This window comes from Pseudacidovorax sp. (assembly GCF_017991995.1).
In the GTDB taxonomy this organism is placed as follows: Bacteria; Pseudomonadota; Gammaproteobacteria; order Burkholderiales; family Burkholderiaceae_C; genus Xenophilus.
Genome location: NZ_JAGOPN010000017.1, coordinates 1 through 54694, shown reverse-complemented (window position 1 = coordinate 54694; position 54694 = coordinate 1). Strand labels below are relative to the sequence as shown.

The 54694-nt window shown below is 70.9% G+C and carries 57 protein-coding genes and 1 riboswitch (1 of these 58 cut by a window edge); of the genes, 13 read left to right on the top strand and 44 right to left on the bottom strand.

The features are described from left to right. From KBC94_RS21150 to KBC94_RS21095, 12 genes are all read right to left on the bottom strand, one after another. Window positions 1-866, bottom strand: partial view of a branched-chain amino acid ABC transporter ATP-binding protein/permease gene (locus KBC94_RS21150; RefSeq protein ID WP_294374732.1) — the 5' portion only. It extends 997 nt beyond the left edge of the window; only the first 866 of its 1863 coding nucleotides appear in the window; the start codon lies at window positions 864-866; the stop codon falls past the left edge of the window. Further along, window positions 863-1891 carry a branched-chain amino acid ABC transporter permease gene (locus tag KBC94_RS21145; protein ID WP_294374729.1) on the bottom strand — a complete coding sequence of 343 codons (1029 nt, stop codon included), beginning with the start codon at window positions 1889-1891 and terminating at the stop codon, window positions 863-865. Before KBC94_RS21145 ends, KBC94_RS21150 begins: the two co-directional genes overlap by 4 nt. Window positions 1892-1896: 5 nt before the next feature. Continuing rightward, window positions 1897-3045, bottom strand: a complete 1149-nt coding sequence (locus tag KBC94_RS21140) for an ABC transporter substrate-binding protein (protein WP_294374727.1) — start codon at window positions 3043-3045, stop codon at window positions 1897-1899. 82 nt (window positions 3046-3127) lie between these two features. Then, on the bottom strand, window positions 3128-3799 hold the full coding sequence (locus KBC94_RS21135; RefSeq protein WP_294374725.1) for a TetR/AcrR family transcriptional regulator: 672 nt from the start codon (window positions 3797-3799) through the stop codon (window positions 3128-3130). Between the two features lie 13 nt (window positions 3800-3812). Then, window positions 3813-4904 (bottom strand): 1,2-phenylacetyl-CoA epoxidase subunit PaaE, encoded by a 1092-nt coding sequence (paaE, locus tag KBC94_RS21130; protein ID WP_294374722.1) that lies wholly within the window; start codon window positions 4902-4904, stop codon window positions 3813-3815. Then, window positions 4901-5443, bottom strand: coding sequence for a 1,2-phenylacetyl-CoA epoxidase subunit PaaD (gene paaD, locus KBC94_RS21125; RefSeq protein ID WP_294374941.1), 543 nt, complete (start codon window positions 5441-5443; stop codon window positions 4901-4903). The genes paaE and paaD overlap by 4 nt, the downstream gene beginning before the upstream one ends. A 5-nt stretch (window positions 5444-5448) precedes the next feature. Further along, entirely contained in the window at window positions 5449-6237 is a 789-nt protein-coding gene (gene paaC, locus KBC94_RS21120) for a 1,2-phenylacetyl-CoA epoxidase subunit PaaC (protein ID WP_294374720.1), read from the bottom strand. A gap of 20 nt (window positions 6238-6257) precedes the next feature. Beyond that, window positions 6258-6569, bottom strand: coding sequence for a 1,2-phenylacetyl-CoA epoxidase subunit PaaB (gene paaB, locus KBC94_RS21115; protein WP_114804145.1), 312 nt, complete (start codon window positions 6567-6569; stop codon window positions 6258-6260). Window positions 6570-6628: 59 nt separating this feature from the next. Beyond that, window positions 6629-7639 (bottom strand): 1,2-phenylacetyl-CoA epoxidase subunit PaaA, encoded by a 1011-nt coding sequence (paaA, locus tag KBC94_RS21110; RefSeq protein ID WP_294374717.1) that lies wholly within the window; start codon window positions 7637-7639, stop codon window positions 6629-6631. Between the two features lie 45 nt (window positions 7640-7684). Further along, entirely contained in the window at window positions 7685-9001 is a 1317-nt protein-coding gene (paaK, locus tag KBC94_RS21105) for a phenylacetate--CoA ligase PaaK (protein WP_294374714.1), read from the bottom strand. Window positions 9002-9027: 26 nt separating this feature from the next. Beyond that, entirely contained in the window at window positions 9028-9474 is a 447-nt protein-coding gene (gene paaI, locus KBC94_RS21100) for a hydroxyphenylacetyl-CoA thioesterase PaaI (protein ID WP_294374711.1), read from the bottom strand. 7 nt (window positions 9475-9481) lie between these two features. Then, window positions 9482-10279, bottom strand: coding sequence for an enoyl-CoA hydratase-related protein (locus KBC94_RS21095; RefSeq protein ID WP_294374708.1), 798 nt, complete (start codon window positions 10277-10279; stop codon window positions 9482-9484). 166 nt (window positions 10280-10445) lie between these two features. On the opposite strand from KBC94_RS21095, the gene paaY reads away from it, so the two are divergent. The 3 genes from paaY (at window position 10446) to KBC94_RS21080 (ending at window position 12084) form a co-directional block, all read left to right on the top strand. Further along, entirely contained in the window at window positions 10446-11048 is a 603-nt protein-coding gene (gene paaY / locus KBC94_RS21090) for a phenylacetic acid degradation protein PaaY (protein WP_294374705.1), read from the top strand. Window positions 11049-11095: 47 nt separating this feature from the next. Next, complete coding sequence (locus KBC94_RS21085) at window positions 11096-11404, top strand: EthD family reductase (protein WP_017757887.1); 309 nt, start codon at window positions 11096-11098, stop codon at window positions 11402-11404. 77 nt (window positions 11405-11481) lie between these two features. Next, on the top strand, window positions 11482-12084 hold the full coding sequence (locus KBC94_RS21080; RefSeq protein ID WP_017757888.1) for a GbsR/MarR family transcriptional regulator: 603 nt from the start codon (window positions 11482-11484) through the stop codon (window positions 12082-12084). 105 nt (window positions 12085-12189) lie between these two features. On the opposite strand, the gene KBC94_RS21075 is transcribed toward KBC94_RS21080, so the two are convergent. From KBC94_RS21075 to KBC94_RS21030, 10 genes are all read right to left on the bottom strand, one after another. Beyond that, window positions 12190-12450, bottom strand: coding sequence for a hypothetical protein (locus KBC94_RS21075; protein WP_043112290.1), 261 nt, complete (start codon window positions 12448-12450; stop codon window positions 12190-12192). Window positions 12451-12592: 142 nt separating this feature from the next. Next, window positions 12593-13615, bottom strand: a complete 1023-nt coding sequence (locus tag KBC94_RS21070) for an aminotransferase class I/II-fold pyridoxal phosphate-dependent enzyme (protein WP_294374690.1) — start codon at window positions 13613-13615, stop codon at window positions 12593-12595. Then, window positions 13612-14559: an adenosylcobinamide-phosphate synthase CbiB gene (cbiB, locus tag KBC94_RS21065; RefSeq protein WP_294374688.1), complete on the bottom strand. Its 948-nt coding sequence runs from the start codon at window positions 14557-14559 to the stop codon at window positions 13612-13614. Before cbiB ends, KBC94_RS21070 begins: the two co-directional genes overlap by 4 nt. Window positions 14560-14565: 6 nt before the next feature. Continuing rightward, a complete protein-coding gene (gene cobO / locus KBC94_RS21060) occupies window positions 14566-15135 on the bottom strand; it encodes a cob(I)yrinic acid a,c-diamide adenosyltransferase (protein WP_294374684.1) in 570 nt (189 codons plus the stop codon). 20 nt (window positions 15136-15155) lie between these two features. After that, on the bottom strand, window positions 15156-16013 hold the full coding sequence (locus KBC94_RS21055) for an ABC transporter ATP-binding protein (RefSeq protein WP_294374683.1): 858 nt from the start codon (window positions 16011-16013) through the stop codon (window positions 15156-15158). 8 nt (window positions 16014-16021) lie between these two features. Further along, window positions 16022-17035 carry an iron ABC transporter permease gene (locus KBC94_RS21050; protein WP_294374680.1) on the bottom strand — a complete coding sequence of 338 codons (1014 nt, stop codon included), beginning with the start codon at window positions 17033-17035 and terminating at the stop codon, window positions 16022-16024. Then, window positions 17035-17937, bottom strand: coding sequence for an ABC transporter substrate-binding protein (locus tag KBC94_RS21045; RefSeq protein ID WP_294374677.1), 903 nt, complete (start codon window positions 17935-17937; stop codon window positions 17035-17037). The genes KBC94_RS21050 and KBC94_RS21045 overlap by 1 nt, the downstream gene beginning before the upstream one ends. Further along, on the bottom strand, window positions 17934-18509 hold the full coding sequence (locus KBC94_RS21040; protein WP_294374674.1) for a bifunctional adenosylcobinamide kinase/adenosylcobinamide-phosphate guanylyltransferase: 576 nt from the start codon (window positions 18507-18509) through the stop codon (window positions 17934-17936). The genes KBC94_RS21045 and KBC94_RS21040 overlap by 4 nt, the downstream gene beginning before the upstream one ends. Further along, window positions 18506-19879 (bottom strand): cobyrinate a,c-diamide synthase, encoded by a 1374-nt coding sequence (locus tag KBC94_RS21035; RefSeq protein WP_294374673.1) that lies wholly within the window; start codon window positions 19877-19879, stop codon window positions 18506-18508. The genes KBC94_RS21040 and KBC94_RS21035 overlap by 4 nt, the downstream gene beginning before the upstream one ends. After that, window positions 19864-21720, bottom strand: coding sequence for a TonB-dependent receptor (locus KBC94_RS21030; RefSeq protein WP_294374671.1), 1857 nt, complete (start codon window positions 21718-21720; stop codon window positions 19864-19866). Before KBC94_RS21030 ends, KBC94_RS21035 begins: the two co-directional genes overlap by 16 nt. Before the next feature lie 188 nt (window positions 21721-21908). After that, window positions 21909-22079: riboswitch (cobalamin riboswitch) on the bottom strand. Between the two features lie 165 nt (window positions 22080-22244). Between KBC94_RS21030 and KBC94_RS21025 the strand changes: the two genes are divergently transcribed. The 3 genes from KBC94_RS21025 to KBC94_RS21015 all read left to right on the top strand — a co-directional run bounded on the left by KBC94_RS21025 (window position 22245) and on the right by KBC94_RS21015 (window position 24007). Next, the gene (locus KBC94_RS21025; protein WP_017758338.1) at window positions 22245-22490 is read left to right on the top strand and encodes a hypothetical protein; all 246 of its coding nucleotides are present in this window, start codon (window positions 22245-22247) and stop codon (window positions 22488-22490) included. Then, window positions 22487-22804, top strand: coding sequence for a cell division protein ZapA (locus KBC94_RS21020; RefSeq protein WP_294374660.1), 318 nt, complete (start codon window positions 22487-22489; stop codon window positions 22802-22804). Before KBC94_RS21025 ends, KBC94_RS21020 begins: the two co-directional genes overlap by 4 nt. Before the next feature lie 387 nt (window positions 22805-23191). After that, window positions 23192-24007, top strand: a complete 816-nt coding sequence (locus KBC94_RS21015) for a sulfite exporter TauE/SafE family protein (RefSeq protein ID WP_294374657.1) — start codon at window positions 23192-23194, stop codon at window positions 24005-24007. Between the two features lie 9 nt (window positions 24008-24016). Here the strand turns inward: KBC94_RS21015 and KBC94_RS21010 are convergent, their stop codons facing one another. From KBC94_RS21010 to hemN, 9 genes are all read right to left on the bottom strand, one after another. Then, entirely contained in the window at window positions 24017-24616 is a 600-nt protein-coding gene (locus KBC94_RS21010; protein ID WP_294374655.1) for a hypothetical protein, read from the bottom strand. A 26-nt stretch (window positions 24617-24642) separates the two neighbouring features. Further along, window positions 24643-25512: a hypothetical protein gene (locus tag KBC94_RS21005; protein ID WP_294374652.1), complete on the bottom strand. Its 870-nt coding sequence runs from the start codon at window positions 25510-25512 to the stop codon at window positions 24643-24645. Further along, entirely contained in the window at window positions 25509-26006 is a 498-nt protein-coding gene (locus KBC94_RS21000) for a hypothetical protein (protein ID WP_294374650.1), read from the bottom strand. Before KBC94_RS21000 ends, KBC94_RS21005 begins: the two co-directional genes overlap by 4 nt. A 2-nt stretch (window positions 26007-26008) precedes the next feature. Next, window positions 26009-26614 (bottom strand): hypothetical protein, encoded by a 606-nt coding sequence (locus KBC94_RS20995; protein WP_294374647.1) that lies wholly within the window; start codon window positions 26612-26614, stop codon window positions 26009-26011. A 46-nt stretch (window positions 26615-26660) separates the two neighbouring features. Then, window positions 26661-27362: a hypothetical protein gene (locus tag KBC94_RS20990; RefSeq protein WP_294374645.1), complete on the bottom strand. Its 702-nt coding sequence runs from the start codon at window positions 27360-27362 to the stop codon at window positions 26661-26663. A gap of 5 nt (window positions 27363-27367) precedes the next feature. Next, complete coding sequence (locus tag KBC94_RS20985; protein ID WP_294374643.1) at window positions 27368-27985, bottom strand: hypothetical protein; 618 nt, start codon at window positions 27983-27985, stop codon at window positions 27368-27370. 43 nt (window positions 27986-28028) lie between these two features. Continuing rightward, complete coding sequence (locus KBC94_RS20980; RefSeq protein ID WP_294374641.1) at window positions 28029-30140, bottom strand: hypothetical protein; 2112 nt, start codon at window positions 30138-30140, stop codon at window positions 28029-28031. A 487-nt stretch (window positions 30141-30627) separates the two neighbouring features. After that, a complete protein-coding gene (locus tag KBC94_RS20975; RefSeq protein WP_294374639.1) occupies window positions 30628-31335 on the bottom strand; it encodes a sulfite exporter TauE/SafE family protein in 708 nt (235 codons plus the stop codon). A gap of 44 nt (window positions 31336-31379) precedes the next feature. Continuing rightward, entirely contained in the window at window positions 31380-32801 is a 1422-nt protein-coding gene (hemN, locus tag KBC94_RS20970; protein WP_294374636.1) for an oxygen-independent coproporphyrinogen III oxidase, read from the bottom strand. A 192-nt stretch (window positions 32802-32993) separates the two neighbouring features. Between hemN and fnr the strand changes: the two genes are divergently transcribed. Beyond that, a complete protein-coding gene (fnr, locus tag KBC94_RS20965) occupies window positions 32994-33713 on the top strand; it encodes a fumarate/nitrate reduction transcriptional regulator Fnr (protein ID WP_234193990.1) in 720 nt (239 codons plus the stop codon). A gap of 90 nt (window positions 33714-33803) precedes the next feature. On the opposite strand, the gene KBC94_RS20960 is transcribed toward fnr, so the two are convergent. The 9 genes from KBC94_RS20960 to KBC94_RS20920 form a co-directional block, all read right to left on the bottom strand. After that, entirely contained in the window at window positions 33804-34070 is a 267-nt protein-coding gene (locus KBC94_RS20960) for a hypothetical protein (RefSeq protein ID WP_234193989.1), read from the bottom strand. Between the two features lie 100 nt (window positions 34071-34170). Then, window positions 34171-34467, bottom strand: coding sequence for a FixH family protein (locus KBC94_RS20955; protein WP_294374632.1), 297 nt, complete (start codon window positions 34465-34467; stop codon window positions 34171-34173). Window positions 34468-34510: 43 nt separating this feature from the next. Then, window positions 34511-35959, bottom strand: a complete 1449-nt coding sequence (gene ccoG / locus KBC94_RS20950) for a cytochrome c oxidase accessory protein CcoG (protein WP_294374630.1) — start codon at window positions 35957-35959, stop codon at window positions 34511-34513. Window positions 35960-36023: 64 nt separating this feature from the next. Then, window positions 36024-36947 carry a cytochrome-c oxidase, cbb3-type subunit III gene (gene ccoP / locus KBC94_RS20945; RefSeq protein ID WP_294374627.1) on the bottom strand — a complete coding sequence of 308 codons (924 nt, stop codon included), beginning with the start codon at window positions 36945-36947 and terminating at the stop codon, window positions 36024-36026. Window positions 36948-36984: 37 nt separating this feature from the next. Next, window positions 36985-37122 carry a CcoQ/FixQ family Cbb3-type cytochrome c oxidase assembly chaperone gene (locus KBC94_RS20940; RefSeq protein WP_017761489.1) on the bottom strand — a complete coding sequence of 46 codons (138 nt, stop codon included), beginning with the start codon at window positions 37120-37122 and terminating at the stop codon, window positions 36985-36987. A 22-nt stretch (window positions 37123-37144) separates the two neighbouring features. Continuing rightward, window positions 37145-37777, bottom strand: coding sequence for a cytochrome-c oxidase, cbb3-type subunit II (ccoO, locus tag KBC94_RS20935; protein ID WP_294374934.1), 633 nt, complete (start codon window positions 37775-37777; stop codon window positions 37145-37147). Window positions 37778-37796: 19 nt separating this feature from the next. Further along, complete coding sequence (gene ccoN, locus KBC94_RS20930; protein ID WP_294374623.1) at window positions 37797-39239, bottom strand: cytochrome-c oxidase, cbb3-type subunit I; 1443 nt, start codon at window positions 39237-39239, stop codon at window positions 37797-37799. 68 nt (window positions 39240-39307) lie between these two features. Continuing rightward, complete coding sequence (ccoS, locus tag KBC94_RS20925; RefSeq protein ID WP_017761492.1) at window positions 39308-39445, bottom strand: cbb3-type cytochrome oxidase assembly protein CcoS; 138 nt, start codon at window positions 39443-39445, stop codon at window positions 39308-39310. 12 nt (window positions 39446-39457) lie between these two features. Then, complete coding sequence (locus tag KBC94_RS20920; RefSeq protein WP_294374612.1) at window positions 39458-41821, bottom strand: cation-translocating P-type ATPase; 2364 nt, start codon at window positions 41819-41821, stop codon at window positions 39458-39460. A gap of 105 nt (window positions 41822-41926) precedes the next feature. On the opposite strand from KBC94_RS20920, the gene KBC94_RS20915 reads away from it, so the two are divergent. Next, window positions 41927-42370 carry a universal stress protein gene (locus tag KBC94_RS20915; RefSeq protein ID WP_017760202.1) on the top strand — a complete coding sequence of 148 codons (444 nt, stop codon included), beginning with the start codon at window positions 41927-41929 and terminating at the stop codon, window positions 42368-42370. Window positions 42371-42444: 74 nt separating this feature from the next. After that, entirely contained in the window at window positions 42445-42870 is a 426-nt protein-coding gene (locus KBC94_RS20910) for a universal stress protein (RefSeq protein WP_294374606.1), read from the top strand. A gap of 180 nt (window positions 42871-43050) precedes the next feature. On the opposite strand, the gene KBC94_RS20905 is transcribed toward KBC94_RS20910, so the two are convergent. The 4 genes from KBC94_RS20905 to KBC94_RS20890 all read right to left on the bottom strand — a co-directional run bounded on the left by KBC94_RS20905 (window position 43051) and on the right by KBC94_RS20890 (window position 47995). Then, a complete protein-coding gene (locus KBC94_RS20905) occupies window positions 43051-44598 on the bottom strand; it encodes a malonyl-CoA synthase (RefSeq protein WP_294374604.1) in 1548 nt (515 codons plus the stop codon). Between the two features lie 69 nt (window positions 44599-44667). Further along, on the bottom strand, window positions 44668-45444 hold the full coding sequence (locus KBC94_RS20900) for an enoyl-CoA hydratase-related protein (protein ID WP_294374602.1): 777 nt from the start codon (window positions 45442-45444) through the stop codon (window positions 44668-44670). A gap of 11 nt (window positions 45445-45455) precedes the next feature. Then, complete coding sequence (locus tag KBC94_RS20895; RefSeq protein WP_294374601.1) at window positions 45456-46445, bottom strand: tripartite tricarboxylate transporter substrate binding protein; 990 nt, start codon at window positions 46443-46445, stop codon at window positions 45456-45458. A gap of 83 nt (window positions 46446-46528) precedes the next feature. Beyond that, window positions 46529-47995, bottom strand: coding sequence for a malonyl-CoA decarboxylase (locus KBC94_RS20890; protein WP_294374598.1), 1467 nt, complete (start codon window positions 47993-47995; stop codon window positions 46529-46531). Window positions 47996-48096: 101 nt separating this feature from the next. On the opposite strand from KBC94_RS20890, the gene mprF reads away from it, so the two are divergent. From mprF to KBC94_RS20870, 4 genes are all read left to right on the top strand, one after another. After that, complete coding sequence (gene mprF, locus KBC94_RS20885; RefSeq protein ID WP_294374596.1) at window positions 48097-50712, top strand: bifunctional lysylphosphatidylglycerol flippase/synthetase MprF; 2616 nt, start codon at window positions 48097-48099, stop codon at window positions 50710-50712. A 31-nt stretch (window positions 50713-50743) separates the two neighbouring features. Continuing rightward, window positions 50744-52240, top strand: a complete 1497-nt coding sequence (locus tag KBC94_RS20880) for an AcvB/VirJ family lysyl-phosphatidylglycerol hydrolase (protein ID WP_294374593.1) — start codon at window positions 50744-50746, stop codon at window positions 52238-52240. A gap of 127 nt (window positions 52241-52367) precedes the next feature. Next, window positions 52368-53315, top strand: coding sequence for a pseudouridine synthase (locus tag KBC94_RS20875; protein WP_294374591.1), 948 nt, complete (start codon window positions 52368-52370; stop codon window positions 53313-53315). 87 nt (window positions 53316-53402) lie between these two features. Then, window positions 53403-54440 carry a GlxA family transcriptional regulator gene (locus KBC94_RS20870; protein WP_294374590.1) on the top strand — a complete coding sequence of 346 codons (1038 nt, stop codon included), beginning with the start codon at window positions 53403-53405 and terminating at the stop codon, window positions 54438-54440. Window positions 54441-54694: the final 254 nt, after the last annotated feature.

Genomic DNA, 54694 nt, shown 5'->3' with positions numbered 1-54694 from the left:
CCGAGCAGACGGGGCAGCCAGTCCTGCAACTGCTCCTTGAGCAGCGTGATGAGCATGGCGCCCAGCACAGCGCCCCACAGATGACCCGCGCCGCCGACCACGGCCATGAACAGGTATTCGATGCCCACGTTCAGGCCGAAAGGCGTCGCATTGACGAAGCGCTGCATGTGCGCATAGAGCCAGCCCGAGAGCGCCGCGAGCAGCGCTGCCAGGACGAAGACGCGGGCACGCTGCCGCGCCGTGTCCACGCCCATCGATTCCGCCATCAGCCGGCCCGACTTGAGCGCACGGATGGCCCGCCCCTCCCGCGAATCCAGCAGGTTGTGCAGCGCCCACAGGGCCAGCAGCAGCACCAGCCAGATCACCGGCCCCAGCACACGCGGCGAAGCCAGCGAGATACCGAAGACACTGAGCGCCGGCAGACCGGTGATGCCCGTCTGCCCGCCCAGCGCCTGCAGGTTGCCGAACAGGTAGTACAGCCCCAGCCCCCAGGCGATGGTGCACAGCGGCAGGTAATGGCCCGAGAGCTTGACGGTGATGCCGCCCAGCGCCCAGGCCAGCACGAAGGTGAGCGCCAGCCCGAGCGCCAGCCCCACCCAGGGCCACAGCGGCGGCGGCAGCGCCGAGAGCGCCGCGGCGGCCGTGGGCGATGTGCAGACCCAGGCCGTGGCATAGGCGCCGATGGCCACGAAGGCCGCCTGCCCGAAGGAGGTCATGCCGCCCACGCCGGTGAGCATGACCAGCCCGGCCGCCACCAGGGCGTACAGCCCGATGTAGCTGAACACCGTGGCGGTGAACTCGGGCAGCAGCGGCCAGGCCGCGGCCAGCGCCGCCACGAACAGCAGCGTAAGGTGCCGGCGGGTCATTCCTCGTCCTCCACATGGCGGCTGCGCAGCGAACGCCACCACAGCACCGGAATGATCAGCGTGAACACCAGCACCTCCTTGAAGGCGCTGGCCCAGAAGGAGGAGAAGGCCTCCAGCTGGCCCACGATGAGCGCGCCCGCCAGCGCCACCGGATAACTCGCGAGCCCGCCCACGATGGCGGCCACGAAGCCCTTGAGGCCGATCAGGAAGCCGGTGTCGTAGTAGACGGTCGTCAGCGGTGCCACCAGCAGGCCGCCCACGGCGCCGATCAGCGCCGCCAGCGCAAAGCTCAGGTCGCCCGACAGATCCGCCGGAATGCCCATGAGCCGCGCGCCCACGCGGTTCATGGCCACGGCGCGCAGCGCCTTGCCCACGATGGAGCGTTCGAAGAACACGAACATCAGCACCACCAGCAGCACCGCCACCCCCACCACCACGAGCGACTGCCCGGCCACCGTCACGCCGCCCCAGTCGAAGCGGGTCTCCGAGAAGGCCGGCGTGCGCGAGCCCTCGGCGCCGAAGAACAGCAGGCCGAGGCCCACCAGCACGCCATGCAACGCCACGGACACGATCAGCAGGATCAGCACGCTCGCCCGCGCCAGCGGACGGTAGGCGAGTCGGTAGAGCAGCGGGCCGAGCGGCGCGACGACCAGCAGCGTCGCCAGCGACTGGCCCCACAGCGAGGCCGGTCGCCACAGCAGCACCACGGCGCAGGCCAGCAGCGGCAGCACCACCGTCCAGGCCAGCGTCGCCCGCCATTCCACGACCGCGCCGCACCGGGCACGCCAGAGCTCCAGCAGCAGCACCGCCACGGCCAGCACCAGCAGCAGCCACAGGGTGCCCGGCACCTTGCCGGTGCCGAGCGCCGCCATCGACAGCGCGCCGAAGGCCACCAGTTCGCCCTGCGGAATGAAGATGACGCGCGTGACCGAGAACACCAGCACCAGCGCGAGCGCCATCAGCGCGTAGATGGCGCCGTTGACGATGCCGTCCTGGCCCAGCAGCAGGGCGATCTGGAGGTCCATGCCGTTCAGGGCAGGTACTTCCAGGTGCCGTTCTGGATGGTCACCATCACCCGGGCGCGGTTGTCGAGGCCGAGGTGGTCGGTGGGTGTCATGCTGAAGACGCCATGGGCGCCCTGCACTTCCTTGATCTGCTCCAGCGCGTCGCGCAGCGCGGCACGGAACTCGGGGGTTCCCGGCTGCGCCTTCTTGAGCGCCTCGGGCACGGCGGCCTGCAGCATCAGGCCGGCATCCCACGCATGGCCGCCGAAGGCCGCGGTACTGCCCTTGCCGTGGGCCGCCTCGTAGGCGGACACATAGGCCATGGCCGACTTCTTGACCGGGTTGCTGTCGGGCAGTTGCTCGGCCACCAGCATGGGCCCCGCGGGAAGGATGGTGCCTTCCACGTCCTTGCCGCCCACGCGCAGGAAGTCGGCATTCGCCACGCCATGCGTCTGGTAGACCTTGCCCTTGTAGCCGCGCTCGGCCAGCGTCTTCTGCGGCAGCGCAGCCGGCGTGCCCGAGCCGGCGATCAGCACGGCCTCCGGATTGGCGGACATGAGCTTGAGCGCCTGGCCCGTCACCGAGGTGTCGGTGCGCGCATAGCGCTCGTTGGCCGCCAGCTTGATGCCCTTGGCCGCGGCGGCCTTGGAGAAGACCTCGTACCAGCCCTCGCCATAGGCGTCGGAGAAGCCGATGAAGCCGACCGACTTCACGCCCCGGGCCGCCATGTGGTCGACGATGGCCTGCGCCATCATGTCGTCGTTCTGCGGGGTCTTGAAGACCCACTTCTTCTTGTCGTCCATGGGCGAGATGATCCGGGCCGATGCCGCCAGGCTGATCATCGGCACGCGCGCCTCGGCGGCCACGTCGATCATGGCCAGCGAGTTGGGCGTGACGCTGGAGCCGACGATCACGTCGGCCTTGTTGTCGGCGATCAGCTTGCGGGTGTTGTTGACCGCGGTGGTGGTGTCGCTGGCATCGTCGAGCACCACGTAGTTGACCTTCTGCCCGCCGATGGTCTTGGGCATGAGGGCGATGGTGTTCTTCTGCGGAATGCCCAACGAGGCCGCGGGGCCCGTGGTCGACAGCGTGACGCCCACCGTCAGGTCGGCCCACGACAGGCTGGCCGCGCAGGCCAGCGCGGCGGCGGCGAGCGCCTGGATCTTGAACTTCATGGCTTGTCTCCTTCTGTACTTTCTCGGTCTGGCAGAAAACGCCGGGGCGCGTCGCCCCGCGGCGTGCGAAAGGTGCCGCCGGTCAGCCGGTCGGCGCCGGATCGGTGTCGGAATCGGAAGCGGCAATGGGAACGTCCACCGGCCGACGCGCAGCGTCGGGCAGGCGCACCGCCGGCAGCCCGCCCAGGAACAGGTCGGCCACCACGGGCGCCATGTCCTCGTAGTCCAGCGGCCCATCGGGCTTCATCCAGGTGAACATCCAGTTGATCATTCCGAACAGCAGCATGGTCAGCGGCATGCCCATCAGCGTGTCCTGCAGGTCGGGCCGCAGGGCCGCCACGGCCCGCGCGAAACCGCGCACCACGGCGCGCTCCTTGTCGAGCACGCGCTGGCGGTCTTCGGGCTCCAGGAAGCGCACGTCCTCGGTGAGCACGCGGTGGGCGCTCTGCGCGGTGGCGTACTCGCGCACCAGCCGCAGGATCAGCTCGCGCATGCGGGCCTCGGGCGGCATCTCGCCGGCCCACACCTCCGAGACGATGGCATCGAGCCGGCTCACATGGGCCTCGGCGATGCTCACGAGCAGCGTGTACTTGTCCTTGTAGTAGTGGTAGAGCGTGGGCTTGGACAGGCCGCAGGCCTCGGCCACCTGGTTCATCGAGGTGGCGGGATAGCCCCGCCGCGCGAACAGCAGCCCGGCCTGCGCCAGGATGGTCTCGCGTTGTTCGTCGTAGCCTGCTGCGCGTCCTCGTGCCATCCCTGCGTTCCCGTCAACGTTCGTCGAACGAGAGTACCACCCGGTCCGTGGTGGGATGGGCCTGGCAGGTGAGCACGAAGCCGGCCTGCACCTCCGCCTTGTCGAGGGCGAAATTGCGCCCCATGCGCACCGCGCCTTCGAGCACCTTGGCGCGGCAGGTGCCGCACACGCCCGAGGTGCACGAATACGGCACCTCCACACCGGCCGCCGCCGCGCAGTCGAGGATGCTGGGCTGGTCACGGCGGAACTCGATCTCGCGCGAGAGCCCATCGCGCACGATGACCACCCTTGCCTGCTCGGCATCGCCCGGCAGTGCCTCGTGCATCACGGCGCCGACGGCTCCGGGGGCGGTGGCCGGCTGGGCGATGCCGAAGCGCTCCACATGGATCGCCGACCCCGGCACGCCGGCCGCGCGCAATGCCGCCTCGGCCTCGTCGTTCATCTGGTAGGGCCCGCAGATGTAGGCATGGTCGATGGACCAGGCCGGCACCAGCGTGCGCAGGAAGTCGCCCACCTTCTCGCGGTCGAGCACGCCGCTGTTGATGGGCGCGTCGGTGTGCTCGTTCGAGAACACATGGTGCAGGACCAGCCGGCTCAGGTAGCGGTTCTTGAGGTCCTCCAGCTCCTCCTTGAACATGGTGGAACGCAACTGCCGGTTGCCGTAGATCAGCGTGAAGCGGCTGCCGGGCTCGCGCGCCAGCACGGTCTTCATGATCGACAGGATGGGCGTGATGCCGCTGCCGCCAGCGACGCCCAGGTGGTGCCGGCGCTCCTCGGGCGCCAGCGGAACGAAGAAGCGGCCCTGCGGCGCCATGACGGCAATCTCGTCGCCGGGCCGCAGCTGGGCGTTGATCCAGTTGGAGAACACGCCGCCGCGCACCTTGCGCACGCCCACGCGGAGCACGCCATCGTCCACGCCGGCACAGATCGAGTACGAACGCCGCAGGTCCTGCCCGTCGATCTGCTTGCGCAGGGTGAGGTACTGGCCCTGGGTGAAGCCGAAGGTCTGGCGCAGCTCGGGCGGCACATCGAAGCTGACGATCACCGCCTCGGCGGTATCGGGCTCCACGGTCCGCACGCGCAGGGAATGGAACAGGGGCGTCATAGCGGCTTGAAATGCTCGAAGGGTTCGCGACAGGCGATGCAGCGGTAGAGCGCCTTGCAGGCGGTGGCACCGAAGGCGGACAGCCGCTCGGTCTCGATGCTGCCGCAGCGCGGACAGGCGACCATGGGCGTGGCGCCACGGCGTCCCACCAGCCGCACCGGCACGCCCTGCCCCGCCGCCACCGGGCCGGGGGGCGCGATGCCGTACTCGCGCAGCTTGCGGCGGCCGTCCTCGCTGATCCAGTCGGTGGTCCAGGCCGGCGCGCGGCGCAACACGGTCTGCACCGGCCCCAGGCCGTCGGCCTCGATCGCATCGCGCACGCTCTGCGCGATCACCTCGGTGGCAGGACAGCCGGAATAGGTCGGCGTCAGCACCACGGTCAGGCCGTCGGCGTCGAGGCGAATTTCGCGCACCAGGCCCAGGTCGCACACCGACAGCGCCGGTACCTCCGGGTCGGGAACGTCGGCCAGCACAGCCCAGGCACGCGCCATGCGCGCGGACTGTTGCGGCACCGAAGCCGGCGTGGGCACGGCCGCCATCGCGCTCACCACACGCCTCCGGGATAGGCCCGCTGCAGTTGCTGCATCTCGGCCAGGATGTAGCCCATGTGCTCGCTGTGCACGCCGCGCTTGCCGGTGCTGACAAAGGCCGTGTGCGCGGGCACCGGCAACGAGGCCTCGGCCAGCACCTCGGCCATCGCGGCCTCCCAGTCGGGGCGCAGCGCGCTCCAGCGCGGGCCCAGGCCGCTGGCGGCGGCGGCCTCGTCCACCGCGTCGTCGGCGAAAAGTTCGGCGGCATAGGGCCACAGCCGCTCCAGCGCGGCCACCATGCGCCGGCGCGACTCCGCCGTGCCGTCGCCCAGGCGCACCACCCAGTCGGCGGCATGCTGCTGGTGGTAGCGCGCCTCCTTCACGGCCTTGCCGGCGATGGCCGCCAGCTCGGCGTCGGTGGAGTCCTGCAGCCGCGTCCACAGCAGGTGGAAGAAGGTCGCGGCCATGGTGTTGCGCAATACGGCGAGCGCGAAGTCGCCGGGCCGGCCCGGGCCATTGGGCAGCTCCACCAGCGTCACGTTGCGGTAGTCGCGCTCCTCGCGCAGGAAGGCGAGCTGGTCCTCGTCATGGCCGCGGCCCTCGACGGCGCCGGCATGGCTCAGCACCGCGCGGGCCTGGCCGATCAGGTCCAGCGCCATGTTGGCCAGCGCGATGTCCTCTTCCAGCACCGGCGCGTGACCGGTCCATTCGCCCAGCCGCTGGCCGAGGATGAGGGCGGTGTCGCCGATGCGCAGCAGGTACTGCAGCGGCGCGTCCTGGGCGATCTCGATGGAGGCTTGCATGTGGTGTCTCCCGTCGGTGCTCACATGTGGTCCACCGCGCCGGGCAGCGTGTAGAAGGTGGGATGGCGGTAGACCTTGTCCTCCATCGGGTCGAAGTACATGTCCTTGTCGCCGGGATCGCTGGCGACGATCTGGTCGGCCCGCACCACCCACACGCTGGTGCCCTCCTGCCGGCGCGTGTACACGTCGCGCGCCAGCTGGATGGCCATGCGCGCGTCGGCAGCATGCAGGCTGCCGCAGTGCTTGTGGTCCAGGCCGGCCTTGGTGCGCACGAAGACCTCCCACAGCGGCCACTCGGCGCGGGGCGGTTGCGCCCGGCTTGCGTTGCCCACGGGTCTGGCTTCGGCCTCGCCTGCGATGCGGTCGCCCTTCGCGTCGGGGGTGTGCTCGCTCATGCGGCCTCCTTGAATTGCTCTTCCTGCTTGCGGGCATGGGCCAGGGCGGCTTCGCGCACCCAGGCGCCCTCCTCCCAGGCCTTCACGCGGGCGGCCAGGCGCTCGCGGTTGCAGGGGCCGTCGCCGGCGATGACGCGCCAGAACTCGGCCCAGTCGATGGCACCGAAGTCGTGGTGCTGCCGCTCCTCGTTCCACTTCAGCGCGGGGTCGGGCAGGGTCACGCCCAGCACGCGGGCCTGCTCGACGGCGGCGTCGACGAACTTCTGCCGCAGCTCGTCGTTGGACACGCGCTTGATGCCCCAGCGCATGGACTGCGCCGTGTTGGGGCTCTGGTCGTCGGGCGGGCCGAACATCATCACCGAGGGCCACCACCAGCGATCGACGGCGTCCTGCACCATGGCCTTCTGCGCCTCGGTGCCCTGCTGCATCATGGTCAGCAGGCTTTCGAAGCCCTGGCGCTGATGGAAGCTCTCCTCCCGGCAGATGCGCACCATGGCGCGGGCATAGGGCGCATAGGAGCAGCGGCAGATGGGCACCTGGTTCATGATGGCCGCGCCGTCCACCAGCCAGCCGATGGCGCCCACGTCGGCCCAGGTGAGCGTGGGGTAGTTGAAGATCGAGCTGTACTTGGCCTTGCCGCTGTGCAGGGCCTCCAGCATCTGGTCGCGCGAGGTGCCCAGCGTCTCGGCCGCGGCATACAGGTACAGGCCGTGGCCGCCCTCGTCCTGCACCTTGGCCAGCAGGATGGCCTTGCGCTTGAGCGTCGGTGCGCGGGTGATCCAGTTGCCCTCGGGCAGCATGCCGACGATCTCGGAATGCGCATGCTGGCTGATCTGGCGCACCAGCGTCCGGCGGTAGTGCTCCGGCATCCAGTCCTTCGCCTCGATGAAGGCGCCGTCGTCGATGCGCGCATCGAAGCGGGCCTCCAACAGGGCCTCCTGGGCGGAGCGCACGGGCTTGCGGGCGTCGGCGTCCTTGCCGGCGGTGTCCATGGCCTGGGTGTACATGGGGCGGTCCTTCCTGTGGTTTGCGTGGGGGCGGACGAAGGCCGGTCAGCGGGCCTTGGCGCGTTCGTCGAAGACCCGGCGTGCCTTGCCGGTGAGCGTGCGCTCGATGCCATCGGGCGGCAGCACGTTGACGGTGGTGCTGATGCCGATCAGCGTCTTGATACGGTGCTGCACCCAGCCGGCCACCTCCGCCGCACTCGCGGCGGCCGCGGCCTCGGGCTGCAGCTCGCAGCGCACCTCCACCGTGTCCAGGTGGCCATCCCGGCGCACCACCAGCTGGTACTGGCCGGAGAGCTGCGGGTGCTGCAGCACGATCTCCTCCACCTGCGTGGGAAAGACATTGACGCCACGGATGATCAGCATGTCGTCGCTGCGGCCGACGATCTTGCCCATGCGCCGGAAGGCGCGGGCGGTGGGCGGCAGCAGCCGCGTGAGGTCGCGCGTGCGGTAGCGCACGATGGGCAGGGCCTCCTTGGTGAGCGTGGTGAAGACCAGCTCGCCCTCCTCGCCGTCGGGCAGCACCGCGCCGGTCTCGGGGTCGATGATCTCGGGATAGAAGTGGTCTTCCCAGATCACCGGGCCGTCCTTCGACTCGATGCATTCGCTGGCCACGCCCGGGCCCATGACCTCGGACAGGCCATAGATGTCCACCGCATCGATGCCGGCACGGCCCTCGATCTCGCGGCGCATGGCCTCGGTCCAGGGCTCGGCGCCGAAGATGCCGACCCTGAGCGAGCAGTCGCGCGCGTCCAGGCCCTGGCGCGCGAACTCCTCGACGATCACCTGCATGTAGCTGGGCGTGACCATGATGATCGACGGCTTCAGGTCGCGGATCATCTGCACCTGCTTCTCGGTCTGTCCGCCCGACATGGGAATGGCGGTGCAGCCCAGCCGCTCCACCCCGTAGTGCGCCCCCAGGCCGCCGGTGAACAGGCCGTAGCCGTAGGCCACGTGGATCAGGTCGCCGGCCCGGCCGCCCGCGGCGCGGATGGAGCGGGCCACCAGGTCGGCCCAGCGGTCGATGTCGCCGGCGGTGTAGCCCACCACCGTGGGCTTGCCCGTGGTGCCCGACGAGGCATGGATGCGCGCCAGCCGCTCGCGCGGCACGGCCAGCATGCCGAAGGGATAGTGGTCGCGCAGGTCGCTCTTGACGGTGAAGGGGAACTTCGCCAGGTCCGACAACTGCCGCAGGTCCGACGGATGCACGCCCCGCTCGTCGAAGGCGCGGCGGTAGTGCGGCACGTTCTCGTAGACGTTCTCCAGCGTGGCGCGCAGGCGCTGCAACTGCAGCGCGGCGATCTCGTCGCGGCTGGCGGTCTCGATGGGTTCCAGGTCGCCGGGGGCCGGCTGCTTGACGGGCATGGGTCGTCTCCTTGCGGGCAAATCGGTCAGCGCGGTACCGCGGGCCGGCCGCGGGCGGTGTAGGAGCGGCCGCGGAACACCGCCACGCGCTCGCCGCGCTGGTTGGTCACGACCACGTCGTACACGCCGGTGCGCCCGGTCTTCGAGACCTCGGTGCACCGCGCTTCCAGACGGTCGCCCAGACGGGCCGGCGCGACGAAGTCCACGCCGAAGCCCGAGGCCACGGTGAGTTCGTCGTAGGCATTGCAGGCGTAGGCGAAGGCGGTGTCGGCCAGCGTCGCGATCAGGCCGCCGTGGCAGATGTCGTGGCCGTTGAGCATGTCCTCGCGCACGCTCATGGCGGCCGTGGCTGCGCCGGGCGAAATGGCGACGATGGCGATGCCCAGCGCATGCAGGGCCCGATCGTTGGCGGCCATGCCGTCGCGCACGGCGTCGGCGATCTGCTCGGGCTGGGGTGTAGGGGATGCGGCCATGACGGCTTCAGCGGTCGGTGAACTGCGGGGCACGGCGGGCGCCGAAGGCGGCCACGCCTTCCTGGTAGTCGTGGGCACGCCCGAGCTCGCCCTGCAGGCGGGCCTCCTGGGTCAGGGCAGCCTCCAGATCCAGCGCCTGCGCCGCATCGAAGGCCGTGCGCGTGGCGACCAGGGCCTTCACCGGCATGGCGGCCAGCCGGCGGGCCAGTTGCTGCGCCTCCTCCGCCAGGGCGGCATCGTCGACCACGCGCCAGATCAGGCCGATACGCTCGGCTTCCCCGGCCGGCAGCTTGTCGCCCAGCAGGCCCAGGCCCAGCGCGCGCGCACGGCCCACCAGCCTCGGCAGCAGCCAGGTGCCACCCGTGTCGGGCACCAGGCCGATCTTGGCAAAGGCCTGGATGAAGCTGGCCGAGCGCGCCGCCAGGACAAGGTCCGCACACAGCGCGAGGTTGGCGCCGGCGCCCGCGGCCACGCCGTTGACGGCCGCCACCACCGGCACCGGCATGCTGCGCAGGCGCAGCACCAGCGGACGGTAAAAGCGGTCGATGACCTCGCCCAGGTCCTTGGGCGTGCCGCCAGGCTCGGGGGCCACGGCGGGATCGGCCAGATCCTGGCCGGCGCAGAAGCCGCGGCCGGCGCCGGTGAGCACCAGCGCGCGAACGCCGACATCCGCCGCAGCGCGCTCCAGCGCGTCCATGAGCGCGTGGTGCATCGCCTGCGTGAAGCTGTTGAGCGCGGCGGGACGGTTGAGCGTCAGGGTGCGCACGGCATCGGCCGTGCTCTCGATCACCAGGGCGTCGGACATGGGGCGTCTCCGGGATTGTTCGGGGGTCGTTTCGCCGAATTACTTTCGACCGACCGGTCGGCTTATCTTAAGATTGCCGCGCTGTTTGACGCAAGTCAGCACACCCCGAGAAAACCCGTGTCAGCGCCGTGCCGTTCGGTGCTGCGCCCGAAGGAGACCTTGCGCAATGCCCTGCTATGCCATCGAAGGCGTGGTGCCCGTCGTGGACCCGAGCGCCTATGTGCATCCCACCGCCGTGCTGATCGGCGACGTCCACGTCGGCCCGGGCTGCTATGTCGGGCCCGCGGCCTGCCTGCGTGGCGACTTCGGCCGTGTGGTGCTGGAGGCCGGCTCCAACGTGCAGGACACCTGCGTGATCCACGGCTTTCCCGAGCGCGACACGGTGGTGCGCGAGAACGGCCACATCGGCCACGGCGCCGTGCTGCACAGCTGCGTGGTCGGCCGCGATGCGCTGGTGGGCATGAATGCCGTGGTGATGGACGAGGCCGTGATCGGCGAGCGCACCATCGTGGCCGCCTGCGCATTCGTGCCCGCGGGCATGCAGATCCCCGATGCCAGCCTGGTGGCGGGCGTGCCCGCGCGGGTCAAGCGACCGCTGACCGAGCAGGAGATCGCGTGGAAGCGCGAAGGTACCCTCACCTACCAGGACCTCACCCGCCGCTGCCTGGCCACGATGGAAGAGGTCGCGCCGCTGGCCCGGGCCGAGGCCGACCGGCCCCGCCTGAAGGCCCCCGACGTGCAGCCGCTCATCGCCACCCGCCGCGGCTGAAGCGCAGCATCCATCCACCCGTTCGCAACCACTCCAGGAGACCCCCCATGATCCGTGTCAGCGTCCTCTACCCCTTCACCGAAGGCGCCCGCTTCGACCACGACTACTACCGCGACAAGCACATGCCCATGATCCAAGCCCGCATGGGTTCGGCCTGCCTGGGCTACCGCATCGACCGCGGCCTGTCGGGGCCGGCGCCCGGCTCCAAGCCGGCCTTCGAGGCCATGTGCCACATCGACTGCGAATCGATCGAAGCCTTCCAGGCCGCCTTCGGCCCGCATGCCAAGGAGATCAACGGCGACGTGAAGAACTACACCGACATCCGGCCGACGATGCAGATCAGCCAGGCGGGCTGAACGCCATCGCCCCACCGGATTCAAGGCATTCCTGGGATTTCGGCTTTTCCTGAAATGCCAGCACGCACAATCGGCGAATGCCCCACAGCCGCCCTGCCGACCCGCGCCCTGCCCTGCCCGAACTCCACCGCCAGTTCGTCGACCACTTCGGCGAGATGGGCAGCCGCTGGGGCATCAACCGCACGGTGGGCCAGATCTATGCCCTGCTCTTCCTGTCGCAGCGGCCCCTCAATGCCGAGGAGATCAGCGAGACGCTGTCCTTCTCGCGCTCCAACGTGAGCATGGGGCTCAAGGAACTCCAGGCCTGGCGGCTGGTGCAGCTGCGGCATCTGGCAGGCGACCGGCGCGAGTATTTCGAGACGCCGGGCGAGGTGTGGGACATCTTCCGCGTGCTGGCCGAGGAACGCCGCCGCCGCGAGATCGAGCCCACGCTCTCGATGCTGCGCAACGCGCTGCTGCAGGAGCCGGCCACCGAGGAGGAGCGCCATGCCCAGCAGCGCATGCGCGAGATGCACGACCTGATCGACCGGCTGGTGCGCTGGTTCGACGACGTGCAGCGCCTGTCGCCCGACACGGCCATGCGGCTCATGGGCATGGGCGCCGCGGTGACGCGGGTGCTGGACCTCACCGGGCGGCTGACCAGCGGCGGCCGAGGGCGCAAGGACGCCGACGGCGAATAGGCGAGACCACCGGTCGCAAGCAGAAAGGGCTGCATCGCTGCAGCCCTTTTGCTCGGTTGGCCAGATGCCGCCGCGTGTCGCCGCGGGCGGCCCTTGTGGTTGGACTCAGTCCTTGCCCTTGAGCGCGTCCTTGGCCTTGTCGGCCGAGTTCTTGGAGCGGTTCTTGTGGTACTCCGACTTGACGTTGTTGACCGCCTTGCCCACCGGCCCGCTCTTCTTGGCGTCGCTCTCGGCGCGCTTCTGGTCGATCTTGTGCTCGGCGGCGTCCGACGCCTCCGATGCGGCCTTGCCGAGCTGGGCATGGCTGGCGCCGGCAAAGGCGATCAGGGACAGGGCGGTGGCGATACCGAAAAAGGTTTGACGCATGGTGTTCTCCGAATCTGTGAGCGATGCGCCAAGCGTGCCTGCCGCGGGCCAGGCCGGGCTGTCGGCCATCGCGCCATCGTCGTGACCGAAGCGGCAGTGCGCGCTCGCAGGCCATCGGGCGATCACGGGGCGCGCCATCCGTCTATGCGAACGGACTCCATGCGCGAGCCAGCGCGTCCTGGCTGGCCGGGGGCAGCACACCCAGTCGCACCCAGCCCGGCATGCCGAAGCTGCCGCAATCGCGCAGCTTGATGCCCTGCGCACGCAGGTCCCGCAACGCCTCGTCGAGGGACGGCGCGCCTGGCCTGGCACAGAAGAAGTTGGCGACGCCGGGCGCCACCTGCCAGCCCATCGCTTCGCACTGCGCGATCTGGCGCTGCTTCCATTGCCGAAGGCGCGGCAGGCATTGCGTCGAAAGCCAGTCCTGGACGGCCGGCTCGGTCCAGGCCCGGAGCATGGCCTCGGCATGGGCGCCCAGAGGCCACGACGGTGCCAGGGCGTGCAGGTCCTGGACCAGCCGGTCGGGCGCCTCGGCCGGTGCGATGGCATAGGCGCCACGCACCCCCGTCAGCCCCAGGGCCTTGTTGGGCGTCCACAGCTGCCAGCACCGGTCGCGCTGCGCCGCGGTCAACGCCGAGGCGCCCTCCAGCCGCAGAGGGACGTAGGCGCAGTCCAGGACCAACGCCGTGCCCGGTGGCAGGGCATCGAGCCGGGCTGGCAGATCCGCCACGGCGTCGCCGCGCGGGGAGGACGGCTCGCAGGCCCAGGCCAGGACCGGCGGCCGATCGTCACCGAGCGCCAGCGACTCGCCGACAACCTGTACCGGCAGTCCATGGGCTTCGGCCGCCCGCCGGTAGTCGCCATAGGCGGCCGCTGGCACCTGCACCGGCCCTTCGCCCCGACGGCGCAGGGCCACGGCCGCCGTGATGCGCGCGATGAACTCGCTCGCGCTGGCGGCCACCAGCACCCGTTCGGGAGCGACGCCGTGCCACGCGGCCAGCCGGGCGCGCAGTGCCGTGGCCGCCGGGTCCGGATAGCGCGTGGGATCGGCCTGCCGCAGCGCCTGCATCACCGCCGCGCAGGGTCCGCAGGCGTTGGCGTTGGTGGAGAAGTCGTGCACCGGCACGCCCTGCGCGTCCGGCCCCCCGTGGACCATGGGCCTCATCGCGCCTGCCCCAGCCAGACGAGCGCCAGCGTGGCCAGCGCGCCTGCCATCGGCACGGCACGCCCTGCCAGGAGGAGTGCCCGCTGCGTGTCCCGCGCCTGCGGCGCGCGGCCGCCCGCGTGGAGCACGTAGACCCCGGGCTTGCGCAGATGCACGCCCAGCAGCAGCGCCATTGCGCCCATGGGCCAGCCCCCATTGGGCGACGGCGCGCGCGCCGCTTCCCGCCGCAGCCCGGCGAGCCAGCGCCCGGCGGCCAGCATCAGCAGCAGGGCCGTGAGCCGGGCCGGCAGCCAGGACAGGGCGTCGTCCGCCCGCGCCGCCCATGTGCCGGCCCAGGTCCAGTCCCGGCCGCCGCGCTCGCCGCGGTAGCCCCACATGGCGTCCGCCGTGTTGGCGAAGCGGTAGAGCGCGGCGCCCGGCAGGCCGGCGATGGCGAACCAGAACAGCGGCGCCATCACCGAATCGTTGAGGTTCTCGGCCAGCGACTCGATGGCGCTCTCGCGCACCTCGCCGGCATCCAGCCGCTGCACATCGCGGCTCACCAGGCGGGCGAGGCGTTCACGGCCTTCGGGGAGTGAACGCCCCAGCGCCGCCTCCACCGCCGCTACCTCGTCACGCAGCATGCGCCAGGCCAGCAGCGGCTTGAGGCACAGCGCGAGCGCCACCGTGGCCAGCACCGCGGGCAAGGCGCCGGCGGCCCATTGCAAGAGGCAGCCCAGCCCCGCCGCCACGAAGGCGCCGACGAGCCATACCAACGCACCGCGCACGAAGGGCCCGGCACGCCGCGCGTCGCCCGGCAGCGGCGCCACATGGCGTCCGGCCCAGTCCAGCCAGCGGCCCATGCCCACCACCGGATGCATGCGCGCCGGCGGCTCGCCCAGGCAGCGGTCGACAGCGAGCGCCAGCCAGAGCGCGGCGGCCAACACGACCGGGCCGTCCGTCACGGGGGACTAATCCTCGATGCCGCGCTGCGCCGGGATGCCCGCATCGAAGGCATGCTTGACCTTGCGCATTTCGGTCACGGTGTCGGCGATGTCGATCAGCTCCTGCGGGCAGCGCCGGCCGGTGAGCACCACGCTCACCGACGAGGGCCGCTGCGTCAGTACCTCGATCACCGGCTCCAGCGGCAGCCAGCCGTAGATGAGCGGATAGGTGATCTCGTCCAGCACCACCAGGAAGTGCTCGCCCGAGCTGATGGCCGCCGCCGCCCGGCTCCAGCCATCGCGCGCCAGCTGGGCGGAGCGCTCCAGGTCCTGGCTCTTCCAGCTGAAGCCGTCGCCCAGGCCTTCGATGGGCAGGCCCAGTTGCTCGAACACGCGGTGCTCGCCGAAGCGCGCGCTGGGCACCTTCATGAACTGGAAGATGCGCACCGGCTTGCCGCGGCCGTGGGCGCGGATGGCCAGGCCGAAGGCGGCAGTGCTCTTGCCCTTCCCATCGCCGGTGTTGACGATCAGCAGCCCGCGGCGCTCGCCTTCGGGCTTCTCGTAGGGCTTGGACTGGGGCGGGGTTTCGGTCTGCATGGGGTTCTCCACAAAGGGGTTCAGCGGTGCAGTGCCACCCACTGGTCGTCGACGCGGTGGATGCGGATGCGGTGGTCGAAGACGGCCTCGATGGCGGCATGGGTCGCGCTGTCGCCACAGGGGCCGTGGTGGATCAGCCGGCCACCGGCCATCACGGCCAGGTCGTCGGCGGCCAGGGCGGCATGCAACTCGTGCAGCACGGTGACCACGGTGCGGCCGGCATCGGCCAGGGTGCGGGCCAGCGCCAGGCAGTCGGCCTGGTGCGGCGGGTCGAGGTTGGCCAGCGGCTCGTCCATCAGCAGCACGCCCGCCTCGACGGCCAGCGCGCGGGCCAGCAGCACCCGCTGCCGCTCGCCGCCGGAAAGCTGCGACAGCGCGCGGGCTCGCCAGTCCCAGGCCTGCGTCCGGCGCAGGGCCTGCTCCACGGCGGCATGGTCGGCATCGGACGGCGCGGCCAGCCAGCGTTGATGCGGCAGCCGGCCGAGCATGGCGACGTCGTAGGCCGTGAGGTCGTCGGCGGCCGGATCGGCCGCGCCGCCCTGCGCCAGCCAGGCCAAGCGTCGGGCGCGCGCCCGGTGAGGCCAGGTCGAAAGCACCTCGCCATCGAGCAGAACCTCGCCGCCCGAGGGTGCAAGCAGTCCGGCCATGGCCTTGAGCAGCGTGGACTTGCCCGCGCCGTTGGGGCCGACGATGCTGGTCCAGCGGCCGGCGTTCAGGGCCAGCGTCACGCCGTGCAGCACGGGCGCACCGCCCAGGCGCGCATGGAGGCCATCGACCTGCAGTACCGGCGCCGCGTCGAATGCGGCGCGGCCGGCCTGCCCTGCGTCGGCTTCCTGGCCTGGGAGGGGTCCACCGCGGCCCTGTCTGCCGCGCGTCATGGCGCCGCTCATCGGCCGCTCCCGCGCGAGCGTCGGTGCATCAGGAAGAGCAGGTACCCGCCGCCGAGCACGGCGGTGAGCACGCCCACCGGCAGCTCCTGCGGCGCGATCAGCCACCGCGCCAGCAGGTCGGCTGCCATCAGCAGCGCGCCACCCATGAAGGCCGACAGCATCAGCAGCCCCGCATGCGTGGTCTTGATGATCGAGCGCACCAAGTGCGGCGCCGCCAGGCCGACGAAGGCGATCAGCCCCGTCTGCGCCACCGCGGCGCCGGTGGCCAGCGACAGCACCGCCACCAGCGCGGCCCGCATGGCCGGCAGCGGCAGGCCCAGGCTGGCGGCCGTGGCCTCGCCCAGGGCCAGGCCATCGAGCACAGGCGCCAGCAGCCGCGCCGCGATCAGGCATCCCACCAGGGCGACGGCCATGATGGCGCAGGCATTCCAGCCCACCAGCGCGGTGTTGCCCAGCATGAAGACCACCAGCGCCTGCAGGATGTCGGCCGAGGACAGCGTGAACAGGTCCTTGATGGCGCCCAGCACCATGCCCACGATCACGCCGGCCAGCAGCAGGCGCAGCGTGTGCTGGGCGCCGCGGGCAAGGGTCAGGGTGAGCAGCACGGCCGCCACGGCGCCCGCGAAGGCCGCCCCGGTGAGACCCAGCCGCACGCCCCAGGCCGCCGCGGCGGGCGATCCGCCGATGGCGCCCAGCGCCAGCGCCACGCCCAGGCCGGCGCCCGAGGCGCTGCCCAGCAGCCAGGGATCGGCCAGCGGGTTGCGGAACAGGCCCTGTGCCACGGCACCCGCCAGCCCCAGCAGCGCGCCCGCCAGCCAGGCGCCGGTGGTGCGCGGCAGGCGGATGTCGCGCACGATCTGCCAGGCGATGGGGTCGTCGGCCAGCTGCCACAGGCGCTCGACGCCGGTGCTGCCCACGGCCGCGCCCAGCGCACCCAGCAGCATGGCCGCCAGCAGCAAGGCCAGGGTCAGCACCCGGGCACGGCGGCCCTGCTGAAGGTGGAGGGCCATCACTCGGCCAGGGGCCGACCGGCCAGGCAGTCGGCCATCAGGCGCGCGGCCTCGCCCATGCGTGGGCCGGGGCGCACCAGCACGTCGGCCTGCGCGGCGCTGAAGCGGCAGATGCGTCCGTCGCGCACGGCGCGGATTCCGGCCCAGCCAGGGCGCTGCTCCATGCCAGTGGCACTGCGCACGCCGACCATGATCAGCTCCGGATCGGCCCGCACCACGAACTCGGGGTTGAGCTTGGGAAAAGGCCCCATCGCCGCCGGCACGATGTTGCGGGCGCCCAGTCGGGCCAGCGTCTCGCCCATGAAGGAGCTCTCGCCCGCCGCGTAGGGGCCGTTGTTGACCTCGAAGTACACGCGCTGGCCCCGGCGCGCGGCCGGCACGGACTGCGCGGCGGCGTCCAGCTCGCCCTGCAGGCGCTGCCAGAGCGCGGGCGCACCCGGCTGGCCCAGCAGCGTGCCGACCTTGGCCATCACGCGCTCGACGTCGGCCTGGGTCTTGGGCTCCAGCACCGCGACCTTCAGGCCCAGGGCCTCCAGCCGGTCGACCACGCGCGAGGACTTGGCCAGCAGCACGAGGTCGGGCTTCAGGGCCACGACCGCCTCGACATTGGGATCGATGCCGCCGCCGACCTGCGGCAGGTTGCGCACCGGCGCCGGCCAGTTGGAATAGCGGTCCACGCCCACCAGGCGCTCGCAGGCGCCAAGCACGCAGACGGTTTCGGTGAGCGAGGGCAGCAGCGTCACGATGCGCTGCGGCGGCTGGGCGAGGCGCACGGTGGCGCCGCGTTCGTCCACCACCTCCACCGGGGCGGCGAGCAGGGCGGGCGCGGCGGCGGCGAGCAGCAACGCGGCAAAGGCCGCGCGCAGGGCGCGGCCGGTGCGCAGGAGGGGCCAGGTCGTCATCCGTTGTCCTTCACGGTCAGGGGCAGGCCGGCCACCATCAGGGTGACGCGGCGGCAGGCGGCGGCCACATGCTGGTTGAGCTGGCCCAGCGCGTCGACGAAAGCCCGGGTTTCTTCGCCCAACGGGATCACGCCCAGGCCGATCTCGTTGCCGACCAGCACCACGGGCCCGGGCGCCCGCGACAGCGCCTCCACCAGCAGCAGGGCCTCGGTGCGCCAGTCGGGCAGCGCGGCGCGCTGCGGGTCCAGCTCAGGCGGCATCAGCAGGTTGGTCAGCCACAACGTGAGGCAGTCGACCACCAGCAGCGTGTCCGGGCGGCTCAGCGCGCCGATCAGCTCGGGCAGGCGCAGCGGCTCTTCCACGGTCTCGAGGCCGGGCACGCGCTCGGCCCGCTCCTGGCGATGGCGGGCGATGCGCTGCGTCATCTCGGCGTCCCAGGCCTGGGCGGTGGCGATGAGCACGGCCCGCCGCCCGGGCGCGCCGGCCAGCCAGTCGCCGGCCGCGGATTCGGCGCGGCGCGACTTGCCGCTCTTCTGGCCGCCGAGGATGAATTCGTGGGCGTTGTCGGTCATCGGGAGGCCGATGTTCGCAGCAGGGGCCGGCCGTCGAAGAGGCGGGCCGCAGCCACGGGGTCGGAGGGAAACCAGGCGTGGAAGTAGCTGGCCCGCACCGGCCCCTGCGCATACAGCGCCTCGCCAGCATCGGCCTTGGGCTCGGCACCGGGCCGCGCGCTGCGCGCCAGGGGCGCCAGCGCCGTCTCGCAGCGCGAGTAATGGAAGGTGTGGCCGCGCAGCAGCCCGCCGTCGATGGCGAGCCATTGCGAGCCCAGGCCCGCCAGGCGCGGCTGCATCACGGTCCGGCCGGGCAGCAGGCCCCACAGGCGGTGGCTGCGGCCTTCCTTGTCCACCAGTTCGTCGAACAGGCTCATCATGCCGCCGCATTCGGCCCAGATCGCACGGCCCTGCGCCACATGCGCGTGCAGGGCTTCGCGCAGGTCTGTGCGCGCGGCCAGGCGCTGGGCATGCAACTCGGGATAGCCGCCCGGCAGCCACAGCGCATCGCAGTCGGGCAAGGCGTCGCCCGCCAGCGGCGAGAAGAAGACCAGCCGCGCGCCGAGCTGCGCCAGCAGGTCGAGGTTGGCGGCGTACAGGAAGCAGAAGGCCGCATCGCGGGCGACGGCGATGGTGCGACCCGCCAGCAGCGCCGGCACGGGCGCGGCTGCAGGCGGCGCCGCGAAGTCGACCTGCGGCAAGGCCGCGAGGCCGCCCTGCCCCATCGGCGTGGCGGCCAGTGCGTCCGCTGCGGCATCCAGCCGGGCCAGGCCGTCGTCCAGCTCGGCGCTGGCCACCAGGCCCAGGTGCCGCTCGGGCAGGCCGAAGTCGGCGCTGCGCGGCAGCCCCCCCAGCCAGTGCGCCGGATCGCGCAATGAGCCACGCAGCATCTCGCCGTGGCGCTCGCCGGCCACGCGGTTGGCCAGCACGCCGGCCCAGGGCAGGCCCGGGCGGTAGCTCTGCAGCCCATGCGCCAGCGCGCCGAAGGTGCCGGCCATGGCGCCAACATCGATCACGGCCAGCACCGGCAGGCCCAGGCGCTGGGCCAGGTCGGCCGCGCTGGGCTCGCCGTCGAACAGGCCCATCACGCCCTCGACCACGATCAGGTCGGCCTCGCACGCCGCGACGTGCAGCCGGGCGCGGGCATCGGCCTCGCCCGTGATCCACAGGTCCAGCGAATGCACGGGCGCGCCGCTGGCCAGTGCCAGCCATTGCGGATCGAGGAAATCGGGCCCGCACTTGAAGGCCCGCACGCGCCGGCCCTGCCGCGCGTGGAGCCGCGCCAGGGCCGCGGCCACGGTGGTCTTGCCCTGGCCCGAGGCGGGAGCCGCCACCAGCACCGCGGCGCAGGTGGCGGTTCCGCGGACGCTGTCGCTCAGCGCGGCGTCCACTTCAGGCCGACGTAGGCCGTGCGGCCGGCGGTCGCGTAGTTGTTGGCCAGCATGTAGTTCTTGTCGGTGGCGTTGTCCAGGCGCGCGACCAGGCGCAGGTCCGGACGCAGTTGCACGCTGCCGTAGAGGTTGAGCAGGCCATAGCCGGCCAGCACGATCTTGTTGGCCGTGTCGTCGAAGCGGCGCGAGGCCAGTTGCACCTCGGCCCCCACGGTCCAGATGCCCTGCGTCCAGTCGCCGCCGAAGGTGGCATAGCGCTTGGCACGGCGGGGCAGTTGGCGGCCGGTCTCGGAATCCTTCGGGTCCTGCACGTCAATGGAGCCGCGCAGGGTGAAGTGGTCGCCGAAGCGATGGTCGGCGGCCAGCGTGGCGCCCTGGTACACCGCGCGTCCCACGCTGGCGTAGCAGCCGAAGAGCGAGGCGCAGCTCGTGCTGGTGCTGCTGAACACGATCAGGTTGCGCACCCGGTTCTCGTAGACCACCAGGCTGGCGTTGGTGCGGCCATCGCCGTAGCGCAGGCCCACCTCGGCATTGCGGCCGGTCTCGGGCTTGAGGCTGGCGTCGCCGTATTCGCTGAAGCGCTGGTACAGCGTGGGCGCACGGAATGCCGTGCCGGCCGCCGCCGTGACGCGCCAGTTGCGCACGAACTCGTAGCCATAGGACGCGCTGCCGGTGGTCTTGCCGCCGAACTCGCTGTCGTCGTCGTGGCGCACGTTCAGTTGAACCGTGTGCGCACCCTGGTGGAAGCCGTAGCCCAGGGCCACGGCGTCCTGCGCGCGGTCGCGGTTCAGGGTCTTGCGCCAGTCGGTGAGCGAGGGGTTGAGCAGTTCGTCCTCACGGCGCTCGAGCGCGGCCGTGAAGCGGTGCGGGCCGTACTTGCCTTCGGCCTGCAGCAGGTAGCCGCGCAGCTGGGTGTCGGTGATGTAGGTGGTGCTCGGGTAGCCGGCATAGCCCGCCGCGATGCGGGCCGAGGTGGTCTCGTAGCGGCTGTTGCTGTCGGTCACCTGCAGCAGTGTCTTCCAGTGCTCGGTCCATTGGGCCGTCCAGCTGAGGCCCGCCGTGCGCAGGTGGTAGAGGTTGCGGTCGTCGGTGGCCGTGGCCAGGCGGTAGCCGGTGCCGGAGGTGGCGTCGTAGCCCGACGTGGTCTCGCTCTCCAATACGGTGGCCTCGATGCGGTGCTGCGCGTTGATCTGCCAGCCCAGCCGCACATTGCCCGAGGTCGCACGGTAGAGGTCGTCGTCGGGGTTGTGGTTGATGTTGGGCGTGCGCACGTCGAAGCCGCGCGTGGTCGTGTAGCCGGCGCCCAGCGAGTAGTCGAAGGCGCCGGACTTGCCCGACAGGCCCACCTGCGCATCGCGCAGGCCGCGGCTGCCCGCACCCACGCTCACGCTGGGCGAGAAGCCGTCTTCGCCGCGGCGGGTGAACAGCTGCACCACACCGCCGATGGCGTCCGAGCCGTAGACGGCCGCGGCCGGGCCGCGCAGCACTTCGATGCGGTCGATCTGTCCGAGCGGCAGCGACTCCCAGGCGGCGCCGCCGGTGGATTGGGAGTCGATGCGCACGCCATCGAGGTAGACCGCGGTGAAGCGCGTCTCGGCGCCACGCAGGAACACGCTGGTGGTGTTGCCGATCCCGCCGTTGCGCGAGATCTGCACGCCGGGCAGGCGTGCCAGCAGGTCGGCCACGCCGGTGGCGCCGCTGTTCTCGATGGCCTGGCGATCGATCACCGACACATCGGAGACCAGCTCGGACAGCGGCTGCTCGACACGGGTGGCGGTGACCACGGTTTCCTGGAGGGTTGCCGTCTGGGCCAGCGCGCCCAGCGGCGCGAGAAGGGTCATGGCTGCAGCCACGGAAGACAGGGGACAGGTGCGCGACAAGGCGCGCGCGGAAGAACCAACGCGGACGATCATGGTGTGGAAGCCGAAGCTCCGTGAAGCATGTCCCTGGCCGGCCTCCCCGCCGGCGATGGGACGTCATGGCGGCCGCGCTCCTGTGGAGGGCGCGCGGCCGCCGCCTGTGTTGGCCGGTATCCGGGCTGGCAGCACGCGCCGGCCGCCTTCCCAGGGATCGCGTGTCGACGATCTCCAGTGGCTTGCTTGGACGACGTGGCGCATGGACGAGACATGCGCCGGCTGCTTCACCGTTGCGGGGGCAGCGCAGGCTTGCCGGTGGCCGGCGTCGGTCCGATCCTGCTTCCTGCCGAGGGGCGAAAGGGTTCGATCCCGGTGCCGGCCTTGCGCGCTGGCATGCGCGCGGGCTCCTGCTTCCCGTTGAACTGCGACGCGCGAACCGCGTCGCGAGCACCAACAACGGCGCGCATTGTAGGCAGACGCCGACAGGCCGGCCCCTACAATCGCCGACCATGTCTGCACCGAGCCCCATCGATCAGATCGCCGAGCGCGTGGAACGGCTGCTCGTCCGCCACGAGGAAATGCGGCGCACCAATGCGCTGCTTGTGCAGCAGGTCGATGCACTCACACGCGAGCGCGACGCGCTGCGGGCCCGGCTGACAACGGCCCGCACCCGCATCGACGCCATGCTGGAACGGCTGCCGGCCGAGCCGGCCTCCGACGCCGACGCATCCACATCCACCTCCGCCGCGCCATGAATCAGATCGAAGTCCGGATCATGGGCCAGAGCTACCTGCTGGCCAACCCCGACGATGGCGAGCACGCCCTGCGCGAGGCCGTGGCGCGGGTGGACGAGGCGATGTGCAGCATCCGCGACGCCGGCAAGGTGAAGGCGCGCGAGCGCATCGCCGTGCTGGCCGCCCTCAACCTGGCGTACGACCTGATCCAGCACGAATCGGCGCCTGCGCCTACACCCTCACCGGCTGCGATGGACGAAGGCGATCCCGAGCGCGCAGCGCAGCTCATCCGCCGCCTCGACCAGGCCCTGGCCGGCGACGGATTGCTGCTGTAGCGCGGCGGCGTTTACGCACGTCTCGGGCTGCCTTGCAAGCCACGCGCAACAAGGCCAACACGGCGCATGGGACACTGCAGACCGGTCGCAACCGACGCATAGAATGGCCTCGTCTGCGGTGCCGCCGGGCTTTATATTTCCTTGAACCAATGCTCTATGGAGCCCGGGCTTGGTACATCGCCTGGCAAGCGTGATCATCTCGCGTCAGATGAACCCAATGCCTTGCTGCCCTCGCCCACCTGAACCCTGCGTTCAGGATGACGGTCCGGTCGCATTCGCAGACACCTATTCCTTCAACGGCCCCTCCACGGGGCCGTTGTCATGTGTGCCCTTCCCCGAAGCACACGCGGGCCCTGCACCGCACGCATCACGACACCCGGAGACTCCATGAGCATCGAACCCCTGCTGATCGTCGAACTCGGCCTGCTCGGGCTGGGCGCCGGCTTCCTGGCCGGCCTGCTGGGCATTGGCGGCGGCATGCTGATGGTGCCCTTCCTCACCTACATCATGAGCACGCGCGGCGCCTCGGCCGACCTGGCGGTCAAGATGGCCATCGCCACCTCGATGGCGACCATCATGTTCACCTCCATCAGCAGCGTGCGCGCGCACCACAAGCGCGGCGCGGTGCGCTGGGACATCGTGCGGCACCTGGCGCCCGGCATCGTCATCGGCAGCCTGGTGGGCAGCCTCGGTGTGTTCGCGCTGCTCAAGGGCTCGGTGCTGGCCATCTTCTTCGCGCTCTTCGTCGGCTTCTCGGCCACGCAGATGTTCCTGGACAAGAAGCCGGCCCCCAGCCGGCAGATGCCCGGCACTGGCGGCCAGCTGGCGGCGGGCGGGCTGATCGGCTTCATCTCGGGCCTGGTCGGCGCGGGCGGCGGCTTCATCAGCGTGCCTTTCATGACCTGGTGCAACGTGGCGATCCATGCCGCGGTGGCGACGAGCGCGGCGCTGGGCTTTCCCATCGCCGTGGCCAACGTGGTGGGCTACATCGCCAGCGGCTGGTCGGTGCAGGGACTGCCGCAGGGCGCCTTCGGCTACATCTGGCTGCCGGCGCTGGTGGTCATTGCCGTGTGCAGCGTGCTGATGGCACCCCTGGGCGCGCGCGCCGCCCATGCACTGCCCGTGAAGAAGCTCAAGCGCGTCTTCGCCAGCGTGCTGTATGTGCTGGCGGCCTACATGCTGTGGAAGGGGCTGAGCGCCTGAGGCTGCGCCTCAGGGAACGCTGGCGGTGAACCCGAGCTGTCCGCTGTAGGTGCCGGCGGCCGGCATGCCCGGCATGCCCAGACTGAAGGTCCAGTTGGCGCTGCGCTGCGTGACGAGGTTGCCGAATGCCGTGCCCGCCACCGTGACGGCCGCACCCGATCCCGACGCGGGGACAGGCGGTGCCGGCAATCCGGCATTGTCAGAAGCGATGGCGATCCCGTTCATGCCGATGCTGGCGCTGCCGCTGCTCAGCGCCGAGATGACGGAGGCCTGCAGGCTCACCGTGCCGGCATTGCTGGCCACCTCGACCGGCAGCACGTTGTTGCTGGCCGTCACGCCGTAGCCGGGCGCCGCCCCGCTCCACGACACGCTCTTGTTGTTGCCGTTGGTGGCGGCCGCGGAACCCGCCGGGATCGTCGCGCCGAGGCTGAAGGCCACCGTCGCCAATCCCGCGCCGGCCGGGCCGACGCGCAGGTAGACGAACTTGCCGACGTCGATGCGGAAATCCAGGCGCGCGGACGCGCTGTAGGGGCTCGTGGCATCGCTGACCTGCTCGGCGCGGGCGGCACCCGCGCCGGCCGCGCCGGCCGCGCAGGCAGCCAGCAGCACAAGGCAGGCCGCGCCGCGTCGCGGACTCACCGGAACTCCGCCTCCACGCGGAAGCTCCCCTCCTCCCAATCGAGCAGGCCGGTGGTCCTGACCGGCAAGGGAAGCGACTTGGGCACGAGGCCTTCCTCCGGCCGCGGGCTCAGCAGCAACTGCCGCGTCTGGCCGGGCATCACCGGCGTGCCCTCGGCCAGCCATTCCTGCTGGCGCCCGTCCGCGCCGCGCGCGTCGAGCGAGCCGCTCAGGCGACCATGGGCATCGCCGTCGTTGCGCACCACCACCACCGGCTGACGCCGGCCCTGCTGCTCTCGCATGCCAGCGCTCTCCAGCACCAGCCGGGGCGCGGCCCCGCCCACTGCGACATAGACGGCCACGGCGATCCGCCCGCTCACGGGCAGGCGCAGGTTCAGGCCCTGTTCGCGCACGAGGGCCTGGTAGGCGGGCTCGACGCCCTCGATGGCGATCATGAAGCGGCACTCCTGGCGCGGCGCGTCCGGCGGCACGTCGATCTGGAAGCGGAACCTGCGCTTTTCCATCGGCCCGAGCTTCAGACTCCGGCGCTCCAGCGTGACCCAGGGCCGGCAACTGCCGGGCAGCAGTTCGTCGTGATAGCCGATCTGGCCTTCGGCCGTGTAGGTCCAGTCGAGCGTGCGCAACGTGAGGTCGGTCGTCGCATTGCCCATGTTCTGCAGGTCGAGGACCTGGCCCACGCGGTCGCCGGGCTTGGACGCCAGCTCGTAGCGGGAGGGCGCCGCACCCAGCTCGAAGGGCGCGGCAAACACGGGCATGGCCACGGCGCCCGCGACCAGCAGCGCGGCACGAAGCAGGGTCCGCACGGCGGCCACCGGCGCCATCCGCGGCGCGGCGGGGCGTGCGCGCGCCCTGGAAAGACTTGTCATGGCATCACCTCGATGTCGAAATAACTCTCCACGTCGAAGGGCCGTCCCGCGACGGGCCGCCATTCGCGCAGGTCCAGCCTCAGCCGGAGGTCGAGCCGCTCGACCATCCATGGGCCCGGCACCACCCCCGCCCAGACCAGTCGCCGGTCGCCGGCCATTGCCGAGCCGCTGGCGAAGGCGCCACCACCCGACCATTCGACGCGCAGGCCGGCGGGCGAACGCAGTCCGCTGACGAACGCCGGGATCACGTGGTGGATCCGTGCGCGCCGGCCGACGTAGGCGGCAGTCGCCAGGCGGTACTCGACACCGCGGAACGTGACCCAGGCATAAGGTGCGCCGGGCTCGCGGGCGCCCAGGTCCAGCGTGGCCTGCACGCGCGCACGGGGCGAACTCGAATCGTCCAGACGCTCCGCCCGGACCGGCGGAGTCCCAGCCAGCAACAGGCACGTCAGCAGCAGAAGCCGGCCCGCTCGGCCGAAGGGTGCACGCCCCATGGTCAGTTCATCGTCGCCGTGAACGTGACGCGACCGCGGTAGCTGCCCGCCGGATACAGGGTGCCGTTGGCATAGCTGAAGCTCAGCGTATTGGTCATCTGCGTGCGGCTGCTTCCCAGGAACAGGGTCTGCAACAGGCCCGGCAGCGCGAACTGCGCCAGTTGCTGGCTCGCGGAGCCGTCGAAGCTGCCGCTCTGGATGTCGTTGCCCGCATTGGTGCCGGTGTCGAGGTTGGCCGACACCCAGCTGATGGCGGAGAACGGGATCACCGTCGATCCGCAGCTTGCCGGCGTGATGCAGGGCAGCCCCGCCGACGAGGACGCGGTGAGCGTCGCCACGGTGGGGCCGAAAAGGCTGCCCTTGTCCGCCGACACCGTGATGGCGATGGCCCCCGCGCCTGCGCCGGCAATGACGCCGGGGCTGGGCGCCACGTTGGCATTGCTGACATCGAATCGGACCTCGTCGATCGTCCCGCCCGCCGAGCCCACCCTCAGCGTGATGCCCTCCGAGACCGAGAGGTAGGTCGTCAGCACCACGGCGCCCGCCGGCGACGGGCAAGCCACCAGCGCAAGCCATCCCAGCAGGACGGCGCCGATGCGCACGCGCACCGGCCCGCCTGCCCTGCTCTGCCGCCCGAGCCGCACCGCGGGGCCCTCAGACGCCGGAGGCGGTATAGGTCACGGTCGCGCTGTAGCTGCCCGCATTCCAGCTGGCCGGCGTGCCGCCCAGCACATAGGCCCAGGTGCCACTGGCCAGTGCATTGCTACCGAAGGAGGTCGAGGCGCAGGCGCCCAGGTTGGCCCCCGGGTGCGACAGCGAGCTGGTCGCCGTGACCGTGAAGCTTGAATTGGGTGGCCCGCCCGTCGCCGGCACCCACGTGCTGACGGCGCAGTTGATGGTGCCGGCGCCAGCGTTGGTCCAGGCCGCCACGGTCAAGCTGCCCGGTTGGGTGCCGGCCGCGACCGTCGGCGCGGCACCATCCCAGGGCACGGCCGTGTTGTTGCCGGTGGCGGGCGTGGTCGGCGCCGAGGGAATGCTGATCGACGGCGTCCAGCCCAGGTTGGCCTGCACGGTGCTGGCGGCGCCGACGCGCAGCAGGATGAGCTTGGGCACGGTCACCGAGAGGTTGACCCGGCCCGTGGCCGTGAGCGTGCCCGTGCCGGCGCTGTTGTAGCCATAGGTCGATTCGGCCGCCGCCGGGAAGGCGGTGGCGACCGTGGCAGCCAGGACGGCGCAGAGCCGGATGGCAGGAAGAAGGACGCCGTCGCGGGCCTTCTGCGTGCCCGATGAGCGGATCGGGAGGTCCTGTGGGCAACGCGCGTGGCGCGTCGTGCGGCGGTGCGTGGAGATTCGCATGCTGGTCACACCCCCGTGGCGGTGTACGTCACCGTGGTGGTGTACGCGCCAGCCGTCCAACTGGACGCCGTGCCGCCCAGCGCATAGGCCCAGGTGCCCGTGGCCAGCGTGTTGCTCGTGAAGCTGGTCGACGCGCAGGCGCCCAGCGTCGCGCCGGGATGTGGCAGGGTCCCCGTGGCCGTGACGGCGAAGTTGGCATTGGCCGGCCCGCCCGTAGCGGGGCTCCAGGCGGCGACGGAGCAGTTGATGGTGCCGGCCCCGGCATTGGTCCAGGCGCTGACCGTGAGCGCGCCGGGGTTGGTGCCTGCCGTGACCGTCGGCGCATTGGCGTCCCAGGCCACGGCCGTGTTGTTGCCTGCCACAGGGACCGTGGGCGTCGCCGGAATGCTGTAGGTCGACGTCCATGACAGGGTGTCGACCGTCGTGTTGGCGCTGCCGATGCGCAGCAGGATCAACTTGGGCACGGTCACCGACAGGTTGACGCGCGCCGTGGCCGTGACGGTGCCGCTGCCCGCCGCGTTGTAGCCATAGGTGGACTCGGCCAGCGCCGTGCCGCTCACCAGCGCCAGGCCGGCGAGCGCGCCGACCAGCAGGTGGCGCAAGGACAAATGCTTCGATGTCATGGGGATCCTCTCTGTTGTGGTGAAGGGGTGGCCGGGCCGGCGCTCATGGCGCCTCCCTGGCCAGGGGAATACGGAGATGGGCCGTGCCCCGCAAGGGCACGTCCACGGCCTGGGCGGCACCCGCGTCCGACCAGGGCAGCGGCACGCTCTCGGTCGCCACGCTGATCTGGTGCCGACCGACGGCGACCGTGGGAAAGGCGAAGCGGCCGTCGCCATCGGTGGTGGTCCGGTAGCGTCCATCGAGGACGACCTCCACGCCGCGGGCGCCCCGTTCGCCCGCGCCCGGCAGGCCGTCGCCATCGGCATCGAGGAACACGCGGCCCTCGATGTCGCCGCTGCCGGCGCCCCCGGGGCCGCGCTCGCCCAAAGGCGCATAGGCCTGTCCGGCCTGACCTTGCCAGCGGACATAGAGGTAGACCGACTTGTCGTTGCTGCGATAGACCTGCGGTGCATCGAATGCCGCGGGCACCAGCGCCGAACGCGCCTGGTTGAGGCTCAGCATCGCGCCGATGCGCCAGCCGGCGGCCAGGGCCTTGTCGAGCGACACGCTGCCCGACAGCCCGCGGCTGGCCGACAGGTTGCTGCTGCGGGAGGTGTAGCGCAGGCTTCCCTGCAGATCGAGTGTGCCGCCCAGGCTCTGCCGGAACTGGACACCGGCCGTGGGATAGCGCTGGGTGGCCGCCCGGCCCTCGTCGCGGGCGTAGCCCAGCGTCGTGGTCAGTTGCATCGCACGGCCGGCGTTGCGGGCGTCGAACCAGTCCTGCTCCCAGGACAGCTCCTGCCCAGTGGCGGCATCGCTCTGCGCCGCCACATAGCGGTTGCGCTGCACCGTCAGGGCGAGGCGACTGCGCGGCAGGTTGGCGAAGCGTGTCTGGGCGAAGACCGTGGCCGCCATGCTGCGCTGGGTGAGGGCCGGGTCGGAAGCGCCAGCCAGGCCTACGCCCGACGGGTCGGCCTCGCTCAGGCTGCGGACCCGGGTGGCCTGGATGTTGCCGCCGAGCAGCGTGTCCCGGGCCGCCACGTATTGCGCGTTGGCGGTGTAGGCCCATCGTGAGCGGTCTGCACCGGCGCGCGTTGGGTCGAGCGGCGAGCGGTCGGCATCGACGCCCGCGCCCCAGCTCAGCCTGGCGCTGCTGCTGTCGATCCGCCAGTGACCGCCGCGGGTGCCGGTCCACAGCAGCGCATCGCCGAAATGCAGGTTGGGCTGTGCCGCATAGGCGCTGAAGCTGTGCCGGACGCCGCCGAGCCGCACGGCACCCTCGCCGAAGAGGCCAGCCGCGCTGCCCTGTGCGACGCCGGCCGTGCGCGTGCCGACGCTGCTGGCGACCAGGGTGGCGCGCAATCGCAGGTCGCCCTCGCGCAGTGGCCACGGATTGCGCCCGACCGATGCGGCCATGCTGCGCACATCCTTGCTGCCCGTGCCCTGGCCGGTCAGCCTGTCGGTGTAGTAGGCAGGAACATCGCTGGCCTGCTCGACCTGCAGGGCGGCGAAGAGGTCGCCATCGAGCTTGCGGGTCGTCCCCAGCCAGCTGCGGCTGCCCTGGCTGCGCTCGAAGGCGGGGTAAGGTCCGCCCACCATCCAGCCGCGCTGGCCGCTGCCCATGCGCCACTCGCCCCCGTCGTCGATGAGCCGCACGGACGCGCCCCGCAACGGGGTGGTGCCGAAGGCCAGCCGATCGTGACGGAGCAGGCCGTCGGTGCGTTCGGCATGGAAGTCGCCCACCGTGACATCGGCGAAGCACCGGGGCGTCAGCGGCAGTCCCAGCACCCGCAGGGTGAACCGGCCGCCGCTGGGCTCGCTCGACATGCCCAGCGTGCCGGCGCCGTACAGGCTCGCCTCGGGATCGCCGCGGTAGGCGCGGCCGTCGAACTGCAGGGACCAATCCCCCAGATTGAGGGTCTCGCGCCGGTATTCGGCGCGGATGCCAGCCTCGGCGCCCCGCGAGGTGCCCGACCCCGTGGCCGCCGACCGGCCCCAGCCCGCGCGGGATTCCAGCAACCAGGCGCGCACGCCCTCGGGTGCCTCGGCGGCCGACGAGTTCTCCGCGTCGCCGGCCCCCGGCGGGGTGTCGTCCATGACCCGGTCGATGTAGGTGGGTGGCCCCTGCTCCAGTTGGCTGCGCAGCCGCGCCTGTTCCGCCTCGAAGCGGCTCATCGGCTGCACCCGGAGCTCTCCGCCCGCGATCGTCTGGGCAGCGCTCGGCACGAGGCCCGCGACGTAGACGCATGCCACAGCGGCCAGATGGATGGGGAGAAGGCGCAGCTGCACATGGAAGGGCTTCAACCCAGAACGCCCGGGTTGTGCGGACCGGCGCGGCGGCCCACGTCACGCGCTCGCAGCCAGCCGTGTGCGAGCGGATCGGAGGAGATGGAAGGGGTTGTCGAAGGAGGCGTCGACATGGCGGGCGCGTGGACTCCTGAAGCCTGGATGGTGGGGTGGCAGGGCGGGTCCCGCGCTGCACCAGCACCGGCCACCCCTGACTTGAAAACTCCTTCCGAAGGTATTCCGAAGTGCTTTGGCGCCCAAGAAACTTCTTGACAGGCGGTCTCGTCAGCAGCCCATAGCCGACAAAAGGTGATGAACCGTGAAGATTTGACTCAGCGTCCGGACCACGGCGGCTGGCCGATGCCGGTTGGCCGGTTCAGGCGCACCAGCGCGCGATGTCGTGCTGGAGGTCTGTCCACAGCGCGTAGGCCGCGACGGCCATGAGCAGGACCCCGGCGATGCGGCTGGCCCAGGCGGGCTGGGCGCCATCCGGTCCGCGCCGCAGCAGATGCCAGAGCCAGGGCACGCCGCTGAGTGCCGCCGCGCCCCCCAGCGCGAACAGGCCCATCACGAGGGCGCCCTGCAGCGGCTGCGACGCCAAGGCGGCGAGCATGAGGGCCGAATAGAGCATGCCGCAGGGCATGAGGACCCAGGCCGCGCCGAGCAGCAATCGGCGCGCCGGGCTGGCCGCGAGCGGCCGCAGCCGGCGCAACGTGGCCGCCCCGACCCGCGATGCCCACAGCGGTTGCCGCCCGGCGATGGCCAGCACCATGCCCCAGGCCAGGATGCCCGCGTGCAGCAGCACCCAGACCGGCCGCAACAGAGAGATGCCATCCCGGAGCCATGCCAACGTGTCGAACGCCGCGGCCACGACCGCGCCGGCGGCGGCATAGCCGAGCAGCCGCCCCAGCTGAAACGCCACGGATGGCGCGGCCGGGCGATGCGCCGCAGCAAGGCCTGGCCCGGAGGCATCCACGCGCACCAGCGGCACAGCCTCGCGCTGCACGGGACGCGGCGGCACGAGCGCAGCGCAGGCCGGCCCGCACATGACGGCGCAGTGGGGCGCGCCCGTCAGGCCCAGCAACAGGGCCGACACCGCGAGCGCACCGGAGGCGTCCATCACCCGCGTCAGATGATGCGCGAGAAGCGCGTGCGTGCGCGGTCGGCCTGCAGGTAGCGGTCGAACACCATGGCGATGGCGCGCACCACGTACCAGCCGGCCGACGTGACCTCGAGCTCCCGCGCATCCAGGCGCACCAGCCCCTGCTCCGCCAGGGGCTGCAACGCCTGCAGCTCGGCCGCGAAGTACTGGCGGAAGTCCACCAGATTGGCGGCGCCCATGGCCTCGAAGTCGATGCGGCCCTGGCACATGATGGCCATGATGACCGCGCGGCGCACCACGTCGTCGCGGCCCAGGGCCAGGCCGCGCACCACGGGCAGTTGGCCCTGCTGCAGGCGGTCGCGGTAGTCCTCCAGCGTCTTGGCGTTCTGGCTGTAGCTGGCACCGACGCGGCCGATGGCCGAGACGCCCAGGCCGATGATGTCGCAGTCGGGCTGGGTGCTGTAGCCCTGGAAGTTGCGGTGCAGCCGGCCCTGGCGCTTTGCCACGGCCAGGGCATCCTCCGGCACCGCGAAGTGGTCCATGCCGATGTAGACGTAGCCCGCCTCGCCGAACACGCCGATGGCGCGCGAGAGCATGTCGATCTTGGTGGGGCCGTCGGGCAGCTCCTGCGACAGGATGCGGCGCTGCGGCTTGAAGCGCTCGGGCAGATGGGCGTAGGCGTACAGGGCGATGCGGTCGGGCCGCAGCTCCACCACCTGCGCCAGCGTGCGCTCGAAGGACGTGCTGTTCTGCCGCGGCAGACCGTAGATCAGGTCGGCGTTGATCGAAGCGAAGCCCAGCCGTCGTGCCGCTGCCATCAGCGCGAAGACCTCGGACGCGGGCTGGATGCGGTGCACCGCCTTCTGGACCTGCGCATCGAAGTCCTGGATACCGAAGCTCAGGCGGTTGAAGCCCAGCGCCGCCAGGTGCGCAAGCCGGGGCTCATCGACCGTGCGCGGGTCGACCTCGATGGAGCATTCGGCGCCGGGCAGGAAGTCGAAGGACTCGCGCAGCGCCGTCATCAGGGTGGACAGCTCCTCGTCGCTGAAGAAGGTGGGCGTGCCACCACCCAGGTGCAGCTGGCTCACCGGCTCGCCCCGGCCGAGTTCGGCCACCTGCAGCCGCAGCTCGCACAACAGGTCCTGCAGGTATTCGGCTGCGCGCTCGTGGTGGCGCGTGATGATCTTGTTGCAGGCGCAGTAGTAGCAGAGCGACTCGCAGAACGGGATGTGCACGTACAGCGACAGCGGCAGCGCACGGGCGCCGGCCGCTTCGCGGCGCTGGACCAGGGCCTGGGCATACTCCGCGGGGCCGAAGGCCTCCACGAAGCGGTCGGCGGTCGGGTAGGAGGTGTAGCGCGGGCCCGGCACGTCGAAACGGCGCAGCAGCGACGTCGACAGCACCGCGGGCTCGGCCGCGCAGGAGGACGGGATGGGCAGGGAACTCATCGCAGCAGGAGGGCACAGCAGCGCCAGGGTTGTTGCCTCTAATGTGCGTTCGAAGCCATGATCGGCGCTTGATCCACATCAAACAGAAAGTTGATCGCTGTCGGAGAATGACTGACACGGGAGCTTTCGGACGCCACAGACCCCACGAGCGAGGCGTCGGGCCGTCCCCCACCCTACAGAGTCGGACACACCATGACCCCAGAATCCATCAAAGTCGCTTGTTCCAACTGCAACCTGCGCGAGTTGTGCATGCCCGTGGGCCTGTCGCCGGAGGAACTGCAGCGACTGGATTCGCTGGTCGCCACGCGCCGCAAGGTGCGCCGCAAGGAACTGCTGTTCCACAACGGCGAGCAGTTCGTCTCGCTCTACGCCATCCGCACCGGCGTGTTCAAGACCCGCATCACCTCGGAGGACGGCCGCGACCAGGTCACCGGCTTCCAGATGGCCGGCGAGATCATCGGCCTGGACGGCATCGTCAACGACCGCCACACCTGCGACGCCGTGGCGCTGGAGGATTCCGAGGTCTGCGTGATGCCCTTCGACCGCATCGAGGAACTGTCGCGCGAGGTGTCGGCGCTGCAGCGCCATGTGCACCAGATCATGAGCCGCGAGATCGTGCGCGAGCACGGCGTGATGCTGCTGCTGGGCAGCATGCGCGCCGAGGAGCGCCTGGCCGCCTTCCTGCTGAACCTGGTGCAGCGCCTGCATGCGCGCGGCTTCTCGGCCTCCGAGCTGGTGCTGCGCATGACCCGCGAGGAAATCGGCAGCTACCTGGGCCTCAAGCTCGAGACGGTGAGCCGCACCCTGTCCAAGTTCGTCGACGACGGCATCGTGGAGGTGAACCAGCGGCATGTGCGCATCCTCGATGCGGAGGCGCTACGGCGGATGGTGAACCCCACGGTCTGCGCCTGAGGCGCGAACGGCGGCCGGCTCGCGCAAGTCGACCGCCGCATCGGCAGACGAGAGGGACGCCACGGCGTCCCTTTTTCATTGCTGGGATCTTCAGGCCGGCCCGCCCGGCCCCGGCTGCGCATTGACCTGGGCCGGCGTGCGCATCAGCAGTGCCGTGGTCGCGCTGCACACCATGGTCACGACCCAGAAGCCGAAAAAGCCCAGCGCGTAGATGGCCTGCCGCGGCATCTCCAGCACATGGCCGAACCAGCGCAATTCCGCCGGATCGACGAAGCCGAAGACCAGGAACTCCATCAGGCAGGCAGCCAGAAAGGCCGGCCAGGCGATGGCCATCAGGCAGTGGGGCTGGCGCAGCATGCGGGAGGTCTCCGTCTTCTGGGTTGCGGGGCGCCGACGACCCCGCCGCAGCGGGGCATGTTTGGCCGCGGAAGGCCGTGCCGGTGAGCGACGCGCCATGTCAAGGCTGCGCGGGAGGCAGGTTCCGTGCGGGCGTGGTGACGTGGTTGCGGGCCTGCTGCGCCGGCGTCAGCGCACGCTGGGCCTCCAGGGTGCGGTTGATCTCGATGCCCCGGCGGTAGTAGTCCGCCTCGATCACCGGATCGGGGCTGTGCACCGCCAGCCACAGCGTGGCAAAGCCGGCCACCACCACCATCGCCGGACCGCCCACCACCATCCACATCAGCGGATGGCGCCACCAGGGACCGCTGGAGGGCTCGACCAGGGAGGCGGAAGCAAGCGTCGTCGGGTTCGTCATGAGGTCCTCGTCGTGATGGATGCGAAGTCGATGCGTCGGGCAGTCAGCGCGGCACCAGGAAGGCGGCCTTCTCGGCCACATGGGCGCCGCCGCCGTCCTCGCCCACCTCGATGCGCACGCTGTGCGAACCGGGGGCGGCACTGCCGTAGGGAATGCTCAGCCGCACGGCCACCCAGCGGGCCTCGGCCGGACCGACCTCCACCGGCGTGTCGGGCGAGACGGCGATGCCCTCCAGCCCCTGTGCCGCGAGCCGGTACTTCTGCGGCCGCTCGGTGGCATTCATGATCTGCAGGCGGTAGACGTTCTCCAGCCGGCCACCTTCGGCGATGCGGGCCAGCGAGGCGCGGTCGCGCACCACGTCTACCTTCAATGGCGTGCGGGCCACCAGGCTCACCAGCATGCCCACCACCAGCAGCATGAGCACCGAGGCGTAGATGAGCACGCGCGGCCGCAGCACGCGGCGCCACAGCTGCGCGCGGCTCCAGTGGCCGGCCATGCCGTTGACCGTGTCGTAGCGGATGAGGCCCTTCGGGTAGTTCATCTTCTCCATCACGGTGTTGCAGGCGTCCACGCACTGGCCGCAACCGATGCATTCGTACTGCAGGCCCTGGCGGATGTCGATGCCCGTGGGGCAGACCTGCACGCACAGGTCGCAGTCGATGCACTCGCCCAGGCCGCGGGCCTTGTAGTCCACGCTGCGACCCCGCGGCGCCCGCGGCTCGCCGCGGCCAGGGTCGTAGGTGACGATCAGCGTGTCGCGGTCGAACATGGCGCTCTGGAAGCGCGCATAGGGGCACATGTACTTGCACACCTGCTCGCGCATGAAGCCGGCGTTGCCGTAGGTGGCGAAGGCATAGAAGAAGACCCAGAACACCTCCCAGGAGCCCATCTGCGTCTGCAGGAAGGCCAGGCCCAGCTCGCGCACCGGCGTGAAGTAGCCCACGAAGGTGAAGCCGGTCCACATGGCGATGGCGATCCACACGATGTGCTTGTAGGCCTTCTTGACCAGCTTCTCCGTCGAGAGCGACTCGCCGTCCAGCCGCATGCGCGCCGTGCGGCTGCCTTCGATCTTCTGCTCCACCCACATGAAGATCTCGGAGTACACCGTCTGCGGGCAGGCATAGCCGCACCACAGCCGCCCCGCCACGGCCGTGAAAAGGAAAAGCGACAGCGCCGAAATGACCAGCAGACCCGACAGGTAGATCAGGTCCTGCGGATACAGCACCAGCCCGAACAGGTAGAAGCGCCGCGATGCCAGGTCGAACAGCACCGCCTGCCGCTCGCCCCAACTCAGCCACGGCAGGCCGTAGAACACCAGCTGCGTGGCGAACACCATGGCCCAGCGCCAGCGCGCGAACAGGCCCTGCACCGCGCGCGGGTAGATCTTCTTGCTCGCGGCGTACAGCGACACGGCCTCCTCGGCCGGCGGCTCGGCGGCAATGGGGATGACGCGCCGAGGGTTGGGCGTGGGCGCGTTGGAGGATGCGGACATGGCGTTGGGGCGCCCGCGGGCGCCTTCGTTCGTGGGGATCAGGCTCGGAGGGTCATGAAGCCGCTCAGGGCTTGGCCGACGCCGTGGTGGCGTTGTGGGACAGGCCCCAGACGTAACTCGCGAGCACGCGGATTTGCGCCTCGGTCAGCCGCTCGTTCTGCGCCGGCATCACGTTCTGCTTGCCGTTGTTGACCATGGCGATGATGGCGGCCTCGCCGTAGCCGTGCAGCCAGATGTTGTCGTTGAGCCGCGGGGCGCCCAGCGCCTGGTTGCCGCCGCCGTCGGCGCCATGGCAGGCCGCACAGACCGCGAACTTGGCCTTGCCCAGGCCGGCGCGCACCGAGTCGTGCGGGCTGCCCGACAGGCTGAGCACGTAGTTGGCCACGTTCTTCACGTCGTCCGCACTGCCCACGGCCGCGGCCATGGGCGGCATGACGCCGACGCGGCCCATCGTGATGGTCTCGATGATCTTGTCGGGCGTGCCGCCGTGCAGCCAGTCGTTGTCGGTCAGGTTGGGAAAGCCCTTGCTGCCCCGCGCGTCCGAGCCGTGGCACTGGGCGCAGTTGTTCATGAACAGCCGCTCGCCGATGGCGCGCGCTGCGGGGTCGGCGGCCACCTGCTCCACCGGCGCACTGGCGAAGCGCGCATAGACGGGGGCCAGCTCCGCATTGGCCTTCTCGACCTCGGCCTTGTACTCGCCGGCCGAGCTCCAGCCCAGCTTGCCCTGCACACTGCCCAGCCCCGGGAAGAAGGCCAGGTAGCCCACCGCGAAGACGATGGTGATGATGAACAGGCCCACCCACCACAGCGGCAGCGGGTTGTTGGCCTCGCGCAGGTCCTCGTCCCAGACGTGGCCGGTGGTGTTGTCCTTGTCGGCGACGACGCGCTTGCGCGCCGTCATCCACAGCAGGATCGCGCAGCCCAGGATGCTCAGCACCGTGGCGGCGATGACGTAGTTCGACCAGAAGTTGTTGATGAAGTCGCTCATCGTGATCTCTCTCGTTCGATGCGTTGGCGCGGTGCGCTCAGTCCTGCTCGAAGGGCAGGCGTGCTGCCTCCTCGAAGCCGGCACGGTTGCGCCGCGCATAGGCCCAGGCCACGATGCCCAGGAAGAGCACGAAGCACACGACAGTGGCGATGGAACGCAGGGTGGTCAGGTCCATGATGTGGGTACTCCTCGTTCGCTTACTTCAGGGCCCGGCCCAGCGACTGCAGGTAGGCGATGGTGGCTTCCATCTCGGTCTTGCCCTCCACGGCAGCCTGCGCGCCGGCGATGTCCTCGTCGGTGTAGGGCACGCCCACCTTGCGCAGGGCCCGCATGTGGGACGGCAGGGCCGCGGCGTCCACGGTGTTCTTCTCCAGCCAGCTGTAGGCGGGCATGTTGGACTCGGGCACCACGTCACGCGGGTTGTTCAGGTGGATGCGGTGCCACTCGTCGCTGTACTTGCCGCCCACGCGCTGCAGGTCGGGGCCGGTGCGCTTGCTGCCCCACTGGAAGGGGTGGTCGTACACGAACTCGCCGGCCACCGAGTAGTGGCCATAGCGCAGCGTCTCGGCGCGGAAGGGGCGGATCATCTGCGAGTGGCAGTTGTAGCAACCCTCGCGCAGGTAGACGTCGCGGCCGGCCAGCTGCAGCGCGGTGTAGGGCTTGAGGCCGGCGATGGGCTCGGTGGTGGACTTCTGGAAGAACAGCGGCACGATCTCCACCAGGCCGCCGACGGCGACGACCAGCAGAATCAGCACGATCATCAGGAAGTTGTTCGTCTCGACCTTCTCATGCGAGAAGCCGGTGGACGTGGAGGGCGTCGTCTGGCTCATGTTGTTGTGCTCCGTTCGGTCAGGCATGGGCGGCAGCCTGCGGGGCCGGGATGGTGGCGCGCACGGCACGGCCCGAGATCACGGTCATCCACACGTTCCAGGCCATGACCAGCATGCCGCCCAGGTACAGCAAGCCGCCCAGCAGGCGCACCACGTAGAAGGGGAAGGTGGCCTTCACGCCTTCGGCGAAGGTGTAGGTGAGCGTGCCGTCGGGGTTGATGGCGCGCCACATCAGGCCCTGCATCACGCCGGCGATCCACATGGCGGCGATGTAGAGCACGATGCCGATGGTGGCCATCCAGAAGTGCAGCTCGATGGCCTTGATGCTGTGCATCGTGGTGCGGCCCCACATGCGCGGGATCAGGTAGTAGAGCGAGCCCATCGAGATCAGGCCCACCCAGCCCAGTGCGCCGGAGTGCACGTGGCCGATGGTCCAGTCGGTGTAGTGGCTGAGGGCGTTGACTGTCTTGATGGACATCATCGGGCCCTCGAAGGTGGACATGCCGTAGAAGGACAGGGCCACGATCAGGAAGCGCAGGATCGGATCGGTGCGCAGCTTGTGCCAGGCACCCGACAGGGTCATGATGCCGTTGATCATCCCGCCCCAGCTGGGCGCCAGCAGGATCAGCGAGAACAGCATGCCCAGCGACTGCGTCCAGTCGGGCAGCGCGGTGTAGTGCAGGTGGTGCGGGCCTGCCCACATGTAGGTGAAGATCAGCGCCCAGAAGTGCACGATCGACAGGCGGTAGCTGTAGACCGGGCGCTCGGCCTGCTTGGGGATGTAGTAGTACATCATCCCCAGGAAGCCGGCGGTGAGAAAGAAGCCCACCGCGTTATGGCCGTACCACCACTGCACCATGGCGTCCTGCACGCCGGCATAGGCCGAGTAGCTCTTCATCCAGCCCGCGGGCACCTCGGCGCTGTTGACCACATGCAGCAGGGCCACCGCGATGATGAAGGCACCGTAGAACCAGTTGGCCACATAGATGTGCTTGACCTTGCGCGTGCCCACCGTGCCGAAGAACACGATGGCATACGACACCCAGACCAGCGTGATCAGGATGTCGATGGGCCATTCGAGCTCGGCGTATTCCTTGCCGGTGGTGTAGCCCAGCGGCAGGCTGATGGCCGCGGCCACAATGACGGCCTGCCAGCCCCAGAAGGTGAAGGCCGCCAGGCCCGGCGCGAACAGCCGCGTCTGGCAGGTGCGCTGCACCACGTGGTAGCTGGTGGCAAAGAGCGCGCAGCCGCCGAAGGCGAAGATGACCGCGTTGGTGTGCAGCGGCCGCAGGCGTCCGTAGCTCAGCCAGGGAATGCCGAGGTTGAGATCGGGCCAGGTCAGCTGGGCGGCGATGATCACGCCGACGAGCATGCCGACCACGCCCCAGACCACGGCCATCAGCGAGAACTGGCGCACGACCGTGTCGTTGTAGAGCGCCGCAGGTGAGTGGGAGGACTGCATCTTGGGAACCAGGTTGAGGAACTTGTAGGCAGTGTCCGACTCGGTTCCCGCCGGTCGATTGACGGAGATCAATCGCTTTGCAGAATGCGCGCGCCTTCCTGTTCCACGTCATCGAACTGGCCGCGCTCCACGGCCCACCACAGGCCCGCGATGATCAGCAGCACCAGCAGCACCGACAGCGGCACGAGCACGAAGAGGATGTCCATGGCCTTGCCTCGTCAGCCTTGCGGCACGAGCGTTGCATCCGCAGGCATGTGCTCCGCGGAAGCCACTGCAGGTTGGCTTTCGCCAGCATCCATGCGAGACAGGCGTGCACTGTTCAGTACCACCACCAGCGAGCTGAGCGCCATGCCCAGGCCAGCCAGCCAGGCCGGCAGCCAGCCCGCCAACGCCAGGGGCACGCACAGCGCGTTGTAGGTCACCGACCAAGCGAGGTTCTGCCGCACGATGCGCAGCGTGCGCCGCGCCTGTGCCACGGTGTCGGGCACCGCCTGCAGCGAATCGGCCAGCACCACGAAGTCGGCGCGCGCCTGCGTGAGCGGCACGGCATTGCCGAAGGCGAAGGAGGCGTCGGCCTGCGCGATCACCGGCCCGTCGTTGAGACCGTCGCCCACCATGGCCACCGCCCTGCCCTGCGCCTGCAGGCGGCGCACCTCGTGCAGCTTGTCCTCGGGGCTGCAGCCGCCGCGTGCCGTGTCGATGCCGGCGCTGGCCGCCAGCCGCTGCGCGGCGGCCTCGCGGTCGCCGGAAAGCAGGCGTGGCACCAAGCCCTGGGCCTTGAGCCGCGCGATCGCCTCCGGCGCTTCGGGCCGCAGGTCTTCGGCGAGCGCGAAGCTGGCCACCCAGCCCTCGTCGTCGCGCAGGTGGACCTGCATGGCGTCGGTCTGCAGCGCACGGGCCTCGCAGAAGGCCGCACTGCCCAGCCGCACATGGCGCGCGGGCGCATCGCCCTGCTGCGGCCGCAGGAGGCCCTGCACGCCCTGCCCGTGCAGTTCCTGCATTGCCTCGGCACGCCACGCGGGCGGAACGCGACGCTGCGCGTCCCAGGCCTGGCGCAACGCCCGTGCGGCCGGGTGCAGCGAACCTTCGGCCAGTGCCACCGCGAGTTCGAGTGCGTCGCCGGGCAGCGTGCCGCGGCGGCTGTAGACCCGATCCAGCCGCGGCGTGCCGCGCGTGAGTGTTCCGGTCTTGTCGAAGACCACCGTCTGCGCCGTGGCCAGCGATTCCAGCGCCTGCATGTGGGCCACCAGCACGCCACGCCGTGCCAGCGCGCCTGCGCTGGCCAGCATGGCCGCGGGCGTCGCCAGCGAGAGCGCGCAGGGACAGGTCACGATCAGCACCGAGACCGCGACCATCAGCGCATGACCCGGGTCCACCGGCCACCACCACAGCGCCGCACCGCCCGCCGCGAGCACCACCGCCAGCAGGAAGGGCCGCGCGATGCGGTCGGCCATCGCGGCCAGCCGCGGGCGCTGCATGGCTGCGCCTTCCATGAGCGCCACGATCTGCGCGAAGCGCGTGCCACTGCCCACCTGACGCGCGAGCACCAGCACGGGCGCCGACAGGTTGTGGCTGCCGGCATGCACCGTCTCGCCATAGGGCTTGGCCACGGGGCGCGACTCGCCGGTCAGCAGCGCCTCGTCGGCCAGCGTGTCTCCGTCGACCACGATGCCGTCCGCCGGAAAGGACTCGCCGGGCCGCACGCGCAGCACGTCGCCCACCTGCACGCGGCGCAACGGCACGCGCTCGAAGCCGCCGTGGATCTGCCGCCGCTCGGCCGTCTCCGGCAGGCGGCCGGCCAGCGCATCGAGCGCACCCGCCGTGCGGTCGCGCAGCCGAGACTCCAGCCAGCGGCCGGTGAGCAGGAAGAACACGAACATGGTGAGCGAGTCGAAGTACACCTCGTGGCCCAGCGCACCGTCGGGGTCGAAGGTGCCCGCCGTGCTGACCACGAAGGCGATGGCCATGCCCAGCGCCACGGGCACATCCATGCCGATACGGCCATGGCGCAGATCGCGCCAGGCGCTGCCGAAGAAGGGCCCGCAGGCGAAGGCCATGACGGGCAGCGTGAGCACCCACGAGGCCCAGCGCAGCAGGCGCTCGATGTCGGGCGTCATCTCGCCCGGGCCGGCCACGTAGGCCGGCAGCGCATACATCATCACCTGCATCATGCAGAGGCCGGCCACCAGCCATCGGAAGAGCGCGCGCCGCGCCTCCTTCTGGCGGGCGATGCGCAGCGAGGCATCGGCGGCCGGCGCGAAGCGGTAGCCCGCCTCGGCCACCGCGGCGAACCAGCGCGAGGGCTGCACCTGCGAGGGTGACCACACCACGCGCGCACGGCGGCTCGCGGCATTGACCGTCACCTTGCGCACGCCGGGCAGGCGCAGCAGGGCGTCCTCGATGGTGAAGGCACAGGCTGCGCAGTGGATGCCTTCCACGCAGACCTGCGACTCCCAGTCACCGCCCGCGCGCAGTTCGTGGCCGAAGGCCGGCCATTCGGCCGGGTCGTCGAGGGCCGTGCGGGCCTGGACGTCGGCTTCCGTCGGTGCGCTGGCGGAGCCTAGAGGAAGGGCAGCTTGCATGCACCGATGCTGCGCGTGCGCACCCTCGTGGGCCTTGACCTCGGTCAAGTTTCGGCCGCGCCGTGCTGCCTATGCTGGAGCCACATCAACACGGAGCCTCAGACCATGTACCAGCGCATCCTCGTCCCCACCGACAGCTCCAGCCTGTCGAAGAAAGCCGTCCAGCATGCCACCGCGCTCGCCCAGACCTGCGGCGCCGAGATCGTGGTGCTGAACGTGGTGCCGCGCTACCCGGTGAGCTATCTCGAAGGCGCCGTGGTGTTCGAGACGCAGGACGTCGCGCGCATCGAGAAGCAATGGTCCGAGCAGGCCCGCGAGCTGGTGGACAAGGTGGTGGCCCAGGTGCAGGCCAAGGGCGTGAAGGCGCGGGCCGCGGTGGTCAAGTCCGACCTGGTGGCCGAGTCGATCATCAGCGCCGCGCGCAAGCACAAGGCCGATCTGATCGTGATGGCCTCGCACGGCCGCAAGGGCATCAAGCGGCTGCTGCTGGGCAGCGAGACCCAGCACGTGCTCACCCATTCCACATTGCCCGTGCTGGTATTGCGCTGAGCGCGGTCCCCAACAGCCACACTGGGCTGCGCCCTCGTGGCGCATGTCCTCACCCCATAAAAGGAGCAAGAGCAATGAAGATCGTCGTCGCCGTGGATGGCAGTGAGTTCACCCGCAAGGCACTGGACTACATCGCCGCCCAGCGAAGCATGTTCGTCGATGGCCATGAGCTGGTGCTGGTGCATGTATGCCCGGCCATCCCGCCGCATGCCAGCCGCCACATCGCGAAGGACACCCTGGCCGAGTACTACAAGGAAGAAGGCGCCAAGGTGATCGATCCGGTGAAGCAGCAGCTGCAAGGCCTCGGCATCGCCAACGCCTCGATGCAGACCCGCCATGGGCAGGCTGCCGAGGAGATCGTGCGCGCCGCAGAGGAATGCGGCGCGGGCCTGGTCGTCATGGGCACGCACGGCCATGGCACCCTGGGCCGCGCGCTGATGGGCTCGGTGGCCACCAAGGTGATCGCCGAGAGCGACCTGCCGGTGCTGCTCGTGCAGTGAACCTGCGCCACCCCCCATGCCGCTTCGCGGCTCCCCCCTCTCTGGCGCCTTCGGCTTGGAGGGGGGCGCACCCGGAGGCCTGGCAAAGCCAGTTCCTCGGGTGCTCTCGCATGGCCTGCTCCGCGGCCCTTCGATCAATCGGGCTGCGCCGGTTTCATGCTGGGCGGGCCGCTTGCCGAATCAGGTGAACAGGGCCTTGTGCTGGTCGCGAAGCAAGGCCTTCTGCACCTTGCCCATCTGGTTGCGCGGCAACTCGTCGACAACGAAGCAGCGCTTGGGGATCTTGAAGTTGGCCAGCTTGGCCTTGAGCTCGGCCACGATGGCGTCGGCGTCGGGCGAGGCGCCCGGCTTGCCCACCACGACCGCCACGCCCACCTCGCCGAAGTCGGGATGCGGCACCCCCACCACCGCGCTCTCGGCCACGCCGGGCATCTCGTTGATGTAGCCCTCGATCTCGGCCGGGTACACGTTGTAGCCGCCGCTGATGATCAGGTCCTTGCTGCGGCCCACGATGGTCACGTAGCCCAGCGTGTCGACCTTGCCCACGTCGCCGGTCTTGAAGAAGCCGTCGGGCGTGAACTCCTCCTTGGTCTTCTCGGGCATGCGCCAGTAGCCGGCGAACACATTGGGGCCGGCCACCTCGATGTTGCCGATCTCGTCGCGCTCGCAGTCCCGTGGCGGCTTGCCGTCTTCATAGGCCCGCACCCGCAGCTTGACGCCCGGCAGCGGAAAGCCCACCGTGCCGCCGCGCCGCGCGCCCTGCACCGAGGTGTAGGGATTGGAGGTCAGCATGATGGTTTCGCTCATGCCGTAGCGCTCCAGGATGGTGTGGCCGGTGCGGGTCTGCCAGTCGTTGAAGGTCTCGATGAGCAGCGGTGCCGAGCCGCTGATGAAGAGGCGCATGTTGTCGCAGGCCGCCAGGCTCAGCGTGGGCTCGGCCAGCATGCGCACGTACAGCGTGGGTACTCCCATGAAGACGGTCGCCTCGGGCAGCTTGGCGATGACGCGCTTGGGGTCGAACTTGCCGAACCAGAGCATCTTGCTGCCGTTGAGCAGCGCGCCATGGATGGCCACGAACAGCCCGTGGACGTGGAAGATGGGCAGCGCGTGCAGCAACACGTCGCCGTGCGTCCAGCCCCAGTAGGTCTTGAGCACCTCGGCATTGCTGCGCAGGTTGCGGTGCGACAGCATCGCGCCCTTGCTGCGGCCGGTGGTGCCGCTGGTGTAGAGGATGGCCGCCAGATCGTCGTCGGCCTTGCGCACGATCTCGTGCTCGGCACTGCAGGTGGCGGCGTGGCCCAGCAGGGTGCCGGTGCGGTTGTCGTCCAGCGTGAACACCCAGCGCGTGCCGGCCGCCTTGGCGATGGGCTCCACCCAGTCCAGGTTGGCGCTGGTGCACACCACCACCTCGGGCTCGGCGTTGCCGATGAAGTACTCCATCTCGGCACGCTGATAGGCGGTGTTGAGCGGCAGGAATACATAGCCCGCGCGAAGCGTGGCCAGGTACAGCAGCATGGCCTCCACCGACTTCTCGACCTGCACCGCCACCCGCGCCCCCGGCTCCAGGCCCAGGCTGCCCAGCAGATTGGCGATCATGGCGCTGGCCCGCTCCAGGTCGCGCCAGGAATAGGCCAGGCCGTCGTCGGTCTCGACGGCGATCTCGTCCAGGTCGTGCGGGAAGGCGGCGCGCAGCGCGGCAAAGAGGTTGGCGTTGGGCGTGGAGCTCATGAAGGGCGGAAGACGAAGGGGCGGTTGGATGGGGAGGGGTTCTTGGACAGGGGCCGAGTATTCACGGATTCAGCCGAAGCGGGGCGGCCTTTTCGCGAGAAAGGCATCGATGCCCTCGCGGTGCTCGGCCGTGTCTGCGTAGTCGTAGGCGCCCGACAGCAGTTGCTGCATCTCGCCCGCGGCCAGGGCGCGGAAGGTGGCCTTGTGCAGCCGGGCGGCCTGCGGCGCCAGGCTGGCGATGCGCTGGGCATGGCGCCAGGCCGCATCGGCCACCTCCGCGTCGGGCAGCACGTCGAGCAGGAAGCCCGCCGCCAGAAGCCTCGGCGCCGGATGCAGGCCGGCGGCCAGCAGCATGTCGCGCGCCAGGGCGTCACCGATCTGGCTGCGCACCAGCGCGGCCTCGCGCGGCGCCATCGGGAAGCCCAGCTTGGCGATGGGCGCGCCGAAGCGGGCCGAGGCGCCGGCCAGGCGGATGTCGCAGCAGCTGGCAATCTCCAGCCCGGCCCCCATGCAGGCACCCTCGATCTGCGCCACCAGCGGCACCGGGCAGGCCAGCAACGCCGCCAGGGCACCCCAGACCTCCTCCTCGTGGAAGTGCCGCAGGCTCGCCACGTCGTAGCGGAAGGCCGGGTATTCGGAGATGTCGCCGCCGGCGCAGAAGGCACCGCCCTCCCCGCGCACGACCACGCAGCGAAGGCTGGCGTCGGCCGCCAACCCCTCGGCAGCGGCCCGCAGGCCGTGCCACATGCCGCGGGTCATGGCGTTGAGCCGGCCGGGGTTGCGCAGCGTCAGGGTGGCGATGGCACCGTCGCGCGCCAGATCGATGGCATCGTTCTTGTCGCTCATGAAGGCCAAATCTATTCGAGTTTGGCCCCCGAGGCCTTGACCACCGCCGCCCAGCGCCTGACCTCGGCCGAGACGAACTGGCCATAGGCCGGGCCGGTCAGGCTGGGAATCTCCGAGCCGTTGCTGGCCCAGATGGTCTTGAGCTCGTCGGCGGCCAGCGTGCGGCGCATGTCCTCGGTGATGCGCGCCGCCAGCTCGGGCGGCGTGCCCTTGGGCGCCCACAGGCCGTACCAGGTGGTGACGGTGTAGTCGGGCAGGCCCGCCTCGCTGGCGCTCGGCACATCGGGAAAGGCAGCGTTGCGCTGCGCGCCCGAGACCATCAGCGCCTTGATGCGCCCGGCCTTGATGTGCTGGGCCGACGAGCCCAGGCCGTCGAAGCCGCAGTCCACGTTGCCGGCGATCAGGTCCTGCAGCATGGGGCCGGCGCCGCGGTAGGGGATGTGCGTGATGAAGGTGCCGGTCTGCAGCTTGAAGAGTTCGCCCGCCAGGTGGTGCGAGGTGCCCGCCCCGGCCGAGGCGTAGTTGAGCTTGCCGGGGTTCTGCCTGGCATAGGCGATGAACTCCTTGATGCCGGGCTGGGTGACGCGCCGCGGGTTGACCACCACCACCTGGGGCACGTTGGCCAGCAGCATCAATGGCACGAAGTCGCGCTCGATGTCGTAGTCCAGCTTGGGGTAGATGGCCGGCGCGATGGCATGGTGCACCGCGCCCATGAACAGCGTGTGCCCATCGGGCGCGCCCTTGGCCGCGATGCTGGCGCCCACGGTGCCGCCCGCGCCGCCGCGGTTGTCGATCACCAGCGTGTGGCCCGTGACCTTGCTGAACTGCGCCGCCAGCGGGCGGGCGAAGGCGTCGGTGCCGCCGCCGGCCGGAAAGGGCACGACCAGCGTCACGGGCCGGCTGGGCCAGGTGCTCTGCGCGCGCACGCCGGCGCAGGCGGCAGCGGCGCCGGCCGCGGCCAGGCGCAGCAGACTGCGCCGATGGATCGGTGGGGGGGTCATGGCTTGTCTCCGTCTCTCGTCTTGGATGCGCCGGGGCCGGCGGCGCTTGTGGGATGGAATCGGCCCGGGGATTCAGCAGGGGCTCAGAGCAGCAGCCCCTCGATGTCGCCCGACACCGGCACCTTGCCGTCTGCGAGCAGGGCACGGTGCTTGTCCAGGCGCTTGAGGTCGTACAGGTAGTTGACCATCAGGCCCCAGGACTGCTTGATGCCCTTGGGCGACAGGTCGGCGGCCCAGTTGAGCCGCTCGACCCGCGCGCCGTTGCCGAGGTGGAAGCGTGCCACCGGGTCGGCGGGCTTGCCATCCTGGCCGACCCGACCCAGGTACTCGGCCGCCAGGTGCAGCAGCGTCTGACGCAGCGGCGAGCGCTCGCCCAGCGAAGGCGCATCGTCCAGCGCCGCCAGCAGCCGGTCGGCCGTGGGCGGCAGGCTGCCCAGATGACGGCCCAGCGCCTGGGCCTGCTTGTCGGGCAGGCGCGGCAGCAGGGCCGCGGCCTGGCCGCCCAGCCACTGGCGCAGGCCGGGAATGGGCGAGAGCGTCGCGAAGTTCTTGAGCTTGGGGAATTCCTCGCGCAGCGTCTCCACCACCCGCTTGATCAGCGAATCGCCGAAGCTCACGCCCCGCAGGCCGGTCTGGGTGTTGCTGATGGAGTAGAAGATCGCGGTCGAAGCCTTGTGCGCCGGGGTGGCGGTGGCCGCCTCGTCCAGCAGCGGCGCGATGGCATCGCTGATGGCGTCGGTCAGCGCCACCTCCACGAAGATCAGCGGCACGCCGGGCAGGCGGGGATGGAAGAAGCCGTAGCAGCGGCGGTCGGTGTCGTCCAGCCGGTTCTTGACGTCGGACCAGCCCTTGATGTCGTGCACGGCCTCGTACTCGATCAGCTTCTCGATCAGCGAGGCGGGCGAATCCCAGCTGATGCGCTTGAGGTCGAGGAAGGCCACATCGAACCAGGTCGAGAACAGCTGCTCCAGCTCGGCGTCCAGCGCGGCGAGGCGACGGTCCTTGCGCACCACCGGCAGCAGCTCGGCCCGCAGGCCGACCAGGAAGCGCAGCCCTTCCTCGGGGATGGCGAAACGTTGCAGCAGACGAGCCCGGGGCGACGCCGAGGCACGGCGCAGCTTCGCTTCGGCCTGGGCCTGCTCGGGCGAGCCGGGTTCGGCGGCTTCGTATTGCTCGCGCGCGGTCTTCAGCTTGGCGCCATCGGGGGCGAAGCATTCGGCCATCAGGAGCCAGACGTCACGGCGCTCGTCGGCGGTCAGCGCCTGGTAGGCAGTCATCACGGCATGGGCGCGGCGGCCGGCCTCGACCTCGCTGGTGCGGCTGTCGGTCACGCCCTGCAGGTCTTCGAGCACGCGGCGCAGCGCGCGGGGCGGCAGGGCCTCGCCATGGCGGCGCAGCGTGGCGGCCATGCGTTCGGTCAGGGTGCGGGTCGGGCGCGCATCGCCGGTGGCGGCGGGGGCCGGCCTGGCGGCGCCCGCGGCGTCTGCCGGCGCGCCCGGGCGCAGCAGCGAGACGCCCTTGGACAACCAGTCGGGGGGAGTTTTGCTCATGGAATCAACAAAATTTCGGGACCGGGCCAACGCGGCGGCCGGGGCCTGCGTTGTGGCTTGAGGCCGTCGGCGCATGCCGGCAGGCCCCCTCTTTGTACACCGTGACCGAGCTTTCCCACCCTTCCCCCGACTCCGCCTCGACGGGGACGCGCCCTGTTCCTACAGAAGCCGTCGCCCTCGGCTGGCAGCGCCTCAAACCCTGGCTGATCGCCGCGGCCGCCCTGCTGCTGTGCCTGCTGCTCGCTGGGGCCCTGCACGGCCTGGCCGGCGAGGTGCGCTACGACGACGTGATGCGGGCCATCGCCGGCACGCACGAGATGGACATCGTTCTGGCGCTGATGGCCACCGCCGCCAGCTACTTCATCCTGTCGGGCTACGACTTCTCGGCCCTGGCCTATGCCCATGCCCGGGTGAACCGGGGCACGGTGCTGCTGACCTCCTTCACGGCCTATGCGCTGTCCAACACCATCGGCCTCGGCCCGCTGACCGGCGGCGCGGTGCGCACCCGGCTCTACACGGCGGCGGGCCTCAAGGCGCACCAGGTGGCGCAGGTGGTGGTATTCAACGCGGCGGCCTTCGGCCTGGGCATCACCGCCTTCGGCGCGGTGGCGCTGCTGTGGGGCGCGCCCGACGTGGCGGGGCTGGTCGGCCTGCCGCCAGAACTGCTCCAGTTGGGCTCGGGCCTGCTGCTGGTGGGCGTGGGCGTGTTCCTGGCGCTTTGCCGGCGCCAGCGCAACCTGCAGATCGCCGGCCGCTGGCGGCTGCGGCTGCCGCCGGCGGGCCTGGCGGTGCGGCAGTTGGTCATCTCGGCCTTCGAGCTGACGGCCTCGGCGGCGGCGCTGTGGTTCCTGCTGCCGGGCGAGCGCATCGACCTGCCGGCCTTCACCGCCTTCTATGCCATCGCCATCGTGGCCGGCATCATCAGCCATGTGCCCGGCGGCGTGGGCGTGTTCGAGGCGGTGATGCTGATGGCCACCCGCAACGACGTGCCGGCCGACTCGATGCTGGCCGCGCTGGTGCTCTACCGCGGCATCTACTACATCGTGCCGCTGGTGGCGGCCACCGCCCTGGTGCTGGGCTGGGAGCTGAAGAGCGGCGTGGGCACGCCCATCGCCCGGGCCGCCACGCGCCTCAGCCCGCGGCTGCTGGCGGCGCTGACGCTGGTGGCAGGGCTGTGGCTCATCGCCTCGGGCGTCACGCCCTTCACCGAGGACGCCCGCGAGATGCTGGCCACGCTCAACGTGCCGCTGCCGCTGGTGGAAGCCTCGCACTTCCTGGGCAGCGTGGCGGGCCTGGGTCTGCTGCTGGTGGCGCGCGGGCTGTTCCACCGGCTCGATGCGGCCTGGTGGGCGGCGCTGGTGCTGGCCGTGGTCTCGGCCGTGCTGGCCCTGCCCAAGGGCATCGCGCTGCACGAGGCCGGCCTGCTGGCCACGCTGGCGGTGCTGCTGGTCGTCTCGCGCAAGCAGTTCGACCGCCGCTCCTCGCTGCTGTCGATGCGGCTGGAGCCCGGCTGGCTGATCGGCCTGGGCGCGGTGCTGGCAGGCTCGCTGTGGCTGCTGTTCTTCGCCTACCAGGAAGTGGCCTACACCCACGGGCTGTGGTGGCAGTTCGAGTTGGACGCGCAGGCACCGCGCTCGCTGCGCGCGCTGCTGGGCGTGGCGCTGGCCGGCATGGCCTACGGCCTGTGGCAGCTGCTGCGCCCGCCTGTGGGCCAGGCGGCGGCGCCCACCACCGAGGACCTGGACCGCGCCGCCGCCATCGTGGCCGCCAACCCGCGTGCCGACGCCTGCTTCGCGCTCACCGGCGACAAGCACCTGCTGTTCTCGCCCTCGGGCCGCAGCTTCCTCATGTACGGCAAGCAGAACCGCTCCTGGATCGCGCTGTACGGCCCCGCGGGCGACAAGGCCGAATGGGCCGAGCTGGCGTGGCGCTTCGTCGAGATGGCACGCACCCATGGCGGCCGGCCGGCCTTCTACCAGGTGCGCCCGGCCAGCCTGCCGCTGTACCTGGACTGCGGCCTGCAGGCCTTCAAGCTGGGCGAGCATGCGCACATCGAGCTGCCCGGGTTCGACCTCAAGGGCGCCAAGCGGGCCAACCTGCGCTCGGGCATGAACCGCGGCGAGCGCGAGGGCCTGGTGTTCGAGGTGATCGAGGGCGAGGCGCTGGAAGCCGCCCTGCCCGAGCTGCGCGCCGTGTCGGACGCCTGGCTTTCGCGCCAGAAGACGCGCGAGAAAGGCTTCTCGGTCGGCCGCTTCGACGAGGACTACCTGCGCCGCCTGCCGGTGGCCGTGGCCCGGCGCGAGGGCTGCATCCTGGCCTTCGCCAACCTTCTGGTCACCGCGCCCGCCGAAGAGGCCGCCGTCGACCTGATGCGCCACCTGCCCGATGCGCCGCCCGGCACCATGGACTTCCTCTTTGCCAAGGTGCTGCTGCACTTGAAGGAGCGCGGCTTCCAGCGCTTCGCGCTGGGCATGGCGCCCATGGCCGGCATGGCCGAGCGCCGCCATGCGCCGCGCTGGCAGCGGCTGGGCCGTCTGCTCTACGAGCATGGCGAACGCTTCTACAACTTCCGCGGGCTGCGCAGCTTCAAGGACAAGTTCGAGCCCGTCTGGGAGCCGCGCTATCTGGCCGCGCCCGGCGGCGTGGCACCGCTGTGGGTGCTGCTGGACCTGGCCGCGCTGATCGGCGGCGGCACCAAGGGCGTGATCGGCAAGTGACGCCGCGCTGCCCGCTTTCGATTTCCCTCGCATGACATTGCCGACCTCCTTTTTGCGCCGCGCCCTGGTGGCCGGCGCCTCGGGCCTGTTGCTGGCCTGCGCCGCCATCGCCCAGCCCACCGCCCCCGTGGCGAGCGCGGCCGCCCTGCCGCAGCCGGCCAAGCGCATCACGCGCGAGATCTTCAAGGACGTGCCGCTGTACCGCCCCGCCGGTGCCGTGCAGCAGTTCGTGGTGCTGCTGACCGGCAGCGACGCGCCCACTGCGCGCGACCTGCGCCTGGTGCAGGCCATGACCGCACAGGGCGCCATGGTGATCGCCGTGCCCGGCCTGGGCTTCTACCGCAGCCTCGCGGCGGTCAGTCAGCAGTGCGTGCACGGCCCGGGCGCCCTGGAGAACTTCGCGCGCTTCGTGCAGGCCGGCGAAAAGCTGCCCACCTACATCGAGCCGATCCTGGTCGGCACCGGCCAAGCCGGTGCGCTGGCCTACGGCCTGCTCGCGCAGTCGCCCGCCGACACCTACACCGGCGCCCTGTCGCTGGACTTCTGTCCGCGCCTCGCCCTGCCGCTGCCGATGTGCGGCGACGAGAACTTCAAGAGCCGCCCGGTTGTGGCGGCGCAGGCGAGCCAGTCCGGCACGGCAACCCAGAGCCCGGCCCCCGCGCAGTCCGTGTTCGACCTGCAACCCGCCGCCCGGCTGGCCGGCGCCTGGACCGCCCTTGGGTCAGACTCACGGGCGCCCGCCTGCAACGCTGGCGCCCAGGCGCCCGCCGCTTTCACCGCCCAGGTGCCTGGCGCCCGCTGGGTGGCCGCTGCAGCGGCCGAGTCGGCCGACGCGCCGCCGCCCGGTTTCGACGCCGCCTTCGCGCAGATGGCCGCGAAACGCGCCGGACTGGCCCTGCCGCCCAGCCAGCTGTCGGACCTGCCGGTGACCGAGGTGCCCGTGCAGGGCGCCGGCAAGCGCTTTGCCGTGCTGGTCTCGGGCGACGGCGGCTGGGCCAGCATCGACAAGCGCCTGGCCGCCGCGCTCGCCAAGGACGGCGTCCCGGTCGCCGGCCTGGATTCGCTGCGCTACTTCTGGACCCGCCGCACGCCCGAGGGCGTGGCCGCCGATCTGGACCGCCTGATCCGCTACTACGCCGCCCGCTGGGGCCGCAGCGAGGTGCTGCTGCTAGGCTATTCGCAGGGCGCCGACGTGCTGCCCTTCGCCTACAACCGCCTGCCCGAGCGCACCCGCGCCAGCGTCAAGCTGCTGGGCCTGCTGGGCCCCGGCGAAAAGGCGGCCTTCGAATTCCACGTCAGCAACTGGATCGGCAAGAGCGGCGACCAGCCGATCGCGCCCGAGGCCAAGCGCCTGCCAGCGGGCCTGGCGCTGTGCGTCTACGGCACCGAGGAAAAGGCCGACTCGCTCTGCCCGCAGCTGGACCCGGCCCAGGCGAAGATCCTGCCCATGCCGGGCGGCCACCATCTGGGCGAGAACTACGAGGACCTGGCGGCCAAGGTGTTGCAGGCGGCGCCGCCCTTGCGCTGAAAGCGGCCAGTCCAGGCCCTGAGGGCCGCTGCCAGGCCGCATGCGCCTCGGTCGCGGCGACTCGGGACGCCATCGCCGTCTGGTCGTCGCGACGCCGGACCGGCCTGCATCACGACAATCGCCGCCCATGTCCGACCGCCCCGCCCGCAAATCCGGCAGCGCCCGCCGAGCCGCCCAGCCCCGCCCGCTGCCGGTGGACGGCGGCCTGGGCCCGAGCTGCGTGGCGCTGCCGCCCGGCGGCTGGGCCACGGTGCTGGACTTCCTGGCCGAGCGCTTTCCGATGGTGTCGCGCGGCGACTGGCAGGCCCGCATGGCCGCCGGCCGCGTGGTGGCGGGCGACGGCAGCCGGCTCGACGCGCACACGGCCTACCGCAAGGACCTGCGTGTCTGGTACTACCGCGAATGGGCCGACGAGGCGCCCGTGCCCTTCCAGGAGACGGTGCTCTTCCAGGACGAGCAGCTGGTGGTGGCCGACAAGCCGCACTTCCTGCCCGTGATGCCCAGCGGCCGCCATGTGCGCGAGACGCTGCTGGTGCGCCTGAAGCAGCGCCTGGGCCTGGAGACGCTGGTGCCCATCCACCGCATCGACCGCGAGACCGCCGGCCTGGTCGTCTTCAGCGTGCAGCCGGCCACGCGCGGTGCCTATCAGCGGCTGTTCGCCGAACGGGCCGTGCGCAAGCAGTATGAAGCCATGGTGCACTGGCCGCCGCCCCATCCGCTGCCGGCGGTGTACCGCAGCCGGCTGGCAGACGTGTTCATGCGCAGCGAGACGGTGCCCGGCGAACCCAATTCGGAGACGGCCATCGCCGTGCGCGAGGTGCGCGGCGACGTCGCGTTGCTCGACCTGGCGCCGCACACCGGCCGCAAGCACCAGCTGCGCGCGCACTGCGAGGCGCTGGGCGTGCCGATCGTGGGCGACGGCATCTACCCGGTGCTGCGGCCGCAAGGGGCGGACGACTGGCAGAACCCGCTGCGGCTGCTGGCGCGCGGTATCGCCTTCGATGACCCGGTGACGGGGCAGCCAAGGCAATTCCGAAGCACGCTGGCGCTGGCCTGGCCGACCGGCGCCGATTGAAGATCGCACGCGCCTGTTGCGCCAAGTGGCCAGATCCGTGGGCCAATTGTCCTTGTGGCCATTCGCGTCACGGCCCACACTGCCGCCATGCCCGCCGCCGCCCCGCCCCGCACCATCGCTTGCCTGCTCTACGCCGACTGCATGAGCCTGGACGTCACCGGGCCGATGCAGGTCTTCGCCACCGCCAACGACGTGGCGCAGCATGGCCATCGGAGGGCGGCGCCGTACCGGCTGCGGTTGCTCGCCGAGACGCTTGCGCCCGTCGCCACGTCCGCCGGAATGCGCCTTGTGCCCGATGACGCCTGGCCCGCTGTGGCGGCAGGCGCCATCGACACCCTGCTCGTGCCCGGCGGCGATGGCGTGATTGCCCAACGCGGCAGCGCGGCGCTGCTGGATTGGCTGCGCCGCGCCGAGCCCGAGGTGCGACGCCTGGGCTCGGTGTGCTCCGGCGCCCTGCTGCTGGCCGAGGCCGGCCTGCTCGACGGCCGCCGCGCCACCTCGCACTGGTCGCGGCTGGACCAGCTGCGCGAGCGGCATCCGGCCGTGCAGGTGGAGCCCGACTGCCTGCACACCTTCGACCCCGGCAGCGCGCAGGACGGCCATGTCTTCACCTCGGCCGGTGTCACGGCGGGCATCGACCTCGCGCTGGCCCTGGTGGAGGCCGACCTGGGCCGGCCGATGGCGTTGGCCGTGGCGCGTCAACTGGTGATGTTCCTGCGCCGGCCGGGCGGGCAGGCGCAGTTCAGCGCCCTGCTCGCGCCCGAGCCGCGCCGCACGCCGCGGCTGGCTGCGCTGCTCGACTGGCTGCCGGGCCAGCTCGGCGCCGACCTGTCGCTGGAGCGTCTGGCCGCCCAGGCCTGCCTGCCGCCGCGCACGCTCACCCGCGCCTTCCAGAAGGAGCTGGGCACCTCGCCCGCCCGCTACATCGAGCGGCTGCGGGTGGAGACGGCCAGCGCCCTGATGGCCCAGGGCCAGGCCTCGGTCGCCACCGTGGCCCGGCTGTGTGGCTTCGGCCATCCGGAGAACCTGCGGCGCAGCTTCCACAAGCACTACGGCGTGGGGCCGCAGGCCTGGGCGGAGCGCTTCGGCAGCGGCGCCATCGATCCGGCGCAATCCAGCGCCTGACCCGCCTCTCGGCCTTGCCGGCTGTGTCCCCTCCCCCTCTGGGGGAGGCTGGGTGGGGGCCGCGCGCGCTCGCGGCAGTCGTTTGGCAAGCAAACGCCCAGGCCCTCACCCCAGCCCTCTCCCAGAGGGAGAGGGGGCCAGACACCCGCCGCGCACCTTGCATCACTCCCGCAGTCCGCTACCCACTACCCACCACCCAAAGCTCACCACCCAGAGCCCACTGCCCACTGCCCACTGCCCACTGCCCACCGCCC

Coding starts and splice junctions, on each gene's coding strand:
- KBC94_RS21145 (WP_294374729.1), bottom strand. CDS start 1,891: ATGGACCTCCAGATCGCCCTGCTGCTGGGCCAGGACGGCATCGTCAAC.
- KBC94_RS21140 (WP_294374727.1), bottom strand. CDS start 3,045: ATGAAGTTCAAGATCCAGGCGCTCGCCGCCGCCGCGCTGGCCTGCGCG.
- KBC94_RS21135 (WP_294374725.1), bottom strand. CDS start 3,799: ATGGCACGAGGACGCGCAGCAGGCTACGACGAACAACGCGAGACCATC.
- paaE (WP_294374722.1), bottom strand. CDS start 4,904: ATGACGCCCCTGTTCCATTCCCTGCGCGTGCGGACCGTGGAGCCCGAT.
- paaD (WP_294374941.1), bottom strand. CDS start 5,443: ATGGCGGCCGTGCCCACGCCGGCTTCGGTGCCGCAACAGTCCGCGCGC.
- paaC (WP_294374720.1), bottom strand. CDS start 6,237: ATGCAAGCCTCCATCGAGATCGCCCAGGACGCGCCGCTGCAGTACCTG.
- paaA (WP_294374717.1), bottom strand. CDS start 7,639: ATGTACACCCAGGCCATGGACACCGCCGGCAAGGACGCCGACGCCCGC.
- paaK (WP_294374714.1), bottom strand. CDS start 9,001: ATGCCCGTCAAGCAGCCGGCCCCCGGCGACCTGGAACCCATCGAGACC.
- paaI (WP_294374711.1), bottom strand. CDS start 9,474: ATGGCCGCATCCCCTACACCCCAGCCCGAGCAGATCGCCGACGCCGTG.
- KBC94_RS21095 (WP_294374708.1), bottom strand. CDS start 10,279: ATGTCCGACGCCCTGGTGATCGAGAGCACGGCCGATGCCGTGCGCACC.
- paaY (WP_294374705.1), top strand. CDS start 10,446: ATGCCCTGCTATGCCATCGAAGGCGTGGTGCCCGTCGTGGACCCGAGC.
- KBC94_RS21085 (WP_017757887.1), top strand. CDS start 11,096: ATGATCCGTGTCAGCGTCCTCTACCCCTTCACCGAAGGCGCCCGCTTC.
- KBC94_RS21080 (WP_017757888.1), top strand. CDS start 11,482: ATGCCCCACAGCCGCCCTGCCGACCCGCGCCCTGCCCTGCCCGAACTC.
- KBC94_RS21075 (WP_043112290.1), bottom strand. CDS start 12,450: ATGCGTCAAACCTTTTTCGGTATCGCCACCGCCCTGTCCCTGATCGCC.
- KBC94_RS21070 (WP_294374690.1), bottom strand. CDS start 13,615: ATGAGGCCCATGGTCCACGGGGGGCCGGACGCGCAGGGCGTGCCGGTG.
- cobO (WP_294374684.1), bottom strand. CDS start 15,135: ATGCAGACCGAAACCCCGCCCCAGTCCAAGCCCTACGAGAAGCCCGAA.
- KBC94_RS21055 (WP_294374683.1), bottom strand. CDS start 16,013: ATGACGCGCGGCAGACAGGGCCGCGGTGGACCCCTCCCAGGCCAGGAA.
- KBC94_RS21050 (WP_294374680.1), bottom strand. CDS start 17,035: ATGGCCCTCCACCTTCAGCAGGGCCGCCGTGCCCGGGTGCTGACCCTG.
- KBC94_RS21045 (WP_294374677.1), bottom strand. CDS start 17,937: ATGACGACCTGGCCCCTCCTGCGCACCGGCCGCGCCCTGCGCGCGGCC.
- KBC94_RS21040 (WP_294374674.1), bottom strand. CDS start 18,509: ATGACCGACAACGCCCACGAATTCATCCTCGGCGGCCAGAAGAGCGGC.
- KBC94_RS21030 (WP_294374671.1), bottom strand. CDS start 21,720: ATGACCCTTCTCGCGCCGCTGGGCGCGCTGGCCCAGACGGCAACCCTC.
- KBC94_RS21025 (WP_017758338.1), top strand. CDS start 22,245: ATGTCTGCACCGAGCCCCATCGATCAGATCGCCGAGCGCGTGGAACGG.
- KBC94_RS21020 (WP_294374660.1), top strand. CDS start 22,487: ATGAATCAGATCGAAGTCCGGATCATGGGCCAGAGCTACCTGCTGGCC.
- KBC94_RS21015 (WP_294374657.1), top strand. CDS start 23,192: ATGAGCATCGAACCCCTGCTGATCGTCGAACTCGGCCTGCTCGGGCTG.
- KBC94_RS21005 (WP_294374652.1), bottom strand. CDS start 25,512: ATGACAAGTCTTTCCAGGGCGCGCGCACGCCCCGCCGCGCCGCGGATG.
- KBC94_RS21000 (WP_294374650.1), bottom strand. CDS start 26,006: ATGGGGCGTGCACCCTTCGGCCGAGCGGGCCGGCTTCTGCTGCTGACG.
- KBC94_RS20990 (WP_294374645.1), bottom strand. CDS start 27,362: ATGCGAATCTCCACGCACCGCCGCACGACGCGCCACGCGCGTTGCCCA.
- KBC94_RS20985 (WP_294374643.1), bottom strand. CDS start 27,985: ATGACATCGAAGCATTTGTCCTTGCGCCACCTGCTGGTCGGCGCGCTC.
- KBC94_RS20980 (WP_294374641.1), bottom strand. CDS start 30,140: ATGAGCCGCTTCGAGGCGGAACAGGCGCGGCTGCGCAGCCAACTGGAG.
- hemN (WP_294374636.1), bottom strand. CDS start 32,801: ATGAGTTCCCTGCCCATCCCGTCCTCCTGCGCGGCCGAGCCCGCGGTG.
- fnr (WP_234193990.1), top strand. CDS start 32,994: ATGACCCCAGAATCCATCAAAGTCGCTTGTTCCAACTGCAACCTGCGC.
- KBC94_RS20960 (WP_234193989.1), bottom strand. CDS start 34,070: ATGCTGCGCCAGCCCCACTGCCTGATGGCCATCGCCTGGCCGGCCTTT.
- KBC94_RS20955 (WP_294374632.1), bottom strand. CDS start 34,467: ATGACGAACCCGACGACGCTTGCTTCCGCCTCCCTGGTCGAGCCCTCC.
- ccoG (WP_294374630.1), bottom strand. CDS start 35,959: ATGTCCGCATCCTCCAACGCGCCCACGCCCAACCCTCGGCGCGTCATC.
- ccoP (WP_294374627.1), bottom strand. CDS start 36,947: ATGAGCGACTTCATCAACAACTTCTGGTCGAACTACGTCATCGCCGCC.
- KBC94_RS20940 (WP_017761489.1), bottom strand. CDS start 37,122: ATGGACCTGACCACCCTGCGTTCCATCGCCACTGTCGTGTGCTTCGTG.
- ccoO (WP_294374934.1), bottom strand. CDS start 37,777: ATGAGCCAGACGACGCCCTCCACGTCCACCGGCTTCTCGCATGAGAAG.
- ccoN (WP_294374623.1), bottom strand. CDS start 39,239: ATGCAGTCCTCCCACTCACCTGCGGCGCTCTACAACGACACGGTCGTG.
- ccoS (WP_017761492.1), bottom strand. CDS start 39,445: ATGGACATCCTCTTCGTGCTCGTGCCGCTGTCGGTGCTGCTGGTGCTG.
- KBC94_RS20920 (WP_294374612.1), bottom strand. CDS start 41,821: ATGCAAGCTGCCCTTCCTCTAGGCTCCGCCAGCGCACCGACGGAAGCC.
- KBC94_RS20915 (WP_017760202.1), top strand. CDS start 41,927: ATGTACCAGCGCATCCTCGTCCCCACCGACAGCTCCAGCCTGTCGAAG.
- KBC94_RS20910 (WP_294374606.1), top strand. CDS start 42,445: ATGAAGATCGTCGTCGCCGTGGATGGCAGTGAGTTCACCCGCAAGGCA.
- KBC94_RS20905 (WP_294374604.1), bottom strand. CDS start 44,598: ATGAGCTCCACGCCCAACGCCAACCTCTTTGCCGCGCTGCGCGCCGCC.
- KBC94_RS20900 (WP_294374602.1), bottom strand. CDS start 45,444: ATGAGCGACAAGAACGATGCCATCGATCTGGCGCGCGACGGTGCCATC.
- KBC94_RS20895 (WP_294374601.1), bottom strand. CDS start 46,445: ATGACCCCCCCACCGATCCATCGGCGCAGTCTGCTGCGCCTGGCCGCG.
- KBC94_RS20890 (WP_294374598.1), bottom strand. CDS start 47,995: ATGAGCAAAACTCCCCCCGACTGGTTGTCCAAGGGCGTCTCGCTGCTG.
- KBC94_RS20880 (WP_294374593.1), top strand. CDS start 50,744: ATGACATTGCCGACCTCCTTTTTGCGCCGCGCCCTGGTGGCCGGCGCC.
- KBC94_RS20875 (WP_294374591.1), top strand. CDS start 52,368: ATGTCCGACCGCCCCGCCCGCAAATCCGGCAGCGCCCGCCGAGCCGCC.
- KBC94_RS20870 (WP_294374590.1), top strand. CDS start 53,403: ATGCCCGCCGCCGCCCCGCCCCGCACCATCGCTTGCCTGCTCTACGCC.